The following is a 57671-nucleotide window of genomic DNA, read 5'->3' as shown; positions in this document are numbered from 1 at the left end:
CCTGACCGCGGTTCTGCTCGGCGCGGCGGCGCTACGACGACGCCGCTACGGTCTGGCTGGCCTCGCCGTGTTCGCTGCTGTCGGTGTCGCCGCCATCCTGTCCCGCCCGGGGGCGACGTCGTCGGACGTCCTGCCGGTCCTGGCGGGCGTCGGCATCGGGATGGCGGCGATGCTGGTGTTGGTGCGCGCCGCTCGGACGGTCAGGGTCACCGCGTCGAGCCGGCCGCGGCTGCTCAACCGCCGTCAATTCCTGGCCACGGCGACGGGGGCAGCGCTGACCGCCGGCGTCGCGGCCGCGATCGGCCAGGCTGTCGGTCGCGGCAGCGCGGTGGGTGCCCGTTCCCGCGCCGGCGTTCGGATTCCGCCGCCAGTGCGACCGGCGCCGCCGCTACCCGGCGGTGTCTCCGTTGGCGTGGACGGGGCCTCGGCGTTCGTCACCCCCAACCGGGACTTTTACCGGGTCGACACCGCTCTCACCGTCCCGCAGGTCGACCTTGAAACCTGGCGGTTGACTCTCGACGGAGCGGTCGACCGCCCTCGTACCTGGAGATTCGAGGATCTTCTCGCCCGTGGCCTCGTGGAGCGTGACATCACGCTCAACTGTGTCTCGAACGAGGTCGGTGGTCCCTACATCGGCACAGCCCGCTGGACCGGCGTTCCCCTCGCACCGCTGCTACGCGAAGCGGGCGTACGCCCCGGGCAGAACCAGCTCGTCAGCCGCTCGGTGGAGGGCATGACCATCGGCACCCCGATCGAGGCGATCCTCGATGGGCGCGACGCGCTCCTGGCCGTGGCCATGAACGGCGAACCCCTGCCCCTGGAACACGGCTTCCCCGTCCGCATGCTCGTGCCCGGCCTCTACGGTTACGTCGGCGCCTGCAAATGGCTCACCTCGATGAAGGTCACCACCTTCGACGCGTTCGACCCCTACTGGGTCCAACGCGGGTGGGCAGCCGATGCACCCGTCAAGACCGCATCTCGCATCGACACTCCGAAACCCTTCGCCCAACGTCGCGTCGGACCCGTCATGATCGCCGGTGTCGCCTGGGCGCAACGGCGCGGGATCACCGCCGTCGAGGTGCAGATCGACGACGGGCCGTGGCGGCAGGCCCGCCTCGCCGACGGCCCATCGCCGGACCTGTGGCGGCAGTGGACCTACCGCTGGGACGCCACCCCTGGCAGCCACACGCTGCGCGTACGGGCCACCGATGCCACCGGTGCGACCCAGACCGACCAGCGGGCCGCGCCCTTCCCCGACGGCGCGACCGGCTGGCACAGCACCACCGTCACCATCACCTGACCTCCCGGGCCGAAAAGAACCCCGTCCGGCACCAATCCGGCGACCACCACGCCACGAATCCCTCCTGACCGCACGTGAGTATCAACGCCGTACCCAGGCGGAGACGGAGATCTGTTGTGAGACTGTCCCGAGCCCTGCTCGCCCTACCAGCGGCCGTGCTGGTCCTCGCGTTCCCGGGCGTCGCGCAGGCCGACGAGAGCGTGCAGGTCCAGCTGCAGGACCTCAACGAGACCGGTGCCACCGGTACCGCGACGTTGACCGCGACGAGTGGCGGCGACCTGAAGGTCATGATCCGGTCGAAGGGCATGACGCCGAACTCGCCGCACGCCCAGCACGTGCACGGCGCGGCCAACGGTATGGACTTCCACTGCCCGGACAAGTCCGCCGACACCAACGGCAACGGCTTCGTCAGCACGGAGGAGGGCCTGAAGATGTACGGGGACATCTTCATCTCGCTGACCACCACCGGGGACACGACCAAGGCCAGCGGTTTGGCGGTGGACCGGATGCCGAAGGCCGACGCGCAGGGCAACCTCAGCTACGAGCGCACCATCCCCGCTGCCGACCTGCCCAAGGGCACCATCGAGCACCTCAAGGACCTGCACCTCGTGCAACACGGCATCGACGCCAACAAGAACGGTAAGTACGACATGGAAGCTCTCGGGGAGTCGACGTTCGCCAAGTCCATCGGCGTCAACGGCATCCCCGCCGAGGCCACCGACCCCGCGACGTGCGGCATGGTCAGCGGCGCCGCCGCCGGGTCCGTACCCGCCGGGGGTGTCGCCACCGGCGATGGCAGCACCTCCGGTGGATCGCCGATGATGATGTACACCGTGGGTGGCCTCGCGCTGCTCGGCGCCGCGGGTGCGGTCGTCGCGCGACGCCGGCTCGCCGGCGAGCGCTGAGCCGGAATCGTTCGTGATGGACACCGGCGACGCACCAGTGCCGGCCGGACGCCGCCGGGGGCGCTTCGCGCTCCTGGCGGTGGCCGGCATCCTCACCGTGACGGCGGCCGTGTCGATCGGCTTCGCGGTGACCGACCGGGCTGGGGAGCCACCTCGGCCCGACGCCTCCGCTGCCGCCCCAGCCGCGACGGCGTCGCCCGCTCGGGCGACCAAGCCGGGTGAATTGACCTCGGGACCACTGATGGCCAGTTCGCCCCCAACGCGGGTGTCGATCCCGTCGCTGAAGGCCACCGCCGCGATTGTCGCCCTCGGCCTGCGGGCGGACGGGGCGATGGAGGTCCCGGACAGCGCCACCGACGTGGGCTGGTTCACCAAGGCACCGACGCCAGGGGCCCTCGGTCCGGCCGTGCTGGCCGGGCACGTCAACTGGAAGGGCCGTCGTGGAACGTTCTTCGATCTGGGCAAGCTGTCCGTCGGCGCCGGGATAACGGTCAACCGTCAGGACGGCAGCACCGCGATGTTCACCGTCAGCAAGGTCGAGCAGTATCCCAAGGACGACTTTCCCACCGATGAGGTGTACGGGGCTACCGACCATTCGGCGCTACGTCTGATCACCTGCGGCGGCGAGTTCGACGACGCCACTCAGCACTACCGCGACAATGTCATCGTCTACGCGCGCCTCGCTCACGCTCATGTCGCCTAGCACCGAGTACGCGGCGGCACACGGAACGGCCGCCAGCACAGGAGAGGACATGCCGAGAATGAGCGGTGACCCGGAACAGGCGCGGCGGCTACGTTCGGTGCCGCCGGACACCCCGACGCCACCGAGCGCCGACGAGCTGCTGACTCGGGTGGCACGGGGCGACGAGGCGGCGTTCGCGGCGCTGTACGACACGATGGCGGGCCGCGTCCTCGGGCTGACCCGCCGCGTCGTGCGCGACCCGGCGCAGGCCGAGGAGGTGACGCAGGAGGTGATGGTCGAGGTGTGGCGCACCGCTGGCCGCTTCGAGGCCGGTCGTGGCTCAGCCTCAGCCTGGATTCTGACCATGGCGCACCGCCGGGCGGTGGATCGAGTGCGTTCCGAGCAGGCCCACACCAACCGCACCCTGCAGGTCGCCGCGACCGAGACGCATGTCCCCTATGACGAGGTTGTCGAGGACGTCACCGCCCGGTTGGAGCGGGAACAGGTCCGCCGGTGCCTGGGTCGGCTGACGCCGGTCCAACGGGAGGCGGTGGCCCTGGCCTACTACGGCGGCCACACCTACCGGGAGGTCGCCGAAAAGCTGAAGACACCGCTGCCGACGGTGAAGACGCGGATGCGCGACGGACTGATCCGGATGCGCGACTGCCTGGGAATCGAAATGGAGGGACGGGCATGAGCGCCGACATCCACACCCTCGCCGGCGCGTACGCCCTGAACGCGGTCGACGACCTCGAGAGGGCGGCGTTCGAGCGGCACCTGGCGGACTGCGAGTCGTGCCGCCTGGAGGTGACCGAATTACGGGAGACGGTTGCACGGCTCGCCGACGACACCGTCGTCGAGGCCACACCCCCGGGGTTACGGGAGCGCACCCTCACCCAGGCGGCGCGCACCCCGCAGTTGCGCTCGGCTGCCGCAGGAGACAGCGCCAGACGGCAGGTAAGCAGGTGGCGACGGATCACCGTGGCTGCCGCCGCGGCCGTCCTCGTGGCCGGCGGCGCGAGCGCGGTCACCTGGACCGTGAGCAATGATCGGATCAGCGACGAGCAGGCCAGCAGCGACCAGGCTCGGCAGATCGCCGCCGTCCTGGACGCCCCGGACGCCCGGGTGTTCGAGCGGTCGCTGCAGCCCGGCGGCTCCGCGACCGTGGTGGTCTCCCGCGACCGAGACCGAGGGGTGGTGCTGCTGCGCGACCTGCCGGAACCCGGCCCCGGGCGGATCTACGAGCTCTGGCTCATCCGCGGCAGCGAACCCCGCAAGGTGGGGCGACTAGCCGAGGGCGCCAGGGCGTCGACCACGGTCATCGGCCCGGTCGCCGAGGCGGCAACCTTCGGCGTTTCCAACGAGCCCGCGGGCGGCTCCGTCGCCCCCACGCGAATCGTGGGTACGGTCGAGCTGAGCTGAGCTGAGCTGAGCTGAGCTGAGCTGAGCACGGGCCGGCTGCGGTCACACCGTCAGCCGGTCCAGCCGGTCCGCACCGACGGCCGATGTGCTTCCCGCTCATCCACCCATCCGAGCGGTGGACCGCTCCGAATCACCAGCATGGATGACGAGCTGCTCGCCGGCCGGTACCGCAGGCTCCTGCCGATCGAGGACCCTGCCACTCCGGGACGGGTCTGGCTGGCCCGCGACGAGGTGCTCGACCGGGACGTCGCGCTCAAGCAGATCGCCGTGCCGGGATGGGCGAGCGACGCCGAACGGTCCCGGTTGCACGAGCGGACGCTGGCCGAGGTTCGTGGACTGGCCGGGCTGGACCACCCGAGCGTGATGGGGATGTGGGACGTGCTGAGCGCCGACGGGCACCTGTGGCTTGTCATGGAGTACGTGCCCTCCCGGTCCCTGCCCGAGGTGGTTGCTGCCGACGGCCCGCTGCCGCCGGCCGAGGTGGCGCGGGTCGGGCTGCACCTGCTCGCCGCACTGAACGCCGCACACGAGATGGGTGTGGTGCATCGGGAGCTCTGTCCGCAGAACGTGCTGCTCGGCGACGACGGGCGCGTCATGCTCGGCGGGTTCGGCCTGTCGATCTTCGACAGCCACAGCCCGGCGACCGTCAGTGCGGCGAACCTGTCGAGGAACCAGTACGTCGCGCCGGAGCGCGCTCGCGATGGCAGGGCCACCCCCGCCTCGGACCTGTGGGCTCTCGGCGCGACGCTCTACCTGGCCGCGGAGGGCCGCCCACCGTGGACCCGGCCCTCGACCCTGGCCACACTCGCCGCTCTGGCCACCGAGGCTCCCGACCGGATGAGCGTCCTGCCACTCGAACCGGCGATCACTGGACTCCTGCTGCGCAATCCCCGTCAGCGTCTGTCCGCGTACGAGGCCCGCGCCCTGCTGGAGCAGGTGGCCGAGGCGACCGTACCGATCGAGCCCGTGCCGGTGCCCCGGGCGCGCCGCCGGTGGCGGATGTCCACCCGACCGCCGCGGCGGTCGCGGACCACCACACCGCCGGTGCCGATCGCCGAGGACGCGATCGACACCACGGTCATCACGGCGAGGGCGTCGAACACCCGCGACCGGACGACCGGCTGGGCGTTCGCTGGCGCAGTGTTGGGACTGTTGACGGTCGTGGCCATCATTGTCACGGCAGCCGGTGCCGTGCTCGGCGGCCTGCGTGGCCAGGACGGCGTGCCGGCCGTCGACCCGGGCGGTGCGGCGGCCGGCGCGATGGAGTCGACCAGTGCGGAAGTGCCCGCCCACCTCTGCCTGGACGATGACGCCTCCAGCGAGGCCGAGCCTCTGCAGGAACCCACCGCACCGCTCCCGTACGCGCTGCCCGACGGATGGGCTTGGCACCAGGACCCGGCCCGCTTCCTGGTGGCAGTTCCGCACGGATGGACCCGGCACACCGAGGGCGAAACTGTCTGCTTCCGCGACCCCGCCGAGGTGCGAGCCATCGCTGTCGACCTCACCGCCGAAGCTTCCCCCACACCCTCGAAGCAGTGGGCCGCCGCAGAGCGCGAGGCGGTGAAGACCGGGGCGCTTTCCGGCTACCAGAAGATCAGCATCGGGCCGGTCATCCGCGCGGGTGGCGCCGCGGAGTGGGAGTACACCTGCGACCAGGCCGGCGGTGTGCGGCTGCACGTCCGGCGGCTGCTGGTCAATGACAGCAGGACCCGTGCCCACAGCCTGTCCTGGATGACCCAGGACAGCCAGTGGACCGCGACGGAGCCTCTGCAACGACTGGCCCTCGCAAGCTTCCGCCTCGACTGACCCGTGTGCCCGAACGTGGTCACCTCCATCGCAGCCAGTTCCAGTTGCGTTCGCGGCGGGCCGCCGAATGCCGCGCATGGCCGACGCCCCGCTCCACGGTCACCCGCCCGTAGGCGGTGGCGGATCGGCGCTGCCAGGCCGGCAACCCGGAAGCCACCGTCGGGCGGCTGACGCAGGCCCGTTCAGCGGTTGTTTGTCGATGTTCGCCGCCCGCCACCGGACCGGATGGCACCCTGGGCCCGTGGACTGGGCAGCGAGCCAGGGAAAGGTGGCATCAGGATCACGGTGAACGGCAACTGATGCGTACCGCGTTGATCGTGTTGGCCGCGCTGGCGGCGGCCGTGGTCGTGGACCTGGTCTCCGGCGTGCTGGCTCGCCGGGTTGCCCGTGGCCGCTACAAGTGGCTGCTGGAGCCGCTGCGGCTCGCCTGCCGCCGCCCGGCGGCCGCGGTCCTGCTGGTCTGGGTGGTGTACTACGCGCTGCCGCCCGGACTGACCGGGTGGCAGCGTTATCTGCGGCACGCCATCCTGCTGACCCTGATCGCCGTCGGTGCGTGGCTGGTGGTCAGGGTGTTGCAGGTGGCCGAGGCGGTCGTGTTCAGTCGACTGCCGAATGATGTGACCAGGAGCCGGCGGGCCCGGCGGGCCCGGACCCAGATCCGTCCGGTGCGGCGGCTCACGGTGGTCGTCGTCACGATCGTTGCGATCGGCCTGATCCTGATCACCTTCCGGCCGGTACGCCTCTTCGGCGTCTCCATTCTGACCTCGGCCGGGGTGGTCGGCGCGGTGATCGGCCTCTCCGCCCGAACCGCGCTCGCCAACGCGTTCGCCGGCATCCAGGTCGCCTTCGCCGACGGGCTGCACGTCGGCGACGTGTTGGTGGTGGAAGGCGAATGGGGCCGGGTCGAGGAGGTGAAGCTGACCAACGTGGTGATCCGGCTCTGGGACGAACGGATACTCATCCTGCCGACCACGTACTTCACCGAGCGGCCGTTTCAGAACTGGACCCGCAACGAGTCGCGGGTGATCGGCAAGATCCAGATCCATGTCGACCACACCGCGGACCTTAACGACCTGCGCCGGGAGGTACGCCGACTGGTCGAGTCCGCACCGCTGTGGGATCGCAGCCAGTGGGTGCTCCAGATGGTCGACGCCACCGCGCAGACCGTGATCATCCAGGTGCAGGCCTCAGCTGCGGACGGCGCCAGCGCCTGGGACCTGAGCTGCGACCTACGCGAGGGACTGATCCGCTATCTGCGTGACCAGCACCCCCAGTGGTTGCCCCGCACCCGCAACCAGTACCAGCCGTGACCGGCGGGTCTCTTTCGGCCCCGCCGTTGCGCTGGGTCAGCCGCCGGGCAGCGCTCGGGGCCGGGCTGATCCTCCCGGCCCTGAGCCCCATCGAGTCAGGCTGTCGACATCTGGCGGACGTGTTTGCCCTCGGCGAACTCCTCGACCATTTTCGAGCAGAAGGCTGGGAGGTCGCTGGGGTTGCGGCTGGTGACCAGGCCGTTGTCGACCTGCACCTGTTGGTCCACCCAGTTTCCGCCAGCGTTGCGGATGTCGGTGCGCAGGCTGGGGAACGAGGTGACGGTCCGACCGTTGACCATTCCGGTCTCGACCAGCGACCAGGGGCCGTGGCAGATCGCCGCCACCGGCTTATTCTGCTGAAAGAACGCTCGGACGAAGTCCATCGCCTGCGGGTTCATCCGGAGCCGGTCGGGGTTGACAGTCCCGCCTGGCAGCAACAGGGCGTCATAGTCGGCCGCATCGGCCTCGTTCACGGTCCGGTCCACGTGATATCGGTTGGCCGGATTGATGTCCTGGTTCATCGACTGGATCTCGCCGGATTGCAACGAGATCAGGTGGACCTCGGCTCCGGCCTGCTCTGCGGCGGCCCGGGACTGGGTGTATTCCACGTCCTCCACCCCGTCAGCGGCGAGGCAAGCAACTCGCTTGCCGGTCAGTGGCTGCTGGCTCTGCGCCATTCTGCGGCCTCCCCTTCGCGGCGCCACCCCGTCGGCGGCGCATCGCTCACTCCCGGGTCGCCTTCCCGGTGCGGGCACCCACAAACGGGCCAGCGAACGCCGCCCGTGGGTGTGCTGCCTGTCGCAGCGGGTAACGCAGGCAACCTACTCGTATTCAGGCTCAGGAAGGTCGACAAATGATCGAGCTGCCGTCCGGCCAAACCATGCCCGTGCTCGGCCAGGGAACCTGGTACCTGGGTGAGCGCCCCGCAAAGCGGCGGGACGAGATCGCCGCCCTACACACCGGGCTCGACCTGGGCTTGACCATGATCGACACTGCGGAGATGTACGGTGACGGCGCTTCCGAGGAACTCGTCGGCGAGGCGATCACCGGACGACGCGACGACGTCTTTCTGGTCGACAAGGTGCTGCCGTCCAACGCCAGCCGACGGGGAACCGTGCAGGCCTGCCGCCGCAGCCTGCAACGACTCGGCGTCGACCACATCGACCTCTACCTGCTGCACTGGCGCGGCTCGCATCCACTCGCGGAGACCATCGAGGCGTTCGCGGAACTCGTCGACGCCGGTGACATCGGGCAGTGGGGCGTGAGCAACTTCGATCTTTCCGACATGACGGAGCTACTCGAGACGGCGGGCGGGCAAGACTGCGCGACCAATCAGATCCTGTACAACCTCACCCGCCGCGGTCCGGAATATGACCTGCTGCCGTGGCTACGCGAGCACCGGATCCCGGTGATGGCCTACTCGCCGATCGAGCAGGGTCGACTGCTCGGCCACTCCCAGATCGCGGAGATCGCCGCCCGGCACGAGGCCACCCCGGCCCAGGTGGCGCTGGCCTGGGTGCTGCGGCAGGAAATGGTGGCGGCCATCCCCCGATCGTCCAACCCCGAACACACCCGGGAGAACGCGGAAGCGCGAGACCTGCAGCTGACTGAGGAGGACGTGGCGGCACTCGACACCGCGTTCCCGCCGCCGACCGGCCCGCAACCGCTCGAGATCTTGTAGCGTCACCAACCTCCGACTGAGGGTGGGCTTGTGGGAATGCCCTCGAACCCGGAACCCGGCGGGTGCTCGCGCCCGCCGGGTAGAACGGCGGCTGGCCCGCCGCCTTCAGCCTCTTCGTCGGCCAGGTCGGCGAGTGATCCGGCGAATCACCCCGAACTGGTACAGGCCAGCGCTGGTGATCGCGTAGAAGACGGGCAGAAGGAGAAATATGGCGAGGCCGAGCAACGGCGCCACCAGGTAGCCGACTACTCCCGCGAGGACGTACAGGACGACCCCGGCGAGGGCCCGGAATCGCTCGACGTGAAAGAAGTCGTCTCTGACCTGTTCCTTCAGCAAGTCGGGGCTCCGGGCCAGGTAGTGGTAGAACGCCAGCCAGCTTGCGCACAGCAACGCGCCGATCAACGCGTAAAAGGCGACGGCCACGCGCTGGTCCGCGTTGTTGTGCTCCTGCAGCGCGTGCGACACGACGGCGGTCGGAAACGGCAGCAGGGCCGTGCTGAACAGCACGAACAGGTTCACCCAGTGCAGGCCGCGATCGGTCTGCTGAATCCGGTTGAACGCCGCCTTGTGATTGAGCCAGACGACGGCCACGTACGAGTAGGACGCGAGATACGCGCCATACGACGGCCACTGGCTGAGCAGGCCGGACAGGAGGCGACCGGGTGGGACGTCCGGTACCCGGAGGTCCAGGACCAGCAGTGTGATGATGATGGCGAAGATGGCATCGCTGAACGCCACGGCACGGCTGGTATCCGACCGGGTGCTCAGCTCCGTGTCTGACCCGCTCACCAAGCGCGCCTACCCAGTGTCGTCCGCCGCAAACTGCCGGGCGCGGCGCTCCACACCGGGAGGACGCCGCATCCGGCCGGCCGCCGTGCGCGCGCGGCGGCCGGATGCAAGTGATCCGTCAGGGTTTGAGGACAACCTTCTCGCAGTTGTCCTGCTTGTTCTTGAACATCTCGAAGCCGCGTTCTGCCTCGTCCAGCGACAGGGTGTGGGTGATGACCCGGGTCGGATCGATCTCCCCACGCTCGATGCGCTGCAGCAGCGGCTTCATGTAGCGCTGCACGTGGCACTGGCCGGTACGCAGGGTCAGCGCGCGGTTCATCCACGCGCCGGCGGGAAACTTGTCCAGCAGACCGCCGTACACTCCGATCACCGACACGATGCCACCGCTGCGGCAGGACAGAATGGCCTGCCGCAGCGCGTGCGGACGCTCGGTCTCCGAGCGGACCGCCTGCTTGACCCGGTCATAGGCGTAGAGGGCCGCGCTGCCGTGCGTGGCCTCCAGGCCAACCGCGTCAATGCACTTGTCCGGTCCCCGCCCACCGGTCAGTTCCAGCAGCCGGGACCGCACGTCCACCTCCTCGAAGTTCACCGGCGTGTAGCCCGCCCGTTCGGCCATCTGCAGCCGGTACGGCTCCTTGTCGATGGCGATGACCTTTGCGGCGCCGAGCACCCGGGCGCTGTCCATCGCGAACTGGCCGACCGGGCCGGCGCCCCACACCGCCACCACGTCGGTGGACTGGATGTCGCACATGTCGGCACCCATGTAGCCGGTGGGAAGGATGTCCGAGAGGAACAGCACCTGCTCGTCGGTCAGGTCGGACTCGATCTTCAGCGGACCGACGTCGGCGAACGGCACCCGCGCGTACTGCGCCTGACCGCCCGCGAAGCCGCCGGTCAGATGCGAATAGCCGAAGATCCCGGCGACCGGGTGACCGAACATCTTCTCCGCGATCCCGGCGTTGGGGTTGGAGTTCTCGCAGCAGGAGTACAGCTCGGCGGCGCAGGCGCCGCACGCGCCGCAGGCGATCGGGAACGGCACCACGACCCGGTCCCCGACGCGCAGCCGACCTGGATCGACGCCCCGGCCGACCTCGATCACCTCACCCATGAACTCGTGACCCATGACGTCGCCGTTCTGCATCGTGGGCACATACCCATCGACCAGGTGCAGGTCCGAGCCACAGATCGCGGTGGACGTGATCCGTACGATGGCATCGCGCTCGTTCATGATCCTCGGGTCCGGCACGTCACGGACCTTGACCTTGTTGCGGCCCGCCCAGGTGTTCGCCCTCATGCCGGGGCCCCCTTCGCGAACTCGGCATCCGACAGCGGCTGCGCCGGACGCTGCGGGAACTCCTTGCGGGCCCGTTTGCCCCACGGGGCGCCGTCGGACCGGACCACCTCGCCGGTCTCCAGCACCTGCTTGAGCCGACGCAGGTCGTCGTCGAGTTGCTGGTGCGGCTCCTCGCCGAAGTACCTGGCGACCGCCTTGCCGATCGCGCCGCCCGGGATGTCGTACGACAGGACGACGTGCACCTCGGTGCTCACACCATCCGGGGCGGGCACAAAGCGGACCGTACCGGCGTTCGGCACGTCGGCGTTGCCGGTCGACCGCCACGCGATCTTCTCGCCGGGCGAGTCGTCGACGATCTCCGCATCCCACTCGACGTTCGTGCCGAACGGGGCGCTGGCGGACCAGTGGCTCGTACGGCTACCGGTGGAGCGGATCTCCTCGAGATGAGCCATGAACGTCGGGAGATTGTCCAGTTCGCGCCAGAACGCGTAGACCTTAGGCGGCGGTTTGCGAATGGTCGTCGTGGCTGTCAGCTCCATGGGTCCTCCTGTGCGGATGCCTCGTACCGCCGGCGCTGAGCCCATCTCCTTCGCCCGGGTGGCCTGTACGGCGGTCAACAGGTCCACCACCGTGATCCCGACGATGGCGCCGGTGACAACGAGGAGCCGCCGCCGGCGGCGCCCGCCCCGGTGGGCGATGGCCAGTCCGAGCGAGGCCAGGTCCATCGCGTCGCCCGCGACCCGGGTCCACGCCCACATGCTCTTGCGCCGGCTCGTCAGGAGCCCGGCCGCGTGTATCAGCTCCCGCGCCCCGACGAGTGGCACCATCGCCCGGGACGTCGAAGAGTCGTCCACGCCGCTGATCCGGCGCACCGTGTCCGGTGCCGCCAGTTGTGCCACGCCCAGGCCGAGGCTCATCCAGCCGAGCCCGCGCCCCCGCCGCTGCACCTCGTCCTGCCTGGCCTTGGCTGCCTCTCGGGTTGCCAGTCGAGTCACGGGTAGCCCTCCGTATCCGGTCGCACCCGCCCGGGCAGCCCGGCTCACGGCGACCCGGGGCACGACTCATTGGGGCCCGGTTACCCCCCGGGAACCACCTGAACCCGCTGATCGGCCGCCGCATCAAGATCGCCCTCCCGGTCCGGGCCGTCCAGACGGCGTCGGCGGACTTCGTCGCGGCAACCGGTCGGCGAGCGCCCGAAAAGCCTGCCCGGCGCGCACCGGCCCCGCTCCCACTGCGCAGCGCGACGTCACGGCCGCGGATCACCAGCGGTTCGCTCGTGCGTGCCCGCTCATCCCGCCCGCGATGGGCTAGCCGTCTCGTCCCGCGAGCCGCCGGGTTGGGGATGGTAGCCGTACGCGGCGGCCCGTACCGTTTCCTCGTTCTCCAGCCCGGAGCCGATCGCGCCGCCGACGGTGGCCAGCGAGCTGGTGATCCAGGCGAGCGTCAGGTAGTCGGTGAAACTGACCGGCCGCTGCAAGGTCTGTTCCAGCACGGATGTGTCGATCAGCAGCGCGCCAACGAGCACCGTGCCAGCAAACAGCACCAGGTAGGACACGGCCGTGGCCAGGGCGAGGGTGAGGATCGTACCCAGGTTGAACAGCCGGGCCAGCTCAGCTGGCGTCTCCCGGTCTGGCTTCTCCCACAGGTCGTGCGCGACGATCAGCCAGGTCACCAACGCGGTCAGCCCGAGCAACATGATCACGGTGAGCCGGAGTCCTCCGAGCGCATCGCCCATCTGCCAGATGGTGTCCGTGGTGAGCGCGAACGCCGCCGTGCCGAACGCGCCGACGAGCAGCTTGGACAGGCCCAGCAGGGCGCGCCCCGGGCGGTTGGCGCGGACCATTCCGGTCAACAGCCGCACCCGGCCGATCAGCCCGGAGGCGACGTAGCCCAGATCCCCGTCGGCCTCGTCGACCACCCGGTGGACGGCGGGAATCCGACGTGTCATTTCGGCTGGTGCCCAGCCTGCCGGCGGCACCCGCTCGTCGGAAGCGTCGGTCAGCAGTCGGCTCACCAGATCCGGAACGACCGCGCGGGCCGCTCGCAGCTGAGGCAGTCCCAGCGCGGGCAGGGACACCATCGCCACTGCACGGCGAGCCGAGGTCTGCGCGACCAGCGGCACCCGTTCGGCGTTCAGCGGCAGGTCGGTCAGACAGATCGCGACGTCCCACCGGTCGTCGGCACGCCGTTGGGCCAGATCCTCGAGCAGCGCCTCAACGCCACCGTCGCGGCGCGGCGCCACCTCACCCCAGCCTTCCCGGATGGTCCACCGCACGTCCGCGTTCACCCGCTCGGCGAGCCGGCCGGCCAGCTCGGTGGTGAGCCGAGCTGCCACCCGGGCCGGGTGGTCCGGCGGGGTCGCCACCAGTCCGACGACGATCTCCGGGCGGTCCTGTTCGCTGTCGGTCATCGGTGCTCCTCACCGGCCAGCCGGGCCCGCCGCCGTCCATCGGCCAGTGCCGGCTCTGGCGTAGGCAGGCGGAGCCAGGCTGCTGTCGGCCCCCGCGGTGGCGTAGGCAGCCTGGCCACGCTGAAAAACACCTGCAGGTTGCCGGTTTCTAGTGTCGACCGTCCGGGTGCAGCAGAACCTTGGTCCAGCCGTCGGTGCGGGCATCGAAGTTCTGGTACCCCGTGGGCGCCTCGTCCAGCGTGAGTTCGTGGGACACCAAGAACGACGGGTGGGCCTTGCCGGTAGCGATGAGGTTCAGCAGCTGCCGATTGTAGTTCTTCACGTTGCACTGCCCGGTTGCCATGGTCTGCCCCTTGAACCAGAACATGCCGAAGTCGAACGGCACCTTGCCCTGCTTCTGTAGCGGGTCCGGCGCTCCCGGGTCCTGAGGCACGTACACGCCGACCACGCCGATCGTGCCGCCGAACCGCACGGAGTGCACGAGGTTGTTCACCGTCAGCCCCGCCTTCTCCTGGCCACCCGGGTCGTGCGCCTGGTAACCGACGGCCTCACAGCCGCGGTCCGCGCCCATCCCGCCGGTCTGCTCCAGGATCTGGTCGACCGGTGATCCCTTCGAATCGTCGATCGGGATCGCGCCGATCTGCTCCGCCAGGCGCAGCCGGTCCGGATGGCGGTCGACCACCATCACCTTGTTGGCGCCCTTGATGATCGCGGAGTACGCGGCGAGCAGGCCGACCGGTCCGCCACCGTAGACCGCCACACTGTCGCCGGGCCGTACACAGGCGAGCTCGGTGGCGTGCCAGCCGGTCGGGAAGATGTCCGACAGCATGACGTAGTCCTTCTGCCTGCTCATGTCCCGGGCGTCCGGCGGCAGGACCAGACAGTTGAAGTCCGCCCATGGCACCCGCAACAACTCGGCCTGACCGCCGTTGTAGGGACCCATGTCGGCGAACCCGTAGGCCGCGCCGGCCATGCCCGGCGCCGGGTTGGCCACCAGACAGAACGCGGTCAGACCCTGGTTGCAGTTGGCGCAGGACCCGCACGCCACGTTGAACGGCAGGCACACCATGTCGCCGACCTTGACCAGATCGACCCCTTCGCCGACCTCGATCACCTCACCCATGTTCTCGTGCCCGAGCACGCGTCCAGACTCCATGTCCGTGCGTCCTTCGTACATGTGCAGGTCCGAGCCGCAGATGTTCGTCGTCGTAATCCGGATCAGCGCATCAGTCGGTCTCTCGATTCTCGCGTCCGGAACCTCCTTGACGCTGACAGTCCTGGGTCCCTCGTACACGACAGCCTTCATCTGTTTCCCCCGTGAAGAATTCGCTCACCGATGAGCCATGCCAATTCTGGCGTTCACATCCTCGCAGACCGTTGCGACCCTTAAGGGCGGTTTGCGCAGGAGTCTCATGACGCCGGACTGCTGATCGCCCCGTTCTCGGCCTGCCACGACTGTTCGTCCGCGACGCGCTGCGCGATCGCCGCCCATCCGTGGGCGCCCGGGTCAGTACCGCGATCATCCTGGCGAGCGACTGCCGCTCCGGTAGCGCGCTTCTCGGGGACGTCTGCTCTGGTCGCGGAGGCTCTGCCCACGCACTCCGGTGAGAACCCAGCGCACGAGCGTTGGGCGCGCCAACGATCTCCCTGGCGGACCCGGGTGGGGCGGTAGGCGAAGCGGTGGGGGCCGGGCCCGGCGTGGACGGCCGCCCGGTAAGCGGCCGTCCACAGTGGCGTCACGAATGCGGAGGGACTGTTCCCAGGTTCAGCGGTTCGTCACCCCGGTGGCAGAGGCTGGCGGGACCCGCTCGAACCGTACCCGGCTCAGCCATCCCGGGAGGTCACTGAGCACGTACAGCTCGCCGTGCACATCGGGGCCGATCGCGGTCGGCTGGGTGGGGAAGTTGCCGATCGTGGCGGACTCGTAGCCACCCGTGGGCTTGGGGCGGACGGCGAACGCGAGGGTCGAGCAGTAGTCGCTCGCGATGTAGGTCCCGTATGCCTCCGGGGTGGCGGACCCTCGGTACACCACGCCGCCGATCACCGAGCAGTTCTCCGTCATGTAGTGGTCGTACTCGAAGACCGGGTCGGTAAGCCGCACGCCCGGCCGGCACTGCGTCTGGTCGAAGACCGGCGTGCCCTCTCGACAGGACCACCCGAGGTTCGCTCCCCGCTGCGACGGGCGGATGTGGTCGATCTCCTCGACCAAGCCCTGGCCGACGTCGCCGATCCACAGCGAGTTGTCGACCGGGTCGATGGAGAACTTCCACGGGTTGCGCAGCCCGTAGACCCAGATCTCCGGCCGCGCGCCAGGCGTGCGGACGAACGGGTTGTCCGAGGGTACGCAGTAGGGCTTACCCGCGCAGGTGCGGTTGACGTCGATCCGCAGAATCTTGCCGAGCAGGGTGCCGAGGTTCTGACCGCTCTTGAAGGGGTCGTTCGCGTTGCCGCCGTCGCCGAGTGACCAGTACAGGTAGCCGTCGCGGCCGAAGGCCACCTGTCCGCCGTTATGGTTGCCGAACTCGGCGTGCTCCTGGGTGAGCAGCACCTGCAGCCGGTCGGGAGCGCCGAGGGGCACCCGCGCCAGGGTCAGCGTGCCGGCCGGCAGGCTCGTGTAGGCCACGTAGAGGATCCCGGTACGCGCGAAGTTCGGCGCAGGCGTAATGCCGAGGAGGCCGCGCTCGTTGTCCGACGTGTCGATCCGGGCGGTCAGGTCGAGCACCGGCTCTGCCGCCAAGCCGGTATCGGGGTGGTACGCACGGACGGTGCCGCTCTTCTCCGCAATCAGCATCCGACCGTCCGGCAGTCCGGTGAGCGCGATCGGACGCTGCAGGCCGAACGCCAGCCGTTCGGATACCACGGTCAGCTCAGCGAGTGGCGCCGCACGGGTGTGCGATGGGCCGGCTGTCGCAGTGCTGGCCACCGGCGCCGGTGGCACCAGAAGCGCGGACAGGGTCAGGATGAGCAGCCCGGCCAGCATGGTGGCCGGGCGATAACGCCGTCGCTGCATGTTCAGCTCCTCGAGCAGGTGGGTGGGGGCGCGGTGTCGGCGGATACCGGAAGGACAATCCGGCCCAGGGTGCCAACGCGCCCTGGGCCGGAGTGGTGCCGTGCCGTCGGACCTGCCGATCAGGTGATGGTGATGTCGCTGCACCACATGTAGGTCTGGTCCAGGTGTGACGCCCTCCAGATCACGAACAGGATCTGGTTCCCGCTGCGTGCGGGGAGCGAGACGTTGAACGAGATGTTCTGCGCTGGCGCGTAGCGCCCGGTCGTCGCGATCAGGTCGAGGTTGCCCCACCCGAGCCGCTGGGTGGCCGGGTTGAACCCCTGCTTGGTGACGTAGACCTGGAAGTAGTCAGCGCCGTGGCTGGCCTGGTCGTACATCTGGACCGTGAGGTTGCGGCTGACGGTGGTCGTCTTCCATGCCCCGGGCTTGTTCACCGCGTCGTTCCTGGAGAGGGCGTTGCTGCACAGCTGCCCATCGGGCGTGCGGGCCTGGTACTGGCCAGCGAGGCCGTCCCGCAGTTGACTCATCCAGTTCCACATGGTGTCGGGGTTCGCCTGGAACGCTTGCCAGCACATCGGGTCCTGCTGCTGCATGGCCGGGTTCGTGTGCTGGTTGCCCCAGGTCTTCCAGCACTGGTACGCGCGAGTCGCCGGACTGATGACGGTGCCGTGGGCCTGGGCTGCGCCGGTCCAGGGCAGCGTGCCGACCACCATGGCGAACATCAGGACGAGCGCCTGGAGGGACCGCCGGACGGTTGACCGGGGTCGTCCGCCGGATTGGTCGGACCTGTGTGAACGCACTGTTCATCCTCCGTTCCTCGGTACGAGAGATCAGCATGGGAACGCTCCCAAAGCCACTGTTGCATCTATCAACTTAAATATCAATGCTGATCTATCTATAGGTGGATGTGAAGCAAGCTGTCCGGGATCGCCGGATCGGTGACGGGTCCACGGACCCTGCTCGGCGGCCCGGCGTGGTCAGAGCCCGGCTGCGGCGTCGTACCGGCGGCGCTGGTCGGCCATCTCCGTAGCGGTCAGCGCCTCCTCCTGCGCCAACGTCGCGTACTTGGCCGGGAACATCTCCCGCAGCCGATCAACGAACCTGACGTCGGCTGTCGCCTCGACGACCTGGATGCCCGGAGGGTCGGTGGACAGGTCCATGATCAGAGGGCCGGCCAGCTTGACCGCCACGTCCCAGGGACGCTTCTGCTCGGCGACTCCGCAGAGGTGAAAGCCGTAGACCTTCTGGACGTCGGCGAGGGCGGTGGCTTCTGCCGGCTCGTAGCCGTAGACGCGAACCCCGCAGATCACTGGCGGCTTCTCGGTGCTGTTCCCCTGCTGGGCGCTGTGTCCGGCGTGGTTGTGCTGCCCCGGGTCCGCCTGTTCGAGCGTGGTCCGCATCCGGTCCACGATCTGCGCTTGCAGATCCGCCGGCTCCGCCTCCGGGTCGGCCCGGTTGAGCAGTACGACCGCGCCGACCGACACCGCCAGCAGGATCACCGCCGCCCAGAGCGGGCGACGGCCGTACCGCTCCGCGAAACTCTCTCGGGAATCCATGATCGCTTCTCACCTCGTCGCCGGTTCTGATGTGTTGGCAGACCGAATCGGATGCCCCGGCATGTCAGCCGTCGAGCGCGTCGGCCATCGGGGTCGCGTGCCGGGGGATACGTCCGGCGGGGGAATGCCTGCCCGGCAGAGTGCCCGCCGTCCTGGCGATGGCCCGGCGATGGGCCTGCGCGCGTCTGTCACGGCGACGCGCTGCTGCCCCTACGATGCTCCCGTGCTGGCCGTTCTCAGCACGGTTGCCCCCGTGCTGCGGCGATATGAGCCATTCCAGCACGTCTGCGTCCACTCTGGCAACATTGACAAGCGTCAGTGTGGATTCGGCCCCGGGTGGGCGGGGCGGCGGTGATGCGCCGACCGGGCCTCGTGGTGCGCGACGGCTCGGATCCCGGCGCCGACGCTCGGCCGCGCTGGCGCCCCGCGGCCGGTCAGGTCCGGAGCGGCGCCGAAGGCTCACCCGTCGGTTGGTTCCTGCTCAAGCAGGGTCGCGCGGGTCTGCATGAGTGCGAAGCCGAGCAGGTTCAGTCCTCGCCACCGTGCGGGGTCGGCGGCGTGCGGGTGGTCGGCGGTCAGGCCGATGCCCCAGACCCGGTCGAGCGGACTGGCCTCCACGAGCACCCGCTCGCGGGTGCCCAGCAGGTAGGTGCGCAGCGCGGGATGCTGGCCGAACTTCGCCGCGCTGCCGGTCACTACGACGTCGTACCGGTGCTGCTCCCATACCTGCTGGTCGAAGCTGGCGACCTGCCGGCCGAGGGTCTTCGCCGCGTGCGGGTGCCTCACCGTCAGAATCTGGGCGGCCGTCGCCTGGTCACCGAACAGGGTCGCCTTGCGCCACATCATGTAGTGCTCGGTCGTGGGGAAGCGCAGCCCGTCGATGGTGAACGGCGCCGGCCACCACTGACTCAGGCAGCCAGCCCCGATGGCGCCGTCGCGTTGCGGCTGGTGGCCCCAGAAGAACAGGAACTTAACCCGGGCGCCCGAACGCATCTCGCCGGTCAGCTCGGCGACACTGCTCAGTGACGTGGCCATACGGGGGAGTGTGGGGCACCAGCAGGTTCCGCCGCATCGCCATTACCGCGGCGATCTCGTCACGTCACCGTCGGTGTCGCGCTCGTCGCTGGCCCAACACTATCGGCCGCCGGACGCGCAAATCGAATTGATTCGATATAACATCGCGGCAGGGCAGGGTCACTCCGCACGGGCGTACGACGCCAATGCACTTCATCCACCGGGCGATCCGGGCAGCGGCCGGTGGTCACACCGAGGAGAAACGCAGATGAACGACCTACCCGCTCGACCGAAACACCGAACCAGAGGTGCCGCCAGGCTGCTTCTGGGTGGGGCCTGCGCCCTGGCGGTCACCGTGTCCTCGATGGCCATGGCGACCTTCGCCCAAGCCGATCTCAGCGGCCCGCCCGGGACCACACTGCAGGCCGCCGCCGAGCGCAGCGGCCGGTACTTCGGCGCTGCCATGGGGGCGGACCGTCTCAACGATTCGGGCTTCCTGGCCATCGCGGACCGCGAGTTCGACATGATGACGGCCGTCAACGAGATGAAGCCCGACGCGACCGAGCCCAACCAGGGTCAGTTCGACTTCCGTAACGGTGACGCGATCTACAACTGGGCCACCCAGCACGGCATGCGGGTCCGCGGTCACACCCTGGCCTGGCACGCTCAGCAGCCGAGGTTCTGGGGGAGCCTCAGCGGCAGCGCCCTGCGGTCCGCGATGATCAGCCACATCAACGGCGTGATGGCCCACTACAAGGGCAAGCTCGCCTACTGGGACGTGGTGAACGAGGCCTTCGCCGAGAACGGCAGCCGGCGGTCGTCGAACCTGCAGTCCACCGGGAACGACTGGATCGAGGTGGCGTTCCGGACCGCGCGCGCCGCGGACCCGAGCGTGAAGCTGTGCTACAACGACTACAACATCGAGAACTGGACGTACGCCAAGACGCAGGGCGTCTACAACATGATCAGGGACTTCAAGTCCCGGGGCGTCCCGGTCGACTGCGTCGGGCTCCAGACCCACTTCACCGGTGGCAGTTCGCTGCCGGGCAACTTCCAGCAGACGCTGTCCAGCTTCGCGGCCCTCGGGGTCGACGTGGCGTTGACCGAGGCCGACGTCACCAACGCCTCGACCAGCCAGTACCAGGGCCTGACTCAGGCCTGCATGAACGTCCCCCGCTGCGTCGGCATCACGACGTGGGGCATCCGGGACAGCGACTCCTGGCGCGGCAGCGAGAACCCGCTGCTGTTCGACCGCAACAGCAGCCCCAAGGCGGCGTACACCGCCGTCCTCAATGCTCTCAACGCCGCCTCCACCACTGTGCCGGGCACGCCGCCGACCACGACCCCGCCGACCACCGCTCCGCCGACGACTGCTCCACCGACCACCGCTCCACCGACCACCGCTCCACCGACCACCGCTCCGCCAACGACCGCTCCGCCGACCACCGCTCCGCCGACGACTGCTCCGCCGACCACGCCGCCGCCGGGTGCCTGTACCGCGACGTACCGCATGGTCAACAGCTGGAGCGGCGGCTTCCAGGGCGAGGTCACCGTGGCCAACAACGGGTCCGCCGCCCTCAGCGGCTGGACCGTACGGCTGACGCTGGCCAGCGGGCAGACCATCGCCAACGTCTGGAACGGCATCAACACCGGCACCAGCGGGACGGTCAGCGTGCGCAACGCCGACTACAACGGGTCCCTCGGCGCGAACGCCTCGACCACCTTCGGCTTCCTGGTCAACGGCAGCAGCAACGCGGCGCCCGGCGGCCTCTCCTGCACCAGCCCCTGACCGGCGACACGTACCAACCCGCCGCCTCAGGACGCTGACCCGGCCCGGAGCCACCGGCTCCGGGCCCGGGTGCCGTCGTGGTCGGGTCGGACCCGGTCTACGCCGGTCGACCGGCTGCCGGTCGGACGCTTGCCGATGCTCCTGCCTCGTCTCGGGACCCGCTGGTGGGAATCCACTGCCGGCCGACTGAAGCGGACCACTTCGCGTACGCCGATATATATCTATCTAACCGGAGTCGATGCGGCCGTGCCGGAATGGCTTGAATCGCCGCGGCGCGGGCAACCGCGCAGCGGTGCGAGCGGAAGCACGGCAGCATCGGATGGCCGGAAAGTGCCTGCTGGCCCGGCCCGTGTGGTGGGGGACCAGCCGTCCTGGAGGATGACCATGCGCAATTTCCTCGCGGCGCTCAGCGCCACCCTGATCCTCGGCGCCGCAGTCGGCAGCGTTCCGGCCGGCGCGTCGGGCGCCTCCCCGCCCTCGTGCCCCCGCGGCCTGCTCTTCTGTGAGGACTTCGAGCGACTGCCTCCCGGAGGCCCCAGCACGTTGAACTGGGGCATCGACACCCGCCACGGCACGCTCACCGTCGAACGTGCCCGTCGCGGCAACCAGGTGCTGCACATCCACACGGTCGACAACGGACGCGCCTTCCTGCGCGTCGACGACTTCGCCGCGCCGGGCAACCGCTTCTACGGCCGGATGCGTCTGCGCGTCGATGCCTTCCCCACCGCCCCGGACTGGGCGCACTTCACACTTGTGGAAGCGACCGGCACCGGCAGCGCGGAGGTCGTCCGTCCGATCGGTGGCCAGTACGCGCCCACGGTCCCCGGAACCTTCTGGGGTATCGGCGCCGACGGCGGTCCGACCGGCGACTGGACCAACTGGCGGGAGTCCGCCCCGGTCGCCGAGGACACCTGGCAGTGCTTCGAGTGGAAGATCGACGCGGCGGACAACCGCGTCGCGGTGTGGATCGACGGCGTGGCGAACCCGGAGCTGACCGCCTCCACGAGCGACCACGGTGGCAACGACGTTCCCTTCGTCCTGCCGACGGTCGACACGGTGAAGATCGGCTGGCAGCTCTACCAGGGCGGCACGACACCGGGCGAGTTCGACCTCTGGATCGACGACATCGCCCTTTCGAGTAAGCGGCTCGGCTGCTGACCTGTTGCCCTCGGCTGGCTCGGCGGCTCTCGACACATGTTGTCGCGATGCCAGTTCCGATGAGCGTCCCTGCCGGGGTGCGGCTTTGCTACCGCACCCCGGCAGCGGCGTCGCCGGGCGGGTCAGGCCGAGAGGGGAAGCACCAGCTTCCCGACGGTGTGGCCAGTTTCCACGGCCGCCACCGCCTCCACGCGCGGGTCGAAGGTGAACGTGAGTCGCGCCTAGTGCGGAGCGACTGCCTCGGTGGCAGCAGCCGGGGGCGTGAACCGCGGATGAACAGCGTCCGCACGGGTCCAGAAAGCCACGGCGCGCGTCGTAGGCGTTTCCGTAACCCGCTGCTTCGTCGACGACCAGCGCCACAGCCGAATGAGCGCCGCCTGCCTTGGCGTCGGCGACCGGCCCATCGCTGGAACCGGCAGGCGTTCATTGGCAACGGAGCGATTGCCATCCGTTCGTGCGGTAGATCCCGAATTAGCTGCCTGGCCGGCCTATTCCGGTGGTGGTTGGCGGCGGATGACCAGGAGGGCGATGTCGTCGTTAGGGTGCTCCTCCGCGGTCGTGGCCATGATGTGGTCGCACAACGCCTCGGCTGGCCTGGACCGCACAGCGTCGGAGAGGCGCTCGATGCCGGTGTCGATCAGTTCGCTGCGGCGTTCGACCAGTCCGTCGGTGTAAAAGACGAGCGCCGCGCCCGGCGGTAGGTCCACAACGGTGGTGCGGCGGTTGGTTGATGGTCGGCCCACACCGAGTGGCCGGTCTACCGTCAGGTTGACGGGCTGGGTGGGTTGGCCGGGGACAGCCAGCAGCGGCGGTAGATGGCCTGCGGAGGAGAGGTGCACCCGCGTGCCGTCCGGTGCGATCAGGGCGTAGACGGCGGTGGTGAATTTGCCCGCTTCGAAGTGGTGGATCTTGCGGTCGAGGGAGGTCAGTGCCTGGGCGGGATCGTCGGAATCGAGGGCGTAGGCACGTAGCGCGCTGCGGATGCGTCCCATGACGACGGCGGATGGCAGCCCGTGGCCGGAAACGTCGCCGATGACGGCGCCGACCCAGCCGGAGGGCAACGTGAACACGTCGTACCAGTCGCCGCCGATGCCCAGGTCGTGACCGGGTACGTACCGGGCGGCCAAGTCGAGGCCGGGGATGTCGGGTAGCTTGCCTGGTAGCAGGCTGTGTTGCAGGGCCAGCGCTGCCTGCCGGTCGAGGGCCTGCGCTCGGGCCTGTCCTGCGAGGCTGGCACGATCGGCAACGAGCTGCAACAGCTGCACGTCGTCGGGGCCGAACTGGCGCAGGGCCAGGGAACCGACGTGTAGTACGCCGACGAGGTTGCCGTTGGCGAGCATGGGCACGCCCAGCAGGGCTCGTATGCCGGTGGCGAGCAGGATGGGGTTGACTACGTCGTCGGGCGTGACGTTGTGAATCGTGACCGGCGCGCGTGTCGCCGCCACTCGGCCGGCGAAGCCGCGTCCGACCCGGATGCGGAAACCGCGCCGCACTTCCTCCTCCAGGCCCTTGGCCGCTGTCGCGACGAGTTCGCCGGTGTGGTCGTCCAGCAGGAGGATGGTGGCGGTATCGACCTCGAGTAGGTCCCGGACCCGGTCGAGTAGCTCGTCGAGTAACTCGGTGATGTTCAGCCCGGATAGGGCGGCGTCGGTGATCGCCTCGATACGTCGCAGCCGCTCGTCGTTCGTCATCAGCTCGGGATCGGCCACCCAGGCAGCCTAAACGCTGGCACGTCGTCGATGGCACGTCCGGAGGAGAGCAGGAGTATCCCGCCTTTGACGTGGGGTACCTTCTGATGTCACATCGACGCGCTCATCGTCCGGCGAGTCCGTTCTGGAAGGCTGTCCGCCTTCGTGCCACCGGTAAGGTCACCGGCTCCACGTCCGACAGGGAGGGGAAGCAGTGGCTAATCCACCGTTGAACCAGCATGCCCCTGGCGCGGGGAAGGCCTTGTTTTCGTCGTCGTTCACCGTCGTGGATTTGACCCGGGTTCGACACGAGGTGGAGGCAGTCAGTCGCCGGTGCGGCCTCGACCGTGACGAGGTTGAGAACTGGGTTATCGCGGTCAACGAGCTGATGATCAACGTGATTCGGCACGGGGGTGGCAGGGGTGGGCTACGCCTGCTCCTGGAGGGGCAGCTCACCTGTGAAGTCACCGACCAGGGGCCGGGCTTCAACACTGCTCGTTACGTTCCCTGCGCCCAACGACCGCCTCTGTCCGACGCGGGAGGAATGGGCCTGTGGGTGGTCGGGCGAATGGCCGACTACGTCCTCGTCGACAGCGGGCCCGCAGGCACCACCATCCGCATCGCGGCACGCACCCGCGACACTCTCAGATAGCGTTGCCGGCCCGGGGCCTGAGGTTGTCCCTGCTGCTGCACGGGGTGCCGCACCTAGCGCGCGAGGTACACCAGGCAACCGACCACGTGGCGGACGGGTGTTCGTACGGCGGATCACCGGCGGCGGCGGGCCATCCACTGCCAGATGTGGGTGCCGTTGCGGCTCGGGTCGTTGCGGGCCACGTAGATCCAGGACCAGTGACCGGGGAACTGGTAGCCGTTCCAGACGACGTGGTCGTACAGGGTGATCAGTGATCCGCCGATGAGGTCGTGGGCGTGGATCGTGTTGGTCTCGGGTGGCACGGTGTCGTCGTCGCGCGAGGCGACCAGCCAGGTCGGGGTGTGGATCCTCGACAGCTCCGCGTCGGTGATCAGCGGCGGGCCCTCCCCGCCGAGCGGCTCGACGACCCCGCAGATCGGCACCGACGCGGCGAACAGGTCGGGATAGGCGACGGTCATCTCCAGGGACATGTAGCCGCCGTTGCTGCAACCGACCACGTAGATCCGGTCGGGGTCGACCCGCTCGCGGCGTACGAGGTCCTGGACGATCTCACGGATCAGCGGGGCGAACCGGGGGCCGTCCTCCATCCAGTAGGAGGTGCTCTGCGGAGCGACGACGTACGCGCCGGAGAAGATCCGTTGAGCCTCCGGCGTGGCGAAGCCCAGCGCGCCGCGGTTGGCGCGCAGCGTGGTCTCGTTGTCGTAGTAGTCGTCGGGCAGCGAGGCGCCCTCGCCGCCGCCGTGCAGCCAGAGGATCAGTGGCAGCCGACCGTGCCGGGGCGATCGCTTGGGGGAGTACAACCGGTACTTCAGGCCCGAGCCCGAGACGTGGTGGCTGAAGGCGTCCACCTCGGGGTTCGACAGCCGCCCCTGCACGAAGCGCGTGATGGTGACCGGCGGGCCGTGTCGCCGGACGAGCGGGGTGTTCTGCGTGATGGTGTAGACGAGGTCCAGTCGGACGTTACGGCCCCTGCTCACGATGTAGCCGAGGGTGCCACCGCCGAGTTGACCTTCGGCGGTGCTGAGCTCCAGCACGACGTTCCCGTGCCGGTCGAGCCGGGCCGCGGTCACCGTGCGGTCCAGGTCGTACTCGCTGAAGATCAGGTCACCGGGAGCGATCGGGATCGGGCTGGTGGCCTTGGCATGCACGGTGAACGTGCCGGGGGTGAGCCCGGCGGGGTCGATCGGCCCGAGCCCGCTGGTGTCGAGGGTGACCGAGGTGACCTGCTCACCGCCGTCGAGCGTTCTCGCGTCGAGGGTGAAGCTCACGCTGGCGCTGGGGTGGCCACCGGCGTGGGCGGCGGGGCCGGGGAGCGCCAGGCCGATGGCCGCACCGGCGCCACCTGCCAGGACGCTGCGGCGAGTGACAGACGTGGACATGTGGCCCCCGTACCTATGTGTAGACGTTTGTCGATGAAATCCCAACGTAACGCCGCGGAGATCCGCTGGCAACCGCTGTCGCTGAGGGCGACCAGGGCGCCCGAGGTGGTTGGAGCTGCGTTCGACGTGCTCACTGGCGGTCGTGCCGCACGCCATCGACCCGCGGTGCCGCCGTGCCGGTTTCCGTCGTGATAGGCGGCGAAACGTCGGCATTGGCGCGTGGTGAACGACGGCTATCCGGAACGGGGCTCCTGCGTCGATCATTGCCCGGAGATAGACATGAGTCACTCTCACCTCCTGGTGTAACGCCCGGGCGCGGAGGGCGAGACGTCGGCACCGGAAGCCGGGCGTACCGAACGGCCCGACTCCGCGTCCCCGGAGGATCGCCATGCCTCGTCCCGCTCTCCGTAACCGGCTCGCGGCGTTCACCGCCGCCGCCCTGACCGCGAGCGTCCTGACGGTGACCCCGCCCTCACCGGCGCTCGCCGCCAGCACGTTCGCCGCCAACGACTACTGCCTCGGCCAGTGCGCCGACATCCTGCCCCCCGGGCAGAACGGCAACGCCACGCTGGTCGCCATCCTGGCGCACCAGGCGCTCGGCACCCGCCCGGCGCACTCCAGCGACCAGCTCGACGAGTACGCGAACCTGGTCTACAACTACGCCGGGCTGACCGACGAGCAGATCGCCCACTTCTACAACGACGCCTCGTTCGGCGTGCCGGCCGCGCAGGTGGAGAGCACCGTCTCGCCGCGCGCGGACGTCACCATCGTGCGGGACAAGGCCACCGGCGTCCCGCACGTCACCGGCACCACCCGCGCCGGCACGATGTTCGGCGCGGGCTACGCCGGGGCCCAGGACCGGCTCTGGGTGATGGATCTCCTGCGCCACGCCGGTCGCGGCACGCTCACCTCGTTCGCCGGCGGCGCGCCCGGCAACCGGGAACTGGAGCAGAGCATCTGGGCCAACTCGCCCTACTCCGAGGCGGACCTCCAGGCCCAGGTGGACGCGCTGCGCACCAAGGGCGCCCGGGGTCAGCAGCTCTACACCGACGTGGTCGACTACATCGCCGGTATCAACGCCTACATCGACAAGTCGATCGCCGACGACAACTACCCGGGCGAGTACGTGCTCGCGGGCGCCGGCAAGCCGACGCACTTCACCATGACCGACCTGATCGCCACCGCCGGTGTGGTCGGCGGGCTCTTCGGCGGGGGAGGGGGCAGCGAGATCCAGTCCGCGCTGGTCCGGGTGGCCGCCCGGGCGAAGTACGGCACCACCGAGGGGGACCGGGTCTGGGCGGCGTTCCGGTCGCAGAACGACCCGGAGACCGTACTCACCCTGCACGACGGGCAGAGCTTCCCGTACGGGGCGACGCCGCCGGGCGCGACCAGCGCGGTGCTCCCCGACGCCGGCACGGTGGTCGCCGAGCCCCTCGCCTACGACGCCAGCGGCGGGGCCGCCGCCCGCACCGGCGCCAGCACCGCCACCCAGGGGCTGCTCGGCGGCGTGTCCAACCTGCGGGCGCACGGCATGTCCAACGCGGTAGTGGTCTCCGGGCGGCACACCACCACCGGCAACCCGGTCGCCGTGTTCGGGCCGCAGACCGGCTACTTCGCGCCGCAGTTGCTGATGCTCCAGGAGCTGCAGGGCCCGGGAATCAGCGCGCGCGGCGCCGCGTTCGCCGGGCTCAACCTCTACGTGCTGCTCGGCCGGGGCCAGGACTACGCGTGGAGCGCGACCTCCGCCGCACAGGACCTCACCGACACGTACGCGGTGCCGCTGTGCACCACCGACGGCAGCGCCCCGACGCTGCGCACCAACCGCTACCTCTACCACGGGCAGTGCCTCGCCATGGAGGCGCTGGAGAAGCGCAACTCCTGGTCCCCGACGCTTGCCGACTCCACCCCGGCCGGGTCGTACACCCTGCGCGCGCTGCGCACCAAGTACGGGCTGGTCGCGTACCGGGGGCTGGTGAACGGGCAGCCGACCGCGTTCACCAAACTGCGTTCCACCTACCGGCACGAGGCCGACTCGGCGATCGGCTTCCAGGCCTACAACGACCCGTCGGCGATGGGCAGCGCGGCGGCGTTCCAGGCGTCCGCGGCCAGCGTCGGGTACGCGTTCAACTGGTTCTACGTCAACTCGACCGAGGCGGCGTACTTCAACTCCGGCTCGAACCCGGTCCGTCCGGCCACCGCCGACCCGAACCTGCCCACCAAGGCCGAACCGGCGTACGAGTGGGCCGGCTGGAACCCGGACACCAACGACGCCAGCTACACCCCGGCGGCGGCCCACCCGCAGTCGGTCAACCAGGACTACTACGTGAGCTGGAACAACAAGCAGGCGCGGGACTTCGGGGCCGCGGACGGCAACTTCAGTTTCGGCTCCGTACACCGGGCTCAGTTGCTCGACGGTCCGGTGCGCGCCGCGATCGCCCAGCGCAAGCTCGGGCGCGCCGACGTCGTCAAGATCATGGCGGACGCGGCGGTGACCGACCTGCGGGGCCAGCAGGTTCTCGGCGACCTGCTGCGGGTGCTGGACAGCACGCCGGTCACGGATCCGGCGCTTGCCGACGCGGTGGGCAAGCTGCGGGCCTGGCAGCAGGCCGGCACCCGGCGGGTGGAGACGTCCCCCGGCTCCAAGGTCTACCAGCACGCCGACGCGATCCGGATCTTCGACGCCTGGTGGCCGCTGCTGGCCTCGGCGGAGTTCCGCCCCGGCCTCGGGCCGGACCTCTACGCCGCGCTTGTCGACGCCATCGAGGTGAACGAGGCGCCGTCGGGCGGCCAGAACGGCGCGCGCGACGGCACGGCGAGCTGGGCCCTGCAGGGGCAGGCGCACAAGGGCTCGTCGTTCCAGTACGGCTGGTGGGGCTACGTCGACAAGGACCTGCGCACCGTCCTCGGCGAGCCGGTGGCCGGTGGGCTGGGCCGCACGTACTGCGGCAACGGCAACCTCGGCACGTGCCGGCAGGCCCTGCTCGACGCGCTCGGCCAGGCCGCCGCGGTGCCGGCCACCACCGTCTACCCCGGAGACAAGTCCTGTGGGGCCGGCGACCAGTGGTGCGCCGACTCGATCGCCCAGTCCGGGCTCGGCGGCATCACCCACCCCCTGATCGCCTGGCAGAACCGTCCCACCTACCAGCAGGTCGTCTCGTTCCCGGCACGTCGGGGCGACGACGTCGCGAACCTGGCGCAGGGTCGTCCGGCCACCGCGTCGAGCACCCAGTTCCTGACCAGCTACACCCCGGACAAGGCGGTCGACGGCAGCCTCGGCAGCCGGTGGGCCAGCAGTTACAACGACAACCAGTGGCTGCGGGTCGACCTCGGCGCGGCCCGCACCGTCAGCCGGACGGTGCTGCGGTGGGAGTCCGCGTACGCCACCTCGTACCGGATCGAGGTCTCCGGCGACGGCAGCTCCTGGACGCCGGTGTTCGCCACCACCACCGGCAACGGCGGCGTCGACAACGCCACCTTCGCCCCGGTCACCGCCCGCTACGTGCGGGTGTACGGGGTAAAGCGGGCCACCTCGTACGGCTTCTCGCTCTACGAATTCGAGCTGTACGGGAAGTGATGTCGCCCGGAGGGGCGGCGGGGATCACCCGCCGCTCCTCCGGACGTGCCCGTCGACGAACTGGTTGCACCAGCGGGCGGCTCCTCGCCGGCCGCTCGTGCTGGTGGCGCCAGCGAAGTGGCTGCCGCGCCGGCAGGTCACCGCGAGCGAGATGCCGAGGTGACCTGCCGGGCGCGGGTCAGGCGACAGTGCCGTGGACCTCCAGCTCCCACAGCGAGTAGCCGTACGCGGGCAGGGCCCGTTGGGTGCCCTGGACACGCAGGTAACGACCGGTGGCCGAGATGGCGATGTCATCCACGCCGCCGTCGCCGGTGGTCGTGGTGTGCACCGGTGACCAAATGACGTTGTCCGGGGAGACCTGGACCTGGTACGCCCGCGCGTACGCCGCCTCCCAGGTCAGCCGTACCCGGTTGATGGCGGACGTGGCCCCGAGGTCGACGGTGATCCACTGCGGGTCGGCGTACGCGCTGCCCCAGCGGGTGGTGGCGTTGCCGTCCACGGCGTTGGCCGCCACGTGCGTGCTGCCCGGCTCCACGCTGGACGCGGTGACCGGCCGGCCCCGGGACAGCAGGGTGCCACCGGCGGCGGTGCCGTAGACGTTGAGGTCCCACAGTGAGTAGCCCCACTGGGTGGCCCGCTGGGTGCCGTACACCCGCAGGTAGCGGCCGGTGCCGGTGACCGTGAGGTCGTCGACGCCGCCATCTCCGGTGGTCGTGGTGTGCACCGGTGACCAGGTGACGTTGTCCGGGGAGACCTGGACCTGGTACGCCCGCGCGTACGCCGCCTCCCAGGTCAGCCGCACCCGGTTGATCGCGTACGTGGCCCCGAGGTCGACGGTGATCCACTGTGGGTCGGCGTACGCGCTGCCCCAGCGGGTGGTGGCGTTGCCGTCCACGGCGTTGGCCGCCACGTGCGCGCTGCCCGGCTCGACACTGGACGCCGTCACCGGCCGGCCCCGGGCCAGGTCGGTGACGGGTGGCTCGCTCGGCCCGTCCGTCCTGATCCGCACGTTGCGGTAGTTGATGTCCATGCCGGCGCCGTCGTTCTGCACCCCGAGGTAGCCGTTGGCGATGGCCCGGCTGCTGACGTAATCATTGATCTTGATTCCGTTGAGCCAGATCTCGACCCGCTGACCGTGCACGCCGATCTCGTAGGTGTTCCAGGAGCCGGGTGGGTTGAGCGCCGCCGCACGGGCGGCCTGGTTGGGTGCCTGGAGGCTGTAGACGCTGCCGGTGGTGCGCGTCGGGTCGCCGTCGGTGGCGTCGATCTGGATCTCGTGACCGGCGTTGACCGGGCCCCACGGGTCGCCCTGCGGATCGGGGAATCCGATGAAGACCCCGCCGTTGTCGTCGCCCGGCATCATCCAGTCGACCTTGAGCGAGTAGTTGGCGAACGTGCGCACCGGGTACCAGAGCAACCCCATGCCGCCGTTCGACGTGAGGGTGCCGTCGGCCAGGGTGAAGCCGCCCGGCCCGGCCTGCCGCCACTGCCCGAGGCTGGCCTGGGTGCCGTCGAACAGCGGGGTGTAGCCGGGCTCCGGCCGGCAGTCCGCCGCCACCGCGCCGGCCGCCACCTGAATGCCGCCGAGCAGCATGCGGGTGAAGTTCGGATCGGTGTAGCTCTGCTCGGTGTGGCCGAGGCCCGTGTACCAGGAGCGTCCGCCGCCGTAGCTGTGGCACCAGGTGATCGGGTGGTCGCCACCCATCGACCCACCGGAGTACGACGACTCGTCGAGGCTGGCCAGCACCTTGACCGCCGAGCGGGGGTTGGCTCGGTAGTTGTACCACTCGTCGGTGCGGGTCCAGGTCGGCGGCAGGTGTGCGGTGGAGGCGTTGGCCCGGTCCTCGACCCGGACGGTCGCCTGCTGGTTGGCCGGGTGCGAGGCGAAGTACGCCCCGACCAGGCCGCCGTACCACGGCCAGTCGTACTCGGTGTCGGCGGCGGCGTGCACCCCGACGAAGCCACCGCCAGCGGCGATGTACGCCTCGAACGCGCCCTGCTGGGTGGCGTCGAGCACGTCGCCGGTGGTGCTGAGGAAGACCAACGCCTGGTACTGAGCGAGGTTGGCCGTGGTGAAGGTGGCCGCGTCCTCGGTGGCGGTGACGGTGAAGCCGTTCGCCGTACCGAGTTGTTGGATGGCGGCGATGCCGTTCGGGATGGAGGAGTGCCGGAAGCCGGCGGTCTTGGAGAAGACCAGGACCTTGCTCAGCGGTGCGGCCTCGGCCGGGGTCGGTGCCACGGCCGTCGCGCCGGTGGCGACGGTGAGCCCGGCGACCACGGCGGCGGCAACGGCGGCGATGAGGCGTCTGCGCATGGGGGCTCCTTGCGGGAGAGCGGGCGGACGGGTCACGGCAGGGTCCAGTTCTGCGCGGAGGTGCCGTTGCAGTCGTAGATCTGCAGCTGCCGCCCGTTGGTGGGGGTGGAGGCGGGGATGTCGAGGCACCGGTTGGCCTGCGGATTGCGCAGACTGCCCGCGGTGCCGGTCACCCACTGCTGGGCCCCGGTGCCGTTGCAGGTCCACAGGTGGATCGGGGTGCCGTTGGTGGTGCCGCTGGACTTCACGTCCAGGCACTTGCCCAGGCTGCGGATGGTGCCGTCGCCGGGCAGCGTCCACTGCTGGTTGGTCGCGCCGGCGATGCAGTCCCACATCTGGACGCTGGTGCCGTCGGCGGTCGCGCCGGCGTTGACGTCGACGCACTTGCCCATTCCCCGGATCGGGCCGGTGCGGGGGCCGCTCGCCGGGGTGCTCACCCCGGCTCCGGTGAACGTGTAGCTGTCCAGGTCGAGCAGGGCTCCTCCAGTGCCGCCGGTGAACACGACGTACAGGTCGTGGGTGTTGTCGTCGGGCCTGGTGACCGGCGCGCTGATCTCGGTGTAGTTGTCCCAGCCGCCGGTGTTGGGCACGGTGACCCGGGCGATCTCGGGACCGGTCGGTGAGTCGTACCGGAAGGAGGCGACGTTGCCGGCCTTGTCCGAGGAGACCCGGGCCCGGATGCCGGTGATGCCCTTGAGGCTCACCGCGTGGTGCCGGACGTACTCGCCGTTCTGGATGTCACCGAGCCGCCGGCCGCCCTCGGCGCCTCCCGCGTTGATGACCTGGGGCCCGTGCAACGAGACGTAGTGCTCGGCCTGCCACTGCTTGGGCCAGAGGGTGACGTCCTTCTCGGCGGTGAGCGGCACGGTGCCGGCCGCGCCCCGGTCGGTGTAACCGGCCCGCAGCAGGAAGAAGAGCACCGAGTCCGGACCGGCGTGCACCGGTCCGGTGTTGACGGTGAAGCCGCAGCCGGTGCCCTGGCCCTCCTCGTGCGCGTGCTCCTGGTGGCCGAGGGCCGCCCGGATCGTCACGTTCGCGCAGGGGATCGTGCCGTCCTGGGCGTCGGCGGCGGTGGCGGTGGCGGTCAGGTTCTCGTCCCAGGAGAACAGTCCGCCGTTGGGAATGCCGTTGAGGGCGACGGTGGGCCGGGTGTTGCCCACGACGACGGTCACCTGGGTGGTGCCGGACCGGCCGGTGCCGTCGGAGACCGTGAGCCGGGCGCGCTTGTCGCCGTTGCTGGCGTACGTGTAGGTCGGGTTCGCGGCGGTGGAGTCGACGGTGCCGTTGCTGTCGAAGTCCCACGCGTAGGTCAGCGGGTCGCCGTCCGGGTCGGTGCTGCCGGCGCTGGAGAAGCTGACCGTCAGCGGGCTCAGGCCGTTGTCCGGGGTGGCCGACGCGACAGCGGTCGGAGACCGGCCACCGGCGACGTAGTTGATTTTGTAGAGGCCGGCGGCGGCATCGCCGGAGAAGTAGCCGTTGCCGTACTCCAGCAGGTAGAGAGACCCGTCCGGCCCGAACTCCATGTCGATCGGGTGGACGAACGACATGCCGGCCAGCACCGGCTCGATGACGGTCGGGTTGCCGGTACGCGCGTTGCCGTTGTCGAACTGGACCTCCTTGATCCAGTTACGGCAGTACTCGGTGATGACCAGCTTGTTGTCGTAGTACTGCGGCCACTTCACGTCCGAGGCCAGGTTGGGGTCGTAGTGGTAGACCTCGGCGTGGTTGGGCGAGCCGCAGCCGCCCGGGCTGTCCAGGGCCGGCCACTCCCGGCTGCCGCCGTGCTGCTCCCAGACCAGCGCGCCCCGGGTCGGCGGCAACTGCGCAAGGCCTGTGTTGCGCGGCGAGTTGTTCACCGGGCCGGTGCTGCCACCGCACGGGAACCAGCCGCGCGGTGAGTTGGTGGCGAAGTCCCAGTCGTTGTAGGCGACGTTGGGGCCGCCGCAGTACGGCCATCCGTGGTTGCCCGGCGCGGTGGCCCGGTTCCACTCGTCGTACGCCGCCGGCCCGCGGTTGGCGATCGTCGCTCCGGCGTCCGGCCCGACCTCGCCCCAGTAGAGCGTGTTGCTGCTCTTGCGGTCCACCCACAGGCGGTACGGGTTGCGCACCCCCATCACGTAGATTTCCGCACGGGTGCCGCTGGTGCCCGCGGCGAAGAGGTTGCCCGTCGGAACGGTGTACGTGCCGTTGTCCTCCGGGTGGATGCGGTTGATCTTGCCGCGGAGGTCGTTGGTGTTGCCCGAGGTCCGCTGCGCGTCGTACTGGGCGTCGCGGCTCGTCCGCTCGTCGATCGGCGCCATGCCCGCCGAGTCTCCACCGGAGTTGGTGTTGTCGCCGACGGCGAAGTAGAGGTTCTCGTTGCTGTCCCACGTCATCGAGCCCGCCGAGTGGCAGCAGAGCCGGCGCTCGGTCGGCCACTCGATCAGCCGGGTCTCACTCGCCGGGTCGAGCACCAGCGTGCTCGGGTTGAAGGTGAACCGCGAGATGCGGTTGACCAGCGGCGTCGTGGCCGGCGAGTAGAACAGGTACACCCAGCGGTTCGTGGCGAACCTCGGGTGCGCGGTGATGCCGATCAGGCCGTCCTCGAATCGGGCGTCCAGTTGCAGGGTCAGCGCGACAGTCGTGGTGCGGGTGGCCGGGTTGTAGAGACGTACCTGCCCGCCGCCGGAACTGGTGCCCCGGTTGATGTAGAGCACCTTGGCGTCGGGCAGGACGGACAGTTCGATCGGCTCTCCCATGGAGAGCCCACCGTCGAGCTTGACCTTCTCGAACTGGGTGGTCGCGGGTGGCGCCGCGGCCGCTGGCGGTGCGGCGACGGTGACCGCCACCAGGATCGGCAGGAGGCTGGCGAGAATGGCCAGGACAACGGCCGCGGTGAGGCGCGGACGTGGTGTGAGCATGGCGTACTCCGGGGTCGGGGTGGGCTGGACGGTCGGGCACGCGCGCACCGGTGGGTGCGCGTACGCCAGGGCGGATGGACAAAGCCGGGCCGCCGACGCCAGGCTCGATGGGGCGACGCCGGCCGGCGGGCCCATCGCGGACCCGCCAGCTCGCCGTCAGAAGGCGATCAGGTCGAACGTTCCCGGGGGCCGGTCGCGTGCCGGTTCACGTCCCGGTGCTGGTGCCGAAAGCGGCGTCCGTGGTTGCCGTGGAGGCTGGTCCGGCCGGTTCGGCGGCGACGACACCAGCGGCGAGCGGGACAGCGAGCGCGATTCGTAGCGGCGTCGTCATCGTCATCGACACGATCTCCTCTGGATCGTCGTGCGGATGTCTCACACCCCGGGGAGAGCCCCGGTCTGCCCACGTCCGCCGAAACGGGGGCGATGTGAGATGGCGCGGATCGTTGTCACGCGCCGGGTTCCGGCGAGATGAACATCGACCTGCATCGTTGACTTGCAGTTAACATCGGCCATCTTCGAGGGTCAATCCCGCGGAGGGAGGATTGAAACACCGCCGGACTGCGGTGACCGCCCGGTCAGGTCGTGGACCGGCCGTCACCGTCCGGGTTCGCGGAGGGCCGCGGGTAGCCGAGTTCGTACGAGATCTGGTTGGCGGTCTCCAGAAGGAGCGGAACGTTGCTCTTCAGCTGGTCGAGGCTTGCGATGACCTCGATCGCCGTGATCGAGGCGGCGGCGATGACCTGACCGCGCGAATCCCTGATCGGCGCGGCCACGCACATCACGTAGGCGTCGTGCTCGCCGTTGTCCACGGCCCAGCCGCGTTCGTGGATGCGGGCGAGTTCAGCTTCGAGGGCGTCGTGGTCGGTGAATGTGGTCGCGGTGAATCTCTCGAAGACGACGTGGGAGAGGAGACGGTCGCGTTCCTCCCGAGGTAGGTAGGCCAGGATCGTCTTTCCCACCGCGCTCGCATAGATGGACACCGCGCGCCCGATCCGCGAGGGCAGCTTGACGGCGTCGAACGCCGGACTGTCCACCTTGTCGATGTAGATGATCTCGTCGCCGGTCAGCTGTGCCAGGTGCACGGTGTGGCCGGTGTCGCGTTGCAGCGCCCGGAGGTGCGCGGCGGCGGGCTGGCGCAGGTCCATCGAGCCCAGTGCGAGTTCGGACAACTCGATGAGTCCACTGCCGAGCACGTAGGTGCCCGCCCCGGTCCGGCGGACGAAGCGCGCCGATTCCAGTGTCTGCAGGATCCGCAGGGCCGTGGACTTGTGGACGCCGAGCACGTCCGCAGCCTCGGTAAGGGACAGCGGGTGCTCGGCCGACCGACGGATGAGGTCGATCGCGCGGCGAATCGATTGCGCCAAGGCTCTGTCTCCCCTCGGGGCGGCGGTACGGCACCGTCGCTGCCGTTGCACAATATGCAATGAAGTTGGCGTCATGCGCAACCGCCTCTTGACACCGTTGCACATGTCGCTACGATCGTTGCAATTTAATTCCCTCGATGCCAACTCGTGCCACTGGAGTAGCGATGGGTAAGCAGCGCGCGCACGCCGGCGGGATCGCGGAGAGCGGCTCATGACGGTCCCACGGCCCCGCGCAGGCGCCGCCGGCGCGGACTGGGTCGGGTCCGCCGCCGAGGCGTTGCCGGACGATGCGGACGCTGTTCTGATCGGCCGGATCTGGGACCCGTCCGTCGACGGCCCCACGCCCGTGGCCGTCCGCAACGGCGAGGTCATCGACCTCAGCCACCGGTTCCCGACCGTACGGGACATCTGCGAGCTGCCCGACCCCGCCGCGACCGTGGCTGGGCTCGACGGGGCGCGGGTGGGCGACTTCGGGGAGATCCTGGCCAACACGGCGGCCGCGACCCGGGACCCTGGCCGGCCCTGGCTGCTCGCCCCGGTGGACCTCCAGGCGCTCAAGGCCGCGGGCGTGACCTTCCCCATCTCGATGATCGAACGCGTCATCGAGGAGCGGGCACGGGGAGACCTGGCGCTCGCGGCGGACATCCGGCAACGGATGTTCGCCGACATCGGTGTCGACCTGCACAACCTGGAGGCGGGCTCGGCCGAGGCGGACCGGCTCAAGAGCCTGCTGGTCGCCGAGGGCATGTGGAGCCAGTACCTGGAGGTGGGGATCGGCCCGGACGCCGAGATCTTCACCAAGGGGCAGATCCTCTCCGCCGTCGGCACCGGCGTTCCGGTCGGCGTGCTCGCCGCGTCGACCTGGAACAACCCGGAACCCGAGATCACCCTCATCGTCCAGTCCAGCGGCCGGATCGTCGGCGCCACCCTCGGCAACGACGTGAACCTGCGCGACATCGAGGGCCGCTCGGCGCTCCTGCTTCCGCTGGCGAAGGACAACAACGCCTCCTGCGCGCTCGGCCCCCTGATCCGGCTCTTCGACGACCGGTTCGGGATGGAGCGGGTACGCGAACTCGAGGTGCGCCTGGAGGTCCACGGTGGGGACGGCTTCCTGCTGGAGGCGGTCTCGGAGATGACCCGGATGTCGCGCGCCCCGGAGGAGTTGGTGCGGCAGTTGATCGGCCCGCACCACCACTATCCCGATGGGGCCGCCCTGATGCTCGGCACCATGTTCGCGCCCATCCAGGACCGGGACCGCCCCGGTGAGGGCTTCACCCACAAGGTCGACGACGTGGTACGGATCAGCTGTCCGGCACTCGGCACCCTGGTCAACCGGGTGCGGCACGCCCAGGAGTGCGAACCCTGGCACTTCGGCGTCCGCGATCTCATGGGCAATCTGGTAAGGAGAGGACTGCTGTGAACGTGGTCATCACGGTCGATCCGCGCGACGGCAAGCGTCGCGCGACGGATCTCACCGAGACCGACGAGTCTCGGCTGGAGACGATCGCCGGTCAGACGTCCCGGGCGACGCGGTGGTTGGCCGACCTCGGGAGGCGTGGCCGGGCCGAGCTGCTGGACGCGATCGCCGCGTCCCTCCAGGCCCACCGGGTGGATCTGGTCGCGGCCGCCGAGGCGGAGACCGGGCTGAGCCACGCGCGCCTCGACGGGGAACTCACCCGGGCCGCGGTCCAGTTCCGGATGTTCGGCGATGTGCTGCGCGACGGGGCGTACGTCGAGGCGGCCATCGACCACGCCGCCGACACACCGCTCGGACGCGGCCCGGACGTGCGGCGGATGCTCGTACCCCTCGGGCCGGTCGCCGTCTTCGGCGCCAGCAACTTCCCGTTCGCCTTCTCGGTCGCCGGCGGTGACACGGCCGCCGCGCTGGCCGCCGGCTGCCCCGCGGTCCTGAAGGCCCACCCGTCGCACCCGTTGACGTCGCACGCCTCCGCCGCCGCGATCTCCTCGGCCGTCCGCGAGCTGGGCGGGCCCGAGGGTGTCATCGCGACCGTGTACGGGGAGCAGGCGGGCCGCTCGCTGGTGCGTCACCCCGCGATCCGCGCGGCCGCCCTGACCGGCTCGGTCAACGCCGCCCGCGCCATCCAGGCGGCCATCGACGAACGGCCCGACCCCATTCCCCTGTACGCCGAACTGAGCAGCGTGAACCCGATCGTCGTCCTGCCCGCCGCGGCCGCCGACCGGGGTGACCAGATCGCCGAGGGTCTGTTCGCCTCCTTCACCGCCTCGGGCGGTCAACTGTGCACCAAGCCCGGCCTGGCGTTCATCCCGGCGGACCGGGGTGGTGACCAGCTGGTCGACGTCCTGCGGGAGAAGGTCGCCAACTCGGGCGACACGGTCCTGCTCAACGAGCGCATCCGGGACGCGTACGAGAGTCGGGCCACGGAGTTCGAGCGGGCCGGTGCTCGGGTCTCGGCACGGGCCCAGGTCGACCCCGGCGCGGGCTTCACCGCCGCGCCGAGGCTCCTGGAGGTGGATCTGCCGGGGCTGACCGCCGAGATCGCCGACGAGTGCTTCGGTCCGCTCATGGTCGTGGTCCGGTATCACGACGCTGCCGAACTCGACGCCGCGCTGGACGCCGTACCCCCGTCGCTGACTGGCTCCGTCCACCGTGGCTCGGGTGACGACGTCGACGTCGTACGCCGGCTGGTCGACGCGCTCGCCGCCCGCGCGGGTCGCATCGTCTTCGACGGCTATCCCACCGGCGTCCGGGTGTCGTGGGCCCAGCACCACGGTGGACCCTGGCCGTCGACGAACGCCGTGCACACGTCGGTGGGCGCCACCTCGATCCGACGCTTCCTGCGCCCGCTGGCGTGGCAGGACGCCCCGGACTGGGTCCTTCCCGAGGAGTTGCGCGACGAGTGCACCGCCATTCCCCGGCGAGTCGACGGGAGGTTGGTGCCAGCGGCCGATTAACGGCGTCTGCCGGTCTCCTTCGGGTGCCTTTGTGGGTCACCCGCGGCCGGCACGCGAATTCCTTGACGGCGCGGGGGAGGTGCGGACGTTCATTTAGATCGCTGTTCCCCTGATGCGCCCCGCGGTGGTCACTGTGCTGCTCCGGTCGGCCGTGGCGTCCTGGAACACCTACTTCCTGCCCCTGGCCATGCTCTCGGACAACCGGCTCTTCCCGGTGACCGTCGGCCTCGGCCTCTGGCAGGGGATCTTCAGTCTGCAACGACACTGGCGCGGCGGACTGTCCGTCGGCGGCCTCCGGTAAGCCGCCCTTCCCACCAGCTATCCGGGCGGATGAACAGAAAGGTGTGCTGATGTCGACGACGAATCGATCGCTGCGCAGCGGGCAGTGGTTCGGCGCGGAAGGCCGTAACGGGTTCATCCATCGGTCCTGGATGCGCAACCAGGGTTTCGCGGACGACGTCTTCGACGGCCGCCCGGTGATCGGCATCGCCACCACCTGGTCGGAGCTGACGCCCTGCAACGCTCACCTGCGCGACCTGGCCGAATCGGTGAAGCGGGGCGTGTGGGAGAGCGGCGGTCTGCCGCTGGAGTTCCCGGCGATGAGCCTGGGTGAGCCGCTCATGCGACCCACCACCATGCTCTACCGCAACCTGCTGGCGATGGAGTTGGAGGAGTCGGTCCGCGCCAACCCGCTCGACGGGGTGGTCCTGCTCTCCGGCTGCGACAAGACCACTCCCGGCCTGCTGATGGGGGCGGCGAGCGTCGACCTGCCGACGCTGATGATGACCGGCGGCCCGATGCTCAACGGCAAGTTCCGCGGCCAGGACATCGGCTCGGGCACCGTCGTCTGGCGCTTCACCGAGGAGATGCGGGCCGGCCGGATGACCGCGGCCGACTGCGCCGAGGCGGAGGTCGGCATGTCCCGCAGCCGGGGCCACTGTATGACGATGGGCACCGCCTCCACGATGGCGTGCGTGACCGAGGCGCTGGGCGTACAACTGCCGGGGGCCGCCGCCGTGCCGGCGGTCGACTCCCGGCGGTACGCGCTCGCGCAGGCCGCCGGGCGCCGGATCGTCGCCATGGTCGGCGAGGACCAGCGGCTGTCCTCGGTGCTCACCCGGGAGGCGTTCGAGAACGCGATCCGGGTCAACGCCGCGATCGGTGGCTCCACGAACGCCGTCGTGCACCTGCTCGCGATCGCCGGACGCCTCGGCGTGCCCCTGTCGTTGGAGGACTTCGACACCCTCACCGCCGACGTGCCCCTGCTCGTCAACCTCATGCCGTCCGGGGCGTACCTGATGGAGGACTTCGCCTACGCGGGCGGTCTTCCGGTGGTGATGAAGGAGCTCGCCCCGCTGCTGCACACGGACCACATCACCGTCAGTGGCAGGAGCGTGGCGGAGAACGTCGACGGCGCCCAGTGCTGGAACCGGGACGTCATCGCCACGCTGGAGGAGCCGTTCCAGCCCGCCGGCTCGGGCACCGTCGTGCTGCGCGGGTCGCTGGCGCCGTCCGGGGCGGTGCTGAAGGTCTCCGCCGCCTCCCCCCACCTCCTCACGCACACCGGCCCGGCGCTCGTCTTCGACCGGATCGAGGAGTACGTCGTCGCCGCCGACGACCCGGACCTCGATGTCACAGCCGACACGGTGATCGTCGTCCGCAATGCCGGACCACGCGGCTACCCCGGCTTCCCGGAGGTGGGCAACGTGCCCATGCCCCGCCGGTTGCTCGCCGACGGCATCACGGACATGGTGCGGATCTCGGACGCCCGCATGAGCGGCACCGGCTACGGCACGTGCGTCCTGCACGTGGCGCCGGAGGCGTCCGTGGGCGGACCTCTCGCGCTGGTGCGCACCGGCGACCTGGTCCGCGTCGACGTCACCACGCGCCGCCTGGACCTCCTGGTCGACGACGCGGAACTCGCCGAGCGCCGTTCCGCCTGGGAACCACCACAACCGGTGGCCGACCGAGGTTGGACGCGGCTGTACAGCGAGCATGTTCTCCAGGCCGACAGCGGCGCGGACCTCGACTTCCTCGTCGGTGGCAGTGGCAGCGGAGTGCCCCGTCACTCACACTGACGGCCCCGGAACGTACGAGGAAGCGACTCATGGAAGAACGGACGGCCCGCCAGTGCGAGTTCACGCGGAAAAAGCGGTGACCGCCGCCCATCGGCTACCGGTGATGGCGGACGTCGCCCGCCTGGCGGGCGTGTCGCACCAGACGGTGTCCCGGGTCATCAACGGGGCGCCCGCCATCAGGCGCGAGACGCGGGAGCGGGTTCTCGAGGCCATCCGACGGCTCGACTACCGCCCCAACACCGCCGCCCGCGCGCTGGTGCGCGGACGCTCCGGGATGATCGGCATCATCGGCACGGCCAGGACGCTGTTCGGTCCGACGAGCATCCACCGCAGCGTCGAGGATGCCGCCCGAGCTGCCGGCTACTTCGCCACCTCGGTGAGCCTTTCGGAGGTGACGGTACGGGCGCTCAGCGACGCCACCGAACACCTCATGCGCGTCGGCGTGGAGGGCGTCGTGATGATCGCCGGCAACGACGAGGCTCTCGAAGTGGTGCGGATGACCCGATCCGGCGTGCCCTTCGTGGTGGTGGAGGGCGATCTGTCCCGGGCCAGCGTCACCGTCGGCGTCGACCAGGTGCTCGGCGCCCGGATGGCGACCGACCACCTGCTCGGCCTCGGGCACACCGAGATCGTGCATGTGTCCGGTCCGCTCAACTGGGCGGAGGCCCGCGCCCGCCGCGACGGCTGGCGTGCGGCGATGAGTGCGGCGGGCCTACGCCCGCCCGAGCCGGTCAAGGGTGACTGGATGGCCCACAGCGGCTACGTCGCCGGGCTGCGGATCTGCGAGATGCCCGGGACCACAGCGGTCTTCGCCGCCAACGACCAGATGGCCATCGGTGTGCTGCGCGCGCTGCACGAGCGTGGACGGCGAGTGCCACAGGACATCTCCGTCGTCGGATTCGACGACGTCCCCGAGGCGGCGTACCTGATTCCGCCGTTGACCACGATCCAGCAGGACTTCGGCGCGGTCGGTCAACGGGCCATCACGGCCGTCACCCAGGCCATCGACGACACGGCGCCGCAGCCCCTGCCGTTGGTCGTCCCGACGCTCGTGGTGCGTGAGAGCACGGCGCCGCCGACTGGTACGTGAGCCGCGGACGCCGCATGGCCGGGGCGGGCCCGGCGTGACGCCGAGCCCGCCCGGTGCGGGGTTACGCCAGGGCGGCGAGCCGGAACTGCTGGTTGGTCTGTCCGTGGCAGTCGTAGAGCTGGAGCTGGGCGCCGTTGGCGGTGCTCCAGACGTCGAGGCAGCGTCCGGACTGGACGTTGCTGATGGTGCCGTTGGAGTTGATGTTCCACTGCTGGTTGGTCTGGCTGTGGCAGGTGTAGATCTGCACGGCCGCGCCGTTGCCGGTGCCCGCCGCGTCGAGGCACATGCTGCCGTACACCTGGAGTTGTTTGCCCGACGTGTAGGTCCAGGACTGGTTGGTCTGCCGGTTGCAGTCGTAGAGCTGCACCCGGGTGCCGTTGGTGCGGGAGGCGTTCGGTACGTCGACGCACCGACCGGACTGCGCGCCGATGATCTGGCTGGCCGAGCCCGGCGGCGGAGTGGTGGGCGGAGTGGTGGGGGTCGGTGTCGGGGTGCTCGTCGGGGTGGTGGTCGGCGTCGGGCTGGTCGGCGTCGACGGCAGCAGCGGGCAGGTGCTGCGGTAGGTGACCACGCCGCTGGAGTCCAGCAGCGGGCAGAGGAACTGGCTGTACCGGGCGTCGTTGTCGAGGAACATCTTGACGAACGGCAGCATGGTCCGGACCATCACCGGGTTCGACCGTCCGACCATGAACCCATGGTCCGCGCCGGCGACCTCCACGTAGACACTCTCCGTCGTGCTCGGGAGGCTGTTGTAGAGGCCGGTGGCGTAGGACGGGGTGACCACCGTGTCCGCCTGCCCAGCGAAGATCATGGTAGGCACCCGGTCGTTGGCCAGGTTCGACGACGGCGAGTAGGGCGCGATGCCGACCACGGCCTTCAACGACGGGCGCCGGCTGGCCGCGCTCAGCGCGCCACCGCCGCCCATGGAGTGACCGGCGACCGCCAACCGGTTGGGGTCGACCCGGTCGCGTACCGGGCTCTGCTGCGTCAGGTAGTCCAGCGCGGCGAGCAACTGGGTGCCGCGGGCCGTGTCGAAGTCGTTGCGGCTGTTGGTCTCGATGCCGATCACGACGAAGCCGTGGGAGGCCAGCCACGGTCCCATCCAGGCCAGCTCGGCGGAGAACAACGCGGTGTAACCCGGCGAGATCGCGATGGCCCCGAAGGTGCCCTGGCTCGTGTCGGTCGGGTAGTAGATCCGGCCGCCGTTGAAGCCGTACCCGGTCGGGACGCTGACCGAGGTGTTGGCGAAGGGGCCGTTCACGGCGGTGACGCTGGCCGCCGTGGGGTCCGGGCCCCGCTGGTACGGGTTGTCGGCGGCCGACGCCGACCCGGTCGCCACAGTCATGGTGAACAACCCGACCGCGGCGGCGATCCCGGCCGCGGCGAGCTTGAGCAGCCGTCCGCGAGACCGGAAGGACACTCGGTCGGCATGGGTGTCGCCCGAGGGCGGGGGGTGGTCTGCGGGTCCTCGCACTGTCGGTACCTCCTGGTGGTGGATGAGTGCGGGGCGGGCGGGTTCGGTCGGGGGCCGAACCTGCCCGCCCCGGCGCTGTCCGATCGTCAGCGTTGCAGCGTCAGCAGACCCGGCCGGTACGGCAGCAGACCGTAGTCGCCGCCGGAGCTGAGATTGGGCAGCAGCGACACGACCAGAGCCGCAACTATCGCGGCTGTTCCGGAAGTAGTGGGTGTTCGGAATCGGGTACGCCCGGCGGGACGGTTCCGGGAAATCCTGCTGATTTTCTGGGGGTGGGCCTGACGGTCGCGTGCGGCGCCTCCAGAGCTGAGTGGATCATGTTAACGTTCACAGCGATCGATGGTTCTCAGGCTCGCAGAATGTTCCAGGATTCTCAACCGGTAGTTTCGGGCCTGTTACGGATCAGCCGAGCAGCGGCCGTCTCCTACCGCGACCGCACAGCGACGCGCCGCTCGGGACCTGACCCGAGCGGCGCGTCTTCGACTGGCTGAACGTTCCCGAGGCGGGGACTGGAAGCCCCCTTACGCGGGTGGCCGCGCGGTCGACCCCCGGACCCGCAGCGATGGGCTGATGACGATCCGGTGGGTGGGGCGGTCGGGGTCGGCGAGCCGGTCGGCGACGAGACGCACGGCAGCCCGTCCGATCGAGCGTCGCGGCGGTCGGACCGCGGTCAGCGGCGGGCTGAAGAGCCCGGCGACCTCGTCGTCGTACGCCACGATGGAGAGGTCGCCGGGAACGGACAGGTGCCGCTCCTCGCAGTGTTGCACCAGCGCGATCGCCTCGGCGTCGGCGTGCACCAGCAGGGCCGTCGTCCCGGTCGCCTGGCACCGGTCGAGCACGTTGTCGAGCACCGTGTCCCGCTCCGGTGACCGTGTGTCGGGTACCACGGCCACCACTGTCGCGTTCGAGTCGAGGTCGCACTCGGTCGTGGCGTCGAGCCAGCCACGCCGCACGTGCTGACTGGTGGGGCTGTTGGCGTCGAGTACCAGGCCGACCTTGCGGTGTCCGAGCGAGGTGAGGTGGCGTACGGCCATGGCGGCACCGAGCGCATGGTCGGTGACCACCGACTCCATGACAGCGTGATGGCTGCCTACCGTGGCGGTGCGTTCCAGCAGGACGACCGGGACGCCGACCTGGTCGAGCCACTCGATGGTGCGCTCGGCGGTCGGCGCGTCCATGCTCGGCGCGATGATCAGCGCGTCCACGTCCATCCGCCCCACCAGGCGTGCCAGTTGCGGCTGGTCGTCCTCGGTGTCGTACGAGGAGCCGCGCAGTACCACACGCATGTCCAGCTCGCGGGCGGCGCCCTCGACACCGCGCGCCACGTCCGGCCAGTAGTAGTCCAATGAGGGCACGAGCATGCCGACCGCGCGCCCGACGAGCGGGTTCAGGCCAGCGTCGGGCGGCTCCTCGGCTGCCGGGACGTCGTCCGGCAGGATCAGAGCGACTCCACCGTGGACCCGGCGAACCAACCCTTCGGCGGCGAGCTCCGCGATGTCGCGCCGGATGGTGACCGGCGCGGCGCCCAGCACGTGCGACAGGTCGGAGATGCGCATCGAGCCGTCGCGTTGCAGGGCTGCCAACAGTTGCTGGCGGCGGGCGACCTGAAGCGGCGCGCGGGAAGTCTCCGCCGTGGCGACGACAGGACTGTCCTTGGTCATGGGGACCTCCGAGGAACGCTTCGTGCGGCGAAAGGTATCGCGCCGTGACGACGAGCTTGCCGACCGGGTTGAACGCGGCTGCGCGCGACGGCTATGGCCCTCGGGCCGACCGAGCAGCTGTGAGCGATTCTGATCGTATCAGATCAGTTGTGGCGTTGCTGGCGTCGCTGAGTCCGCTGTGCGGCGGGGGTCGACCGGGTCACGGGCCGGAGGTCCGGTCTTCGACCGGATGATTAGGGGGTGTGTGACCGTTTTGTGGGCAGGCATCGGTAGCTCCGGCCGCCGTCGATCCCGGTGACGGCGTGTGTCCTTTTGATCGTATGTGTTCGTCTGGTTTGAGAACAGCATTGACTTGCTCTGATGTGAGCGTTTTACTTCGGAAACACTGCGGATGCCGGAGCGTCACATTCCGGGCAACGCGCCGCTCGCCACATTCCATGGAGACGGATCGATGCGACAGGATCTGGGATGACGTCCAGGACGGCCGGCCGGTCAACGCCGGGGACGGCCTCGGATGCCGCGACCTGGAGCCGGGACGACTGGCTGGCCCTCGCCGACCGGATGCTCGCCGCGGTCCGGCCGTTCGCGTCGCCCGGTCACGCTCTCGTCAGTCTTCCCGGGCGAAAGGGCGGTTACGGGCGGGCCGTCGACGGCCTCGAGGGTTTCGCCCGCACTTTCCTCCTGGCCGGCTTCCGCATCGCGGGGGCCAGGGGAGTGGGCATGGACGAGCTCGTCGACCGGTACGCGGCCGGCATCGCCGCCGGCACCGATCCGAGCTCCCCCGACCGCTGGGTGCGCTTGGACGAACACCCCCAGGCGAAGGTGGAAGCCGCCTCCATCGCGCTGGTCCTGGACATGACCCGCCCGTGGATCTGGGACCGGATGCCGTCCGCGGTGCACGAGCGGGTAGTCGACTACCTGCGCCCGGCGGTCGGCGACGACACGTATCCACAGATCAACTGGGTGTGGTTCCGGCTGGTCGTACAGACGTTCCTGCGTTCGGTGGGTGGGCCGTACTCGATCGACGAGATGGCCGCGGACCTGAGCACGCACGACGGCTTCGCCCGCGGGGACGGCTGGATGTCCGACGGGCCGCACCGCGCGTACGACCACTATGTGGGCTGGGCCCTGCACCTGTATCCGACGCTGTGGGCCCGAATGGCCGGCGCCGCGGACCTGGCCGAGCAGCGCCGCGATCGGGACCTGGCCAGCCTCGACCGCTTCCTGGGCGACGCGGTCACGCTCGTGGGCGCCGACGGGTCACCGTTGATCCAGGGGCGAAGCCTGATCTACCGCTTCGCCGCGGCGGCGCCGTTCTGGGTCGGCGCGATCGCCGGCGTGCCCTCGGTCAGCCTCGGCCAGTTGCGTCGCGCGGCCACCCGCATCGTGCGCCACTTCGTCGCCAACGGGGCCCTGGACGAACGAGGTCTGCTCACCCTCGGCTGGCACCGGTCGTGGCCGCGACTGGCGCAGTCGTACTCCGGACCGGGCTCGCCCTACTGGGCCAGCAAGGGCCTGCTCGGCATCGCGCTACCCGCCGAACATCCGGTGTGGACGGCCTCCGAGGAGCCGCTGCCAGTCGAGGAGCGGGACGCGGTGCGGGCGGTGCACGCGCCAGGCTGGCTGGTTTCCGGCACCCGTGCCGACGGCATCGTCCGGGTCATCAATCACGGCACCGACCACGCCGTAGAGGGCGCCACCGTCTCAGATTCCCCGCTCTACGCGCGACTGGGCTACTCCACCGCCACCAGCCCCGTCCTCGACGACAGCGGCTGGGCCAGCCCGCTCGACCAGTCCGTCACTCTCGTCGACCACGCGGGCCAGGTCACCCACCGCGCCGGCATGCGCCTGCTGACCGTGCACGTCGACACCGACGGCGTGGGCGTGGCCGGGTCACGTGCCCTCGCCCACTGGGTCGACCCGGATCCGGGTCAGCGCGATCACGGCGGCGGCCGCGTGGGCCGGTCCCGACCGGCCGGGCACCTCACTGTGTATTCGCTGGTCCGTGGCCCCTGGGAACTACGTCTGACCCGCGTCGACGACCTCGCCGACGGCGTCGAAGCGGCTGCGCTGCGGCTGCGGATCGGCGGCTGGGCCATTGCCGGGGATGCGACGGCAACCGTTGGCGAACGGGCGGTGGCCCTGACCGGGGCCGGCCTGACCAGCAGGCTCGACAGCGTTCGCGGGGACGGAACGGCCGGTGCCACCGCCCTTGCGCACGGCGGGCCCCTGGCCGGCGGGCTGGTAGTGCCCTGGCTGGACCACCCCGTCCGGCCGGGCGACTGGGTCGCCGCCTTCATCGAGCTGTCCGCGGTGCCGGCAGCCACGGTGGGGCAGGTAGGCCAGGCCGTGGCCGACGAGGACGGCCGCGGTCTCCACCTGGCGGTCGACTGGCCCGACGGGATCGGCACGTCGACCCGTCTGGACACCGAGCATGCCAGGCCCACCCAGGCGTCCTGGTAGCAGTGCGGGCCCGTCCGGGCCCCTTGACCTAAGGAGAGAGGGATGAAGCGTGCGATACCGGCCGTCATCAGCGCTGCGACGGCCCTGACGCTTGTTCTCGCCGGTTGCGGCGGCGGAGACGAGCCAGTCGACCCCAATGCCCCGGTGACGATCACCCTAGCTGGCTGGAGTCTGTCGTCCACGCCCGAGTTCAAGACGCTCGCCGACGGCTTCAAGGCGACCCACCCGAACGTGACGGTGGAGCTCAAGGAGTACGCCCCAGGCAACGACTACGACACCCAGATGATCACGGACCTGGCCGCCGGCACCGCCCCGGACGTCTACGTGATGAAGAACCTCAAGAACTTCTACACGTACCAGAGCGGTGGACAGCTGCTCGATGTCTCCGACGTCACCGCCGGTCTCGACTCGGTGCCGGCGCTCTCGTCGTACCAGGTGGACGGCAAGGCGTACGCGGTGCCGTACCGGCAGGACTCGTGGGTGCTGTTCTACAACAAGGACCTGTTCGCAAAGGCGAAGGTGGCGCCGCCGGACGGCAGCTGGACCTGGGACGACTACACCGACGCGGCGAAGCGGCTGCACACCGGGCTGAAGGGGGCCGGCTCGAACGCGACCGGCGCGTACCAGCACACCTTCCAGTCGACAGTGCAGGGATTCGCGCTCGCCCAGACCCCCAACGCGGACCTGCTCTCCGGGGACTTCGGCTACCTGAAGCCGTACTACGAGCGGTCACTGGACCTGCAGGCGGCCGGCGCGCAGCCGACCTTCGGCACCGCGAAGACCAACAAACTCACCTACCAGGCGCAGTTCGGCAAGCAGCAGTCGGCGATGCTGCTGATGGGCACCTGGTACGTGGCCACGCTGCTCAACCAGCGACAGAGCGGTGACGCCGACACGTTCCAGTGGGGGATTGCTCCGGCGCCGCAGTTCGACAAGTCCACCACCGGCACCTCCGCCACGCCTGTCACCTTCGGTGACCCGACCGGCCTGGGGATCAACCCGAAGATCAGCAAGTCCAAGACCGCCGCGACCAAGGCCTTCCTCCAGTACGCGGCCGGCCCGGATGCCGGCAAGGCGCTGGCCGCGATCGGCATCACCCCGGCCCAGGTCACCGACGCGGTCACCGCGACGCTGTTCGGGCTGGACGGCGTACCGCGGGACGACCTGTCGAAGTTCGCCTACACCACGCACACCATCAAGCCGGAGAACCCGGTGTCGAAGCACACCGCCGGCCTGCAGAACCTCCTCAACGAGACGCACTCGGCGATCCTCTCCGACAGCAAGGGCGTCGACGCGGAGCTGAGCAAGGCGCAGACCCGTGCCAAGAACGAGGTCCTCAACCAGTGAGCTGTTGGCGGGTCCGGCGCGCCTCCGTCGCACGCCGGTCCCGCCACCATGCCGAACGCTTCCGGAGACTCCCTATGGCAACATTGCCGCGCACGAGACCCAGGAACCGGTGGCTGGTGTCGCGCAACACTGTCGCCGGCTGGTCGTTCATCCTGCCCAACTTCGTCGGCTTCGCCGTGCTCACCCTGCTCCCCGTCGTCGTGCTGTTCTACGTGGCCTTCACCAACTGGAACGTCTTCGGGGTGGCCGAGTGGACCGGCACCGCCAACTTCCGGCGAATGTGGGGCGACGCGAGCTTCTGGACCGCTTTGCGCAACACCGTCTACTACACGGTCTTCCACATCCCGCTGACCCTCGCGGCGGCACTCGGGCTGGCGCTGCTGCTCAACCGCAAACTGCGCGGCGTACGGTTCTTCCGCACCGTCGCCTTCTTTCCCTACATCACCTCGATCGTGGCGATCGCGATCGTCTGGAACCAGCTGTTCAGCCCGGAGTACGGCCCGATCAACGCCCTCCTCGGTGTCGTCGGGGTGGACAATGCGCCGGGCTGGACCACGTCGTCGACCTGGTCGATGCCTGCGGTCATCATCGTCGGCACCTGGCGGTACATGGGTTACTACATGCTGCTGTTCCTGGCCGGCCTGCAGACCATCCCGGCCCAGCTCTACGAAGCGGCCGAGACCGACGGCGCCTCACCGTGGCAGCGGTTCGTGCACGTGACCCTCCCCGGGTTACGACACACCACCTTCTTCGTCACAGTGCTGCTCACCATCGAAAGTTTCAAGGTCTTCGACCTCATCCTCGTGATGACCGGCGGCGGGCCGGGCCAGTCGACACTGGTGCTCTCGCAGTACATCTACCAGAAGGGCTTCGAGGAGAACCAGTTCGGCTACGCCTCGGCGGTCTCCATCGTCCTGTTCACCATCTGCTTCAGCATCACGGTCATCCAGTTCATGGTCAACAAGCGGAGGAACAGCTGATGACCGCGACCGACCTCTCCCTGCCCACCCCGGCCGTCGCCGCGCCCCGCAACCGCAGCGCGCCCGGCCGACCGGTCCGGTCCCGGGGCTGGCGGCTCGTCGGGTACGCCACCCTCGTGCTCGCGGCGGCCGCGCTGCTGCTGCCGTTCTACTGGATGGTGGTGGCGTCGTTGAAAACCAACAGCGACGTCTTCACCATCCCGATCACCTGGCTCCCTGATCCCGTGGTGTGGCGAAACTACCTCGACATCTGGCAGCGCTCGGACATGACGACCTGGTTGGGAAACACGCTGCTGCTGTCGGTGGTCGTCAGCCTCCTCCAGGTGGTGACCGGCAGTTTCGCCGCCTACGGCTTCGCCCGGGTCCGCTTTCCCGGCCGCAACGCGCTCTTCCTGGCGTACGTCGGGACGATCGCGGTGCCCTGGCAGTCGTACATGATTCCGCAGTTCATCCTCATGTCGAAGTTGCAGTTGTCGAACACGCTGTGGTCGATCGTCGCGCTACAGGCGTTCGGCGCGTTCGGCGTGTTCCTGATGAAGCAGTTCTACGAGACGATCCCCGAGGAGCTGAGCGAGTCGGCGCGGGTGGACGGGCTCAGCGAGTTCGGCATCTACCGACGGATCATGCTGCCGCTGTCCCGACCGGCGCTGGCCAGCCTGGCCCTGCTGACGTTCGTGACCACCTGGAACGACTACCTCGGCCCGCTCATCTACCTGCGCAGTCCGGAGCTGCGCACCATCCAGTTGGGTCTCAACACCTTCATCTCCCAGTACAACGCCGAGTACGCACTGATCATGACGGGCTCCGTGCTGTCGGTGCTGCCCGTCGCTGTCATCTTCCTGCTCGGCCAGCGCTACTTCATCGAGGGCATCGCCACGACCGGACTGAAGGGTTGAGGCCCATGCGTTCGCGCCACAACACCATCGCCGCCGTCTTCGACGGGATCTACGTCGCGCTCGTCAGCAACCTGCTGCTGGTGCTCGGTTGCCTGCCACTGGTGACGCTCGCGTTCACCACCGAGGCGGCGCGCTCCTGGCCGCTGTACGCGCTGACCGCCCCGCTCTGCGCGCCCGGGCTCTGTGCGGTCTTCGCGGTCATGTCCGCCTATTCGGCCGGCGACACCGGCGGCGTGCTGCGCACCTATGGCCGCGCCTGGCGAGCCACCGCCCGGCCGGCGATGCTCTGGACGGCGGCAGCCGTGGCTGCCCTGGTCGTGCTCGCCGTCGACGCCCGCGCCGCGTGGGGCCACCGGGTCGGGGCACTCGCCCTGCCGGTGCTGGCGACCCTGATCGTCCTCACCGTCGCTACCACGTTGCTGGGGTTGGTGACCGTCGCCGAGCGACCCACCGCGCGGTTGCGTGAGGTGGCCCGCGCCTGCGTGTATCTGGCGGTGCGCCGGTGGTACCTCACCGCCGTGTCTCTCCTCGTCCTCGTGCTGCTCGCACAGATCCTGGCGGCCCGTCCCGCGATCGCGCTCGGCCTCGCCGCCGCGCCACTGCTCTACGTCGTATGGGCCAACAGCCGCTTCACCCTGCGCGCCGCCCTCGACCCACCGGCGACCGCACCGCAGAGCACCTGAGCACCGCGTTCCGGCCACCGAGCCGGGACGCCGACAACGCACCTGCCCGGCACCGGACCGTACCCACGAGGGAGAACAGCATCCATGACGGCGACCGACGTCCGTCCCAGCTCCGACGCAGAAGCCACGGCGGCCGCGGTGGCCGCCGCGATACGCACGGTCGACGCGAACATCGTCACCTTCGGCGACCGGTACCCCGCGGACACCACCGCCGCCAACCGCTACCCGCTCCGGCCAGCGAGCGGAGGCCAGCCCGAGGGCGCCAACGTCGGCTGGACCACCAGCTTCTGGCCCGGGATGCTCTGGCTGGCACATGATCTGACCGGTGCGGAGCGCCACCGGCGGGCCGCGCTCTCCCACGTGGACAGTTTCGCGGCCCGGATGACCCGCGGCATCGACCTGGACACCCACGACCTCGGGTTCCTCTACACCCTCGCCTGCGTCACCGCGGCCCGCCGTACCGGCGACGCGCGGGCCCGAGGCGCCGCTCTCGCCGCCGCCGACCACCTGATGACGCGCGTCCTCGAACCCGCCGGAATCATCCAGGCCTGGGGCGACCTGAACGACCCCCGCCAACGTGGCCGCACGATCATCGACAGCCTCATGAACACGCCGCTGCTCTTCTGGGCCAGCCAGACCACCGGCGACGACCGCTACGCCGCCGCGGCCCGCCGGCACACCGCTCAGCTTCGCCAGCACATCCTGCGTCCGGACGGCACCACCTTCCACACCTTCTACTGGGACCCGGACAGCGGTGCGCCGCTACGCGGGGAGACTGAACAGGGCCACTCCGACCACTCCTGCTGGGCGCGTGGGCAGGCATGGGGCATCTACGGGTTCAGCCTCAACCACCGGCACGTCGGCGACCCGGCGCTGCTTGCCGCCGCGAGGACCTGCGCCGACCGATTCCTCGCCCACCTGCCCGAGGACCACGTCGCGTACTGGGATCTGGAGTTCGGCGACGGCAGCGGCCAGGAGCGGGACAGCTCGGCCGCGGCCATCGCCGCCTGCGGCCTGGTCGAACTGGCAGACGGCCTTACCGACACGGCCAGCGCCGACCGGTACCGGACAGCCGCCGCGGAGATCCTGCGCTCGCTCATCGTCCACTACTCCACCGGTGGCCATCCGGTCTCGAACGCGCTGATCCTGCACGGCGTCTACGACAAACCCAAGGGCATCGGCGTCGACGAGGGAACGCTGTGGGGCGACTACTTCTATCTGGAAGCCCTCACCCGCGCCACGATCCCTGGCTGGGCCAGCCCCTGGTGACCACCGCGATCGACCCGCACCGTCCGCATCCTCCGAAAGGTGACCATGGACTACCGCTACCACTGCGCGATTCCCGCCGTCGACGGCCGGAACACGCTGCCCTTCAATCCCTGCCGTCTGCTGGACTTCACCCTGCTGCGGCTGTCGGCCGGCGAGTCCTGGACCGGCGAGTCCGGTGACCGGGAGATCCTGGCCGTCATCCTCGGTGGCACGGCCAGCTTCACCGTCGCCGGCCGCCACTTCCCGCAGGTCGGCCAGCGACCGGACGTTTTCTCCGGCAAGCCGCACTCGGTCTACATCCCGGCCGGCTCCTCGGTGACCGTCGAGGCGGTCACCGCCGTGGAGATCGCCCTCCCCAGCGCCCCCAGCGAGCTGACCACCGACCCCTATGTCATCGCACCGGAGCAGGTCGTGACAGGCCGCTGGGGAGCGGCCAACTTCGGCCGTACCTACCACCAGATCCTCACCGAAGTCTCGCAACCGGACCTGCCCGCCCGCCGGCTCATCGTCGGCGAGACCTACACGCCCTCGGGTAACTGGAGCACCTACCCGCCACACCGGCACAAGGTCGACGACCTGCCCGCCGAGGCTGCGCACGAGGAGATGTACTACTACCGCGTCAACCCGGCGGACGGGTTCGGCATCAGCCGGGTCTACACCGACGACGGGTACGAGGAGAACGTCACCATCCGCGAGCATGTGATGCAGATGATGCCCGAGGGGTACCACACAGTGGTCAGCGCGCCCGGCTACACCACCTATTTCCTGTGGTTCCTGGCCGGCACACAACGCACCCAGGGCGCCCGCGAGGACGCCGCGCTCGCCTGGGTGGGTCAGACCGTACCGACCCTGCGCAGTGTGGGCCTGTAGCGATGGCTGCCCCACTCGGCCACCCGGACAGCCGGACGGCCACGCGCCGCCCGGGAAAGGACCCGAGCGGCGCGTCTCCGACAGGCTCAGCGTTGCCTGAGGCGGCACTAGGCGCGCGTGCTCCACTGCTGGTTGGCGCCCCCGTGGCAGGCCCAGAGGTGCAGTTGCGTCCCATTGGCGGTGCCGGAACTGACGGCGTCGAGGCAGAGCCCCGACTGGGCTCCGGTGATGGTGCCGTTGGCGTTCAGGTTCCACTGCTGGTTGGGTTGGCCGTTGCAGTCCCAGATGATGACCGCGGTGCCGTTGCTGCTTCCCGCTCCGCTGGCGTCGAGGCACTTGTTGCCGTAGACGGTCAGGGTGCGGCTCGCGGTGTGGGTCCAGCGCTGGTTGGTGCGACCGTGACAGTCCCACAGTTGCGCGCGGGTTCCGTTGGTGGTGCTGGAGTTGGGGATGTCGATGCACCGGCCGGACTGGCTACCCGCGATCAGCACGTTCTGCTGGCCGGGCGGTGGGCTCGACGGCGGGGGCGTGGTGGGCGGGGGAGTGGTGGGCGGCACGGTCGAGCCGAACTGGGTGAAGAACCTCCACACCTCCTGCTTGACCCAGCTCCGCGCGCCGCTCTCACAGCCGGCACAGCCGTCCACCGGACCTTGCTGGTGGCCGCCGTCGAACGCGGCCCAGACCACCGGATATCCGGCCGGACACGAGTAGGCGGTGGTGATGTGGGTCCGGCTACCCGGCGCCGGCTCGGGCGGGTTCTGCGCGGCGCAACCGTTGTTCCGGACGAACCTGTCGCGCAGCGCCCGTCCGTTCGGGATGTTGTCGTTGACGCCGTGGATCCCCAGGTACGCCACTGGCTGGGTGCCGCCGCTGCAGCCGCTGATCGCCCCGGGCGCCGCGATCGCCGCGACCGCACGGAACACGGTGGGCCGGGAACACGCCAACGAGTAGCTCATCGCGCCGCCGTAGCTGAATCCCACCGAGAAGAGTTGCGTCGTGTCGACACAGAGGGCGTTCTCGATGACGCGGACCATGTCGTCGGTGAAGGTCACATCCTCACCGTTGGAATTGCCCCAGCCGTTGTTGATGCCCTGCGGGGCAACGAAGATCGTGGTGTTGTTCGACTGGGAGAGCATGCCGTAGTAGGCCCACGCCGCTCCGTCGGTGCCGCCCGACGCCACCTGATCGGCGGTGCCACCCAGCCAGTGGAACCCGAACGCCAGTCGGTGGGCATAGGTGTTGTTGTAGCTGTCGGGCAGCCGAAGGATGAAGCTGCGGCTCTTTCCGCTGCTCTGGATCGTGTGGGTGCCGCTGTTCAGTCCGGGCGCCTTGCCGCAGCCGGCGGTGGTGGCGGCGGCCGCCGATCCGCCAGCCACGATGATGTACGCCCCGACGGCGACGAGAACCAGGACAGCCATGGCGGCCCCGATCCAGGGGCCGGAGAGTTTGCGAAGTGGCACAGCTGCGCCTCCTTGTGGTGGACGAACTTCCATTGGTGGTGTGGGCGTGGGGCGTCACCGGTCGGCGAGGAACCCGCGCGGCGGCCCTTCGTAGACCGTCGAGGGCCGTGCCGACGCCGCGGCGGCCGGTTCTGGTCGCCGAACCGACGGCCGGCGGTGAGCCACGCAACACATAGACTAGCATAATGATGTGACGTATGACGTCCGCGATCGATGCGGCGTCGGCCCGCCGGGTGGATCCACCCCTCGGGGCGCTCTGTTCGGTCAAGTCGAACGAGCATCTTCGATGCCTTGACACTCCAGTTGCGATCGCTAACACTTGTCCGCAACACGTACTTAATGATCTGGACACATGGCGTCTGCCTCGCCGGCGACACCGGCACGGCACGCTACCCACCGCTCCCCACCGCGCGGCCCTGGGTCGCGTCCCCTCGGAGCTGTTAACGCTCACATGTAGGTCGGCTCGGGGTGTTGTCGCCCGCCCCTCCGCGAAGGAGAAGGACCCATGTCGAGAGTCCTCGCCCGGCTCTACGCGGTGTCGCTCGCCGCGTGCCTGCTCTTCACCACCTGGTCGGTGGCGACGCCGAAGGCAGCGGTCGCGCTCGACCCGGCCGTCGGTTACCTGATGGCGCACTTCACCGGCGAGTCCTCGACCGGTCAACAGATCTACCTCGCCCACAGCGCCGACGGCCTGCGTTGGACGGACCTCAACAACGGCGGGCTCGTGCTGCGATCCACAGTCGGCACCCGCGGCGTCCGCGACCCCGCTCTGGTTCGCTCGCCCGCCGGTGACCGGTACTGGATCATCGCCACGGACCTGTGCATCGGCTGCGGCCAGGACTGGTCGACAGCGGTCAACAACGGCAGCCGCAACCTCGTCGTGTGGGAGTCCACCGACCTGGTCACCTGGTCCGCGCCGTGGCTGCTGAACGTCGCCGGCCCCATCGCGGACGGACGCAACGCCTGGGCTCCGGAGGCGATCTGGAACCCGGCCACCGGCGACTACGTCCTCTACTGGGCGACGAACGTCCCGCTCAACGGGGTGACCAAGCACCGCATCTACTACGCGCGCACGGCGGACTTCCGCAGCATCACCACGCCGCAGGTCTACCTCAGCCGGTCTGGCAGCCAGGAGATCATCGACACCCAGATCGTCGAGGTGCCGGCCGGTGCGGGCGCCTACCGTTACGTCCGGGCCTCCCGCGACGGCCAGATCACCCTCGAAGGCAGCAACTCCATCCTCGGCACCTGGACGACCCTCGGGAACCTGTCGGGCATCGGGCTGACGGGCTCCCAGGTCGAGGGCCCGATGTGGATGCGGTTCAACGCCCGTAACGAGTGGGTTCTCTACCTCGACCAGTACGCCAGCGGGCGCGGCTACCTGCCCGTCCTGACCACCAATCCGTCGAGCCCGGCCAGCTTCCGGCTGCCGGCGTCCGGCTCGTACGACATGGGCGGCACCAGGAAACGGCACGGTTCGATCCTCAACCTGACCGCCGCCGAGCAGAACCGCGTGCTCGCCCGCTGGCCCACCACGGCAGTCAACCGGATCCAGTCGTACAACCTCCAGGACCGGTTCGTGCGGCACTACGACTACGACGTCCGCATCGACCCGAACGTCAGCCCCGCGCAGGACGGTCAGTGGCGGCTGGTGCCCGGCTTGGCCGGCTCCGGCACGGTCTCCATCCAGTCGGTCAACTATCCGGGCTACTACCTGCGCCACTACGGGTTCGACTTCCGGCTGGAAGCCAACGACGGCACCGCCACCTTCGCCGCCGACGCCACCTTCCGGCAGGTCGCCGGCGTCGCCAACTCCTCGTGGACGTCCTTCCAGGCATACAGCCACCCGGACCGCTACATCCGGCACTACAACTACCTGCTCCGGCTCGACCCGCTCTCCGATGCGCAGAGCCGTGCCGACGCCACCTTCCGCGTGACCACCTGAACGCCGACCGTCTCCCCACACCGATTGGACCTGTCATGAAACGCAAAAGGCTGTCGCACGGACACGCGTCGCGGAGCACCCGGTCGTTGCGCCGACTTCTGATCGCTCTGGTGAGCGCGATGACCGCGCTGGTTGGCATCGTCGTCGTCACGTCGTCGCCGGCCACCGCCGCCACCAGCCAGTTTCGCGGCATGAACTGGGCCGTGTTGGGTGACAACTTCAGCACCGGCCCGCTCGTCGTGCAGGGCCTCAGCTCGTCCGACAGCAACGCGACGGTGCGGGCCAAGGCCAATGCCCTCTACGACAGCATGGCTTCCACCATGGGGGTCAACACCGTCCGGCTGCCCATCAACACCCACACGGTGGGAACGGCGTGGTGGGAGGCGTACCGCGGCGCCATCGACGCCGCGACCGCCCGCGGGTTCAAAGTCATCCTCGCCTACTGGGAGGACGGCGCGGCCTCCGGCGGCAGGATCACGAACCTCGCCGCGTGGAACGCGATGTGGTCCACGGTGACCAACACG

The 57671-nt window shown here is 69.7% G+C and carries 44 protein-coding genes (2 of these 44 cut by a window edge); 26 read left to right on the top strand and 18 right to left on the bottom strand.

Annotation, left to right across the window (positions count from 1 at the left end):
• The 7 genes from ABZU53_RS16495 to ABZU53_RS16465 all read left to right on the top strand — a co-directional run.
• Positions 1–1300 carry the 3' portion of a molybdopterin-dependent oxidoreductase gene (locus ABZU53_RS16495; protein ID WP_355066591.1) on the top strand. Its footprint begins 224 nt before the window's first position, so the window shows 1300 of its 1524 coding nt (coding positions 225–1524); the start codon falls outside the window, past its left edge; it ends in the stop codon at positions 1298–1300.
• A 116-nt stretch (positions 1301–1416) separates the two neighbouring features.
• Entirely contained in the window at positions 1417–2205 is a 789-nt protein-coding gene (locus ABZU53_RS16490) for a hypothetical protein (RefSeq protein WP_354857757.1), read from the top strand.
• 79 nt (positions 2206–2284) lie between these two features.
• On the top strand, positions 2285–2908 hold the full coding sequence (locus tag ABZU53_RS16485) for a class F sortase (RefSeq protein WP_355066590.1): 624 nt from the start codon (positions 2285–2287) through the stop codon (positions 2906–2908).
• 49 nt (positions 2909–2957) lie between these two features.
• Positions 2958–3584: an ECF RNA polymerase sigma factor SigK gene (gene sigK / locus ABZU53_RS16480; protein ID WP_355066589.1), complete on the top strand. Its 627-nt coding sequence runs from the start codon at positions 2958–2960 to the stop codon at positions 3582–3584.
• Positions 3581–4309, top strand: a complete 729-nt coding sequence (locus tag ABZU53_RS16475; RefSeq protein ID WP_355066588.1) for an anti-sigma factor — start codon at positions 3581–3583, stop codon at positions 4307–4309. The genes sigK and ABZU53_RS16475 overlap by 4 nt, the downstream gene beginning before the upstream one ends.
• Before the next feature lie 138 nt (positions 4310–4447).
• Positions 4448–6115 (top strand): serine/threonine-protein kinase, encoded by a 1668-nt coding sequence (locus ABZU53_RS16470; RefSeq protein ID WP_355066587.1) that lies wholly within the window; start codon positions 4448–4450, stop codon positions 6113–6115.
• Positions 6116–6414: 299 nt separating this feature from the next.
• Complete coding sequence (locus ABZU53_RS16465) at positions 6415–7425, top strand: mechanosensitive ion channel domain-containing protein (RefSeq protein WP_354857747.1); 1011 nt, start codon at positions 6415–6417, stop codon at positions 7423–7425.
• Between the two features lie 95 nt (positions 7426–7520).
• Here the strand turns inward: ABZU53_RS16465 and ABZU53_RS16460 are convergent, their stop codons facing one another.
• Positions 7521–8102 carry a type 1 glutamine amidotransferase domain-containing protein gene (locus tag ABZU53_RS16460; protein ID WP_354857744.1) on the bottom strand — a complete coding sequence of 194 codons (582 nt, stop codon included), beginning with the start codon at positions 8100–8102 and terminating at the stop codon, positions 7521–7523.
• A gap of 176 nt (positions 8103–8278) precedes the next feature.
• Here ABZU53_RS16460 and ABZU53_RS16455 point away from each other — a divergent pair, with 176 nt between their 5' ends.
• Entirely contained in the window at positions 8279–9106 is an 828-nt protein-coding gene (locus ABZU53_RS16455; RefSeq protein WP_355066586.1) for an aldo/keto reductase, read from the top strand.
• Between the two features lie 105 nt (positions 9107–9211).
• Here ABZU53_RS16455 and ABZU53_RS16450 read toward each other — a convergent pair whose 3' ends face one another.
• The 9 genes from ABZU53_RS16450 to ABZU53_RS16410 all read right to left on the bottom strand — a co-directional run bounded on the left by ABZU53_RS16450 (position 9212) and on the right by ABZU53_RS16410 (position 19200).
• Positions 9212–9844 (bottom strand): TMEM175 family protein, encoded by a 633-nt coding sequence (locus ABZU53_RS16450; protein ID WP_355066585.1) that lies wholly within the window; start codon positions 9842–9844, stop codon positions 9212–9214.
• 169 nt (positions 9845–10013) lie between these two features.
• Positions 10014–11189, bottom strand: coding sequence for a zinc-dependent alcohol dehydrogenase (locus ABZU53_RS16445; protein WP_355066584.1), 1176 nt, complete (start codon positions 11187–11189; stop codon positions 10014–10016).
• Entirely contained in the window at positions 11186–12184 is a 999-nt protein-coding gene (locus ABZU53_RS16440; protein WP_355066583.1) for an SRPBCC family protein, read from the bottom strand. The genes ABZU53_RS16445 and ABZU53_RS16440 overlap by 4 nt, the downstream gene beginning before the upstream one ends.
• A 293-nt stretch (positions 12185–12477) precedes the next feature.
• Positions 12478–13599, bottom strand: coding sequence for a hypothetical protein (locus ABZU53_RS16435; protein ID WP_354857733.1), 1122 nt, complete (start codon positions 13597–13599; stop codon positions 12478–12480).
• 148 nt (positions 13600–13747) lie between these two features.
• Positions 13748–14905: a glutathione-independent formaldehyde dehydrogenase gene (locus ABZU53_RS16430; RefSeq protein WP_354857730.1), complete on the bottom strand. Its 1158-nt coding sequence runs from the start codon at positions 14903–14905 to the stop codon at positions 13748–13750.
• Between the two features lie 459 nt (positions 14906–15364).
• The gene (locus ABZU53_RS16425) at positions 15365–16609 is read right to left on the bottom strand and encodes a PQQ-dependent sugar dehydrogenase (protein WP_355066582.1); all 1245 of its coding nucleotides are present in this window, start codon (positions 16607–16609) and stop codon (positions 15365–15367) included.
• Positions 16610–16728: 119 nt separating this feature from the next.
• Complete coding sequence (locus ABZU53_RS16420) at positions 16729–17331, bottom strand: lytic polysaccharide monooxygenase (RefSeq protein WP_354857725.1); 603 nt, start codon at positions 17329–17331, stop codon at positions 16729–16731.
• 255 nt (positions 17332–17586) lie between these two features.
• Positions 17587–18165, bottom strand: a complete 579-nt coding sequence (locus ABZU53_RS16415; protein ID WP_355066581.1) for a hypothetical protein — start codon at positions 18163–18165, stop codon at positions 17587–17589.
• Positions 18166–18624: 459 nt separating this feature from the next.
• On the bottom strand, positions 18625–19200 hold the full coding sequence (locus tag ABZU53_RS16410) for an NADAR family protein (protein ID WP_355066580.1): 576 nt from the start codon (positions 19198–19200) through the stop codon (positions 18625–18627).
• A gap of 343 nt (positions 19201–19543) precedes the next feature.
• Between ABZU53_RS16410 and ABZU53_RS16405 the strand changes: the two genes are divergently transcribed.
• Positions 19544–20968 (top strand): endo-1,4-beta-xylanase, encoded by a 1425-nt coding sequence (locus ABZU53_RS16405; protein ID WP_355066579.1) that lies wholly within the window; start codon positions 19544–19546, stop codon positions 20966–20968.
• Positions 20969–21352: 384 nt separating this feature from the next.
• Positions 21353–22126 (top strand): hypothetical protein, encoded by a 774-nt coding sequence (locus tag ABZU53_RS16400; protein WP_355066578.1) that lies wholly within the window; start codon positions 21353–21355, stop codon positions 22124–22126.
• 488 nt (positions 22127–22614) lie between these two features.
• Here the strand turns inward: ABZU53_RS16400 and ABZU53_RS16395 are convergent, their stop codons facing one another.
• Complete coding sequence (locus ABZU53_RS16395; RefSeq protein WP_355066577.1) at positions 22615–23835, bottom strand: GAF domain-containing SpoIIE family protein phosphatase; 1221 nt, start codon at positions 23833–23835, stop codon at positions 22615–22617.
• A 193-nt stretch (positions 23836–24028) separates the two neighbouring features.
• Between ABZU53_RS16395 and ABZU53_RS16390 the strand changes: the two genes are divergently transcribed.
• Positions 24029–24466, top strand: a complete 438-nt coding sequence (locus tag ABZU53_RS16390; protein ID WP_355066576.1) for an ATP-binding protein — start codon at positions 24029–24031, stop codon at positions 24464–24466.
• A 113-nt stretch (positions 24467–24579) separates the two neighbouring features.
• On the opposite strand, the gene ABZU53_RS16385 is transcribed toward ABZU53_RS16390, so the two are convergent.
• Positions 24580–25845 carry a PHB depolymerase family esterase gene (locus tag ABZU53_RS16385; RefSeq protein ID WP_355066575.1) on the bottom strand — a complete coding sequence of 422 codons (1266 nt, stop codon included), beginning with the start codon at positions 25843–25845 and terminating at the stop codon, positions 24580–24582.
• Positions 25846–26233: 388 nt separating this feature from the next.
• Between ABZU53_RS16385 and ABZU53_RS16380 the strand changes: the two genes are divergently transcribed.
• Positions 26234–29419, top strand: coding sequence for a penicillin acylase family protein (locus ABZU53_RS16380; RefSeq protein WP_355066574.1), 3186 nt, complete (start codon positions 26234–26236; stop codon positions 29417–29419).
• 178 nt (positions 29420–29597) lie between these two features.
• Here ABZU53_RS16380 and ABZU53_RS16375 read toward each other — a convergent pair whose 3' ends face one another.
• From ABZU53_RS16375 to ABZU53_RS16365, 3 genes are all read right to left on the bottom strand, one after another.
• A complete protein-coding gene (locus ABZU53_RS16375) occupies positions 29598–31733 on the bottom strand; it encodes a ThuA domain-containing protein (RefSeq protein WP_355066573.1) in 2136 nt (711 codons plus the stop codon).
• Between the two features lie 32 nt (positions 31734–31765).
• Entirely contained in the window at positions 31766–34633 is a 2868-nt protein-coding gene (locus tag ABZU53_RS16370) for a ricin-type beta-trefoil lectin domain protein (RefSeq protein WP_354857704.1), read from the bottom strand.
• 575 nt (positions 34634–35208) lie between these two features.
• A complete protein-coding gene (locus ABZU53_RS16365; RefSeq protein ID WP_355066572.1) occupies positions 35209–36102 on the bottom strand; it encodes an IclR family transcriptional regulator in 894 nt (297 codons plus the stop codon).
• Positions 36103–36208: 106 nt separating this feature from the next.
• On the opposite strand from ABZU53_RS16365, the gene ABZU53_RS16360 reads away from it, so the two are divergent.
• The 5 genes from ABZU53_RS16360 to ABZU53_RS16340 all read left to right on the top strand — a co-directional run bounded on the left by ABZU53_RS16360 (position 36209) and on the right by ABZU53_RS16340 (position 42099).
• Positions 36209–37417, top strand: coding sequence for a fumarylacetoacetate hydrolase family protein (locus ABZU53_RS16360; RefSeq protein ID WP_354857700.1), 1209 nt, complete (start codon positions 36209–36211; stop codon positions 37415–37417).
• On the top strand, positions 37414–38931 hold the full coding sequence (locus ABZU53_RS16355) for an aldehyde dehydrogenase family protein (RefSeq protein ID WP_355066571.1): 1518 nt from the start codon (positions 37414–37416) through the stop codon (positions 38929–38931). The genes ABZU53_RS16360 and ABZU53_RS16355 overlap by 4 nt, the downstream gene beginning before the upstream one ends.
• Before the next feature lie 133 nt (positions 38932–39064).
• Entirely contained in the window at positions 39065–39232 is a 168-nt protein-coding gene (locus tag ABZU53_RS16350) for a hypothetical protein (RefSeq protein ID WP_354857696.1), read from the top strand.
• Positions 39233–39281: 49 nt separating this feature from the next.
• The gene (locus tag ABZU53_RS16345; protein WP_354857693.1) at positions 39282–41009 is read left to right on the top strand and encodes an IlvD/Edd family dehydratase; all 1728 of its coding nucleotides are present in this window, start codon (positions 39282–39284) and stop codon (positions 41007–41009) included.
• A 76-nt stretch (positions 41010–41085) separates the two neighbouring features.
• Positions 41086–42099: a LacI family DNA-binding transcriptional regulator gene (locus ABZU53_RS16340; RefSeq protein ID WP_355066570.1), complete on the top strand. Its 1014-nt coding sequence runs from the start codon at positions 41086–41088 to the stop codon at positions 42097–42099.
• Positions 42100–42160: 61 nt separating this feature from the next.
• Here the strand turns inward: ABZU53_RS16340 and ABZU53_RS16335 are convergent, their stop codons facing one another.
• Complete coding sequence (locus ABZU53_RS16335) at positions 42161–43573, bottom strand: ricin-type beta-trefoil lectin domain protein (RefSeq protein ID WP_355066569.1); 1413 nt, start codon at positions 43571–43573, stop codon at positions 42161–42163.
• 521 nt (positions 43574–44094) lie between these two features.
• Positions 44095–45234 carry a substrate-binding domain-containing protein gene (locus tag ABZU53_RS16330; RefSeq protein ID WP_354862152.1) on the bottom strand — a complete coding sequence of 380 codons (1140 nt, stop codon included), beginning with the start codon at positions 45232–45234 and terminating at the stop codon, positions 44095–44097.
• Positions 45235–45702: 468 nt separating this feature from the next.
• Between ABZU53_RS16330 and ABZU53_RS16325 the strand changes: the two genes are divergently transcribed.
• The 7 genes from ABZU53_RS16325 to iolB all read left to right on the top strand — a co-directional run bounded on the left by ABZU53_RS16325 (position 45703) and on the right by iolB (position 53742).
• Positions 45703–47697 (top strand): DUF2264 domain-containing protein, encoded by a 1995-nt coding sequence (locus tag ABZU53_RS16325; RefSeq protein WP_355066568.1) that lies wholly within the window; start codon positions 45703–45705, stop codon positions 47695–47697.
• Positions 47698–47739: 42 nt separating this feature from the next.
• Positions 47740–49044, top strand: coding sequence for an extracellular solute-binding protein (locus ABZU53_RS16320; RefSeq protein WP_355066567.1), 1305 nt, complete (start codon positions 47740–47742; stop codon positions 49042–49044).
• A gap of 116 nt (positions 49045–49160) precedes the next feature.
• Complete coding sequence (locus ABZU53_RS16315; RefSeq protein WP_355066566.1) at positions 49161–50024, top strand: sugar ABC transporter permease; 864 nt, start codon at positions 49161–49163, stop codon at positions 50022–50024.
• Positions 50024–50920, top strand: coding sequence for a carbohydrate ABC transporter permease (locus ABZU53_RS16310; RefSeq protein ID WP_355066565.1), 897 nt, complete (start codon positions 50024–50026; stop codon positions 50918–50920). Before ABZU53_RS16315 ends, ABZU53_RS16310 begins: the two co-directional genes overlap by 1 nt.
• Before the next feature lie 5 nt (positions 50921–50925).
• On the top strand, positions 50926–51603 hold the full coding sequence (locus ABZU53_RS16305; protein WP_354862144.1) for a hypothetical protein: 678 nt from the start codon (positions 50926–50928) through the stop codon (positions 51601–51603).
• 84 nt (positions 51604–51687) lie between these two features.
• Positions 51688–52872 carry a glycoside hydrolase family 88 protein gene (locus ABZU53_RS16300; protein ID WP_354862142.1) on the top strand — a complete coding sequence of 395 codons (1185 nt, stop codon included), beginning with the start codon at positions 51688–51690 and terminating at the stop codon, positions 52870–52872.
• A gap of 45 nt (positions 52873–52917) precedes the next feature.
• The gene (gene iolB / locus ABZU53_RS16295) at positions 52918–53742 is read left to right on the top strand and encodes a 5-deoxy-glucuronate isomerase (RefSeq protein ID WP_355066604.1); all 825 of its coding nucleotides are present in this window, start codon (positions 52918–52920) and stop codon (positions 53740–53742) included.
• Positions 53743–53849: 107 nt separating this feature from the next.
• Here the strand turns inward: iolB and ABZU53_RS16290 are convergent, their stop codons facing one another.
• Complete coding sequence (locus ABZU53_RS16290) at positions 53850–55202, bottom strand: ricin-type beta-trefoil lectin domain protein (RefSeq protein ID WP_355066564.1); 1353 nt, start codon at positions 55200–55202, stop codon at positions 53850–53852.
• Positions 55203–55707: 505 nt separating this feature from the next.
• On the opposite strand from ABZU53_RS16290, the gene ABZU53_RS16285 reads away from it, so the two are divergent.
• Positions 55708–57147 (top strand): glycoside hydrolase family 43 protein, encoded by a 1440-nt coding sequence (locus ABZU53_RS16285; RefSeq protein WP_355066563.1) that lies wholly within the window; start codon positions 55708–55710, stop codon positions 57145–57147.
• A gap of 119 nt (positions 57148–57266) precedes the next feature.
• Positions 57267–57671, top strand: partial view of an RICIN domain-containing protein gene (locus tag ABZU53_RS16280; RefSeq protein ID WP_355066562.1) — the start only. The gene runs 1029 nt beyond the window's last position; the window shows 405 of its 1434 coding nt (coding positions 1–405); the start codon lies at positions 57267–57269; its stop codon lies off the right edge, out of view.

It is taken from the genome of Micromonospora sp. NPDC005194 (genome assembly GCF_040608335.1).
Taxonomy (GTDB): Bacteria; Actinomycetota; Actinomycetes; order Mycobacteriales; family Micromonosporaceae; genus Micromonospora.
This window is presented reverse-complemented; position numbering and strand designations above follow the sequence as displayed.

What these genes read in the sequence shown, in the direction of transcription:
- sigK (WP_355066589.1), top strand. Translation starts at nt 2,958, where the DNA reads ATGCCGAGAATGAGCGGTGACCCGGAACAGGCGCGGCGGCTACGTTCG.
- ABZU53_RS16475 (WP_355066588.1), top strand. Translation starts at nt 3,581, where the DNA reads ATGAGCGCCGACATCCACACCCTCGCCGGCGCGTACGCCCTGAACGCG.
- ABZU53_RS16470 (WP_355066587.1), top strand. Translation starts at nt 4,448, where the DNA reads ATGGATGACGAGCTGCTCGCCGGCCGGTACCGCAGGCTCCTGCCGATC.
- ABZU53_RS16465 (WP_354857747.1), top strand. Translation starts at nt 6,415, where the DNA reads ATGCGTACCGCGTTGATCGTGTTGGCCGCGCTGGCGGCGGCCGTGGTC.
- ABZU53_RS16460 (WP_354857744.1), bottom strand. Translation starts at nt 8,102, where the DNA reads ATGGCGCAGAGCCAGCAGCCACTGACCGGCAAGCGAGTTGCTTGCCTC.
- ABZU53_RS16455 (WP_355066586.1), top strand. Translation starts at nt 8,279, where the DNA reads ATGATCGAGCTGCCGTCCGGCCAAACCATGCCCGTGCTCGGCCAGGGA.
- ABZU53_RS16445 (WP_355066584.1), bottom strand. Translation starts at nt 11,189, where the DNA reads ATGAGGGCGAACACCTGGGCGGGCCGCAACAAGGTCAAGGTCCGTGAC.
- ABZU53_RS16435 (WP_354857733.1), bottom strand. Translation starts at nt 13,599, where the DNA reads ATGACCGACAGCGAACAGGACCGCCCGGAGATCGTCGTCGGACTGGTG.
- ABZU53_RS16430 (WP_354857730.1), bottom strand. Translation starts at nt 14,905, where the DNA reads ATGAAGGCTGTCGTGTACGAGGGACCCAGGACTGTCAGCGTCAAGGAG.
- ABZU53_RS16425 (WP_355066582.1), bottom strand. Translation starts at nt 16,609, where the DNA reads ATGCAGCGACGGCGTTATCGCCCGGCCACCATGCTGGCCGGGCTGCTC.
- ABZU53_RS16420 (WP_354857725.1), bottom strand. Translation starts at nt 17,331, where the DNA reads ATGTTCGCCATGGTGGTCGGCACGCTGCCCTGGACCGGCGCAGCCCAG.
- ABZU53_RS16415 (WP_355066581.1), bottom strand. Translation starts at nt 18,165, where the DNA reads ATGGATTCCCGAGAGAGTTTCGCGGAGCGGTACGGCCGTCGCCCGCTC.
- ABZU53_RS16410 (WP_355066580.1), bottom strand. Translation starts at nt 19,200, where the DNA reads ATGGCCACGTCACTGAGCAGTGTCGCCGAGCTGACCGGCGAGATGCGT.
- ABZU53_RS16405 (WP_355066579.1), top strand. Translation starts at nt 19,544, where the DNA reads ATGGCCATGGCGACCTTCGCCCAAGCCGATCTCAGCGGCCCGCCCGGG.
- ABZU53_RS16400 (WP_355066578.1), top strand. Translation starts at nt 21,353, where the DNA reads ATGCGCAATTTCCTCGCGGCGCTCAGCGCCACCCTGATCCTCGGCGCC.
- ABZU53_RS16385 (WP_355066575.1), bottom strand. Translation starts at nt 25,845, where the DNA reads ATGTCCACGTCTGTCACTCGCCGCAGCGTCCTGGCAGGTGGCGCCGGT.
- ABZU53_RS16380 (WP_355066574.1), top strand. Translation starts at nt 26,234, where the DNA reads ATGCCTCGTCCCGCTCTCCGTAACCGGCTCGCGGCGTTCACCGCCGCC.
- ABZU53_RS16375 (WP_355066573.1), bottom strand. Translation starts at nt 31,733, where the DNA reads ATGCGCAGACGCCTCATCGCCGCCGTTGCCGCCGCCGTGGTCGCCGGG.
- ABZU53_RS16370 (WP_354857704.1), bottom strand. Translation starts at nt 34,633, where the DNA reads ATGCTCACACCACGTCCGCGCCTCACCGCGGCCGTTGTCCTGGCCATT.
- ABZU53_RS16365 (WP_355066572.1), bottom strand. Translation starts at nt 36,102, where the DNA reads ATGTGCAACGGTGTCAAGAGGCGGTTGCGCATGACGCCAACTTCATTG.
- ABZU53_RS16360 (WP_354857700.1), top strand. Translation starts at nt 36,209, where the DNA reads ATGACGGTCCCACGGCCCCGCGCAGGCGCCGCCGGCGCGGACTGGGTC.
- ABZU53_RS16345 (WP_354857693.1), top strand. Translation starts at nt 39,282, where the DNA reads ATGTCGACGACGAATCGATCGCTGCGCAGCGGGCAGTGGTTCGGCGCG.
- ABZU53_RS16330 (WP_354862152.1), bottom strand. Translation starts at nt 45,234, where the DNA reads ATGACCAAGGACAGTCCTGTCGTCGCCACGGCGGAGACTTCCCGCGCG.
- ABZU53_RS16325 (WP_355066568.1), top strand. Translation starts at nt 45,703, where the DNA reads ATGACGTCCAGGACGGCCGGCCGGTCAACGCCGGGGACGGCCTCGGAT.
- ABZU53_RS16320 (WP_355066567.1), top strand. Translation starts at nt 47,740, where the DNA reads ATGAAGCGTGCGATACCGGCCGTCATCAGCGCTGCGACGGCCCTGACG.
- ABZU53_RS16310 (WP_355066565.1), top strand. Translation starts at nt 50,024, where the DNA reads ATGACCGCGACCGACCTCTCCCTGCCCACCCCGGCCGTCGCCGCGCCC.
- ABZU53_RS16305 (WP_354862144.1), top strand. Translation starts at nt 50,926, where the DNA reads ATGCGTTCGCGCCACAACACCATCGCCGCCGTCTTCGACGGGATCTAC.
- ABZU53_RS16300 (WP_354862142.1), top strand. Translation starts at nt 51,688, where the DNA reads ATGACGGCGACCGACGTCCGTCCCAGCTCCGACGCAGAAGCCACGGCG.
- iolB (WP_355066604.1), top strand. Translation starts at nt 52,918, where the DNA reads ATGGACTACCGCTACCACTGCGCGATTCCCGCCGTCGACGGCCGGAAC.
- ABZU53_RS16285 (WP_355066563.1), top strand. Translation starts at nt 55,708, where the DNA reads ATGTCGAGAGTCCTCGCCCGGCTCTACGCGGTGTCGCTCGCCGCGTGC.